Source organism: Streptomyces sp. NPDC037273, from assembly GCF_055603625.1.
On record NZ_JBVJVO010000023.1, the window covers coordinates 1 to 56187 of the forward strand.

The 56187-nt window shown below is 71.9% G+C and carries 53 protein-coding genes and 2 tRNA genes (1 of these 55 only partly in view); 10 read left to right on the forward strand and 45 right to left on the reverse strand.

Annotation, left to right across the window (positions count from 1 at the left end):
* Positions 1-223: 223 nt before the first annotated feature.
* From nusB to ACZ7G1_RS36400, 14 genes are all read right to left on the reverse strand, one after another.
* Complete coding sequence (gene nusB / locus ACZ7G1_RS36335) at positions 224-661, reverse strand: transcription antitermination factor NusB (protein ID WP_470879239.1); 438 nt, start codon at positions 659-661, stop codon at positions 224-226.
* Between the two features lie 2 nt (positions 662-663).
* The gene (gene efp, locus ACZ7G1_RS36340; RefSeq protein WP_470879237.1) at positions 664-1230 is read right to left on the reverse strand and encodes an elongation factor P; all 567 of its coding nucleotides are present in this window, start codon (positions 1228-1230) and stop codon (positions 664-666) included.
* Positions 1231-1277: 47 nt separating this feature from the next.
* On the reverse strand, positions 1278-2390 hold the full coding sequence (locus ACZ7G1_RS36345) for a M24 family metallopeptidase (RefSeq protein ID WP_470879235.1): 1113 nt from the start codon (positions 2388-2390) through the stop codon (positions 1278-1280).
* Positions 2391-2465: 75 nt separating this feature from the next.
* Positions 2466-3581: an AAA family ATPase gene (locus ACZ7G1_RS36350; RefSeq protein WP_470879234.1), complete on the reverse strand. Its 1116-nt coding sequence runs from the start codon at positions 3579-3581 to the stop codon at positions 2466-2468.
* Between the two features lie 113 nt (positions 3582-3694).
* A complete protein-coding gene (aroQ, locus tag ACZ7G1_RS36355) occupies positions 3695-4141 on the reverse strand; it encodes a type II 3-dehydroquinate dehydratase (protein WP_470879232.1) in 447 nt (148 codons plus the stop codon).
* Positions 4138-5232, reverse strand: coding sequence for a 3-dehydroquinate synthase (gene aroB / locus ACZ7G1_RS36360; protein ID WP_470879230.1), 1095 nt, complete (start codon positions 5230-5232; stop codon positions 4138-4140). The genes aroQ and aroB overlap by 4 nt, the downstream gene beginning before the upstream one ends.
* Positions 5229-5750 carry a shikimate kinase gene (locus ACZ7G1_RS36365; RefSeq protein WP_470879228.1) on the reverse strand — a complete coding sequence of 174 codons (522 nt, stop codon included), beginning with the start codon at positions 5748-5750 and terminating at the stop codon, positions 5229-5231. Before ACZ7G1_RS36365 ends, aroB begins: the two co-directional genes overlap by 4 nt.
* Positions 5747-6931 (reverse strand): chorismate synthase, encoded by a 1185-nt coding sequence (gene aroC / locus ACZ7G1_RS36370; protein WP_470879227.1) that lies wholly within the window; start codon positions 6929-6931, stop codon positions 5747-5749. Before aroC ends, ACZ7G1_RS36365 begins: the two co-directional genes overlap by 4 nt.
* A 220-nt stretch (positions 6932-7151) precedes the next feature.
* Positions 7152-7979: a shikimate dehydrogenase gene (locus ACZ7G1_RS36375; RefSeq protein WP_470879225.1), complete on the reverse strand. Its 828-nt coding sequence runs from the start codon at positions 7977-7979 to the stop codon at positions 7152-7154.
* A complete protein-coding gene (gene mltG, locus ACZ7G1_RS36380; protein WP_470879224.1) occupies positions 7979-9763 on the reverse strand; it encodes an endolytic transglycosylase MltG in 1785 nt (594 codons plus the stop codon). Before mltG ends, ACZ7G1_RS36375 begins: the two co-directional genes overlap by 1 nt.
* A gap of 102 nt (positions 9764-9865) precedes the next feature.
* Positions 9866-10330, reverse strand: coding sequence for a Holliday junction resolvase RuvX (gene ruvX / locus ACZ7G1_RS36385; protein WP_030693079.1), 465 nt, complete (start codon positions 10328-10330; stop codon positions 9866-9868).
* Between the two features lie 2 nt (positions 10331-10332).
* A complete protein-coding gene (gene alaS / locus ACZ7G1_RS36390) occupies positions 10333-13002 on the reverse strand; it encodes an alanine--tRNA ligase (protein WP_470879222.1) in 2670 nt (889 codons plus the stop codon).
* The gene (locus ACZ7G1_RS36395; protein ID WP_470879220.1) at positions 13002-13358 is read right to left on the reverse strand and encodes a DUF6167 family protein; all 357 of its coding nucleotides are present in this window, start codon (positions 13356-13358) and stop codon (positions 13002-13004) included. Before ACZ7G1_RS36395 ends, alaS begins: the two co-directional genes overlap by 1 nt.
* A gap of 6 nt (positions 13359-13364) precedes the next feature.
* Positions 13365-13802, reverse strand: coding sequence for a DUF948 domain-containing protein (locus tag ACZ7G1_RS36400; protein WP_470879219.1), 438 nt, complete (start codon positions 13800-13802; stop codon positions 13365-13367).
* Between the two features lie 169 nt (positions 13803-13971).
* On the opposite strand from ACZ7G1_RS36400, the gene ACZ7G1_RS36405 reads away from it, so the two are divergent.
* Positions 13972-16191: an ATP-binding protein gene (locus ACZ7G1_RS36405; RefSeq protein ID WP_470879218.1), complete on the forward strand. Its 2220-nt coding sequence runs from the start codon at positions 13972-13974 to the stop codon at positions 16189-16191.
* Between the two features lie 49 nt (positions 16192-16240).
* Here the strand turns inward: ACZ7G1_RS36405 and rpsD are convergent, their stop codons facing one another.
* The 6 genes from rpsD to ACZ7G1_RS36435 form a co-directional block, all read right to left on the reverse strand.
* Positions 16241-16855, reverse strand: coding sequence for a 30S ribosomal protein S4 (gene rpsD / locus ACZ7G1_RS36410; RefSeq protein WP_015032311.1), 615 nt, complete (start codon positions 16853-16855; stop codon positions 16241-16243).
* A gap of 360 nt (positions 16856-17215) precedes the next feature.
* Entirely contained in the window at positions 17216-17893 is a 678-nt protein-coding gene (locus ACZ7G1_RS36415) for an HNH endonuclease family protein (protein WP_470879217.1), read from the reverse strand.
* A gap of 19 nt (positions 17894-17912) precedes the next feature.
* Positions 17913-19268, reverse strand: coding sequence for a replication-associated recombination protein A (locus ACZ7G1_RS36420; RefSeq protein ID WP_470879332.1), 1356 nt, complete (start codon positions 19266-19268; stop codon positions 17913-17915).
* A 42-nt stretch (positions 19269-19310) separates the two neighbouring features.
* Positions 19311-19934, reverse strand: a complete 624-nt coding sequence (locus tag ACZ7G1_RS36425; RefSeq protein WP_470879215.1) for a vitamin K epoxide reductase family protein — start codon at positions 19932-19934, stop codon at positions 19311-19313.
* Positions 19935-20077: 143 nt separating this feature from the next.
* Entirely contained in the window at positions 20078-21340 is a 1263-nt protein-coding gene (gene hisS, locus ACZ7G1_RS36430; RefSeq protein ID WP_470879213.1) for a histidine--tRNA ligase, read from the reverse strand.
* Between the two features lie 8 nt (positions 21341-21348).
* Positions 21349-22056 (reverse strand): MBL fold metallo-hydrolase, encoded by a 708-nt coding sequence (locus ACZ7G1_RS36435; protein WP_030316256.1) that lies wholly within the window; start codon positions 22054-22056, stop codon positions 21349-21351.
* Between the two features lie 164 nt (positions 22057-22220).
* On the opposite strand from ACZ7G1_RS36435, the gene ACZ7G1_RS36440 reads away from it, so the two are divergent.
* Both ACZ7G1_RS36440 and ACZ7G1_RS36445 read left to right on the forward strand, forming a co-directional pair.
* Positions 22221-23021, forward strand: coding sequence for a peptidylprolyl isomerase (locus ACZ7G1_RS36440; protein WP_470879211.1), 801 nt, complete (start codon positions 22221-22223; stop codon positions 23019-23021).
* A gap of 197 nt (positions 23022-23218) precedes the next feature.
* A complete protein-coding gene (locus ACZ7G1_RS36445) occupies positions 23219-24448 on the forward strand; it encodes a DUF349 domain-containing protein (protein ID WP_470879209.1) in 1230 nt (409 codons plus the stop codon).
* A 69-nt stretch (positions 24449-24517) separates the two neighbouring features.
* Here ACZ7G1_RS36445 and ACZ7G1_RS36450 read toward each other — a convergent pair whose 3' ends face one another.
* From ACZ7G1_RS36450 to pgsA, 15 genes are all read right to left on the reverse strand, one after another.
* Entirely contained in the window at positions 24518-27001 is a 2484-nt protein-coding gene (locus ACZ7G1_RS36450; RefSeq protein ID WP_470879207.1) for a RelA/SpoT family protein, read from the reverse strand.
* Positions 27002-27202: 201 nt separating this feature from the next.
* Entirely contained in the window at positions 27203-27754 is a 552-nt protein-coding gene (locus tag ACZ7G1_RS36455) for an adenine phosphoribosyltransferase (protein ID WP_367820365.1), read from the reverse strand.
* Positions 27751-28821: a protein translocase subunit SecF gene (gene secF, locus ACZ7G1_RS36460; RefSeq protein WP_470879205.1), complete on the reverse strand. Its 1071-nt coding sequence runs from the start codon at positions 28819-28821 to the stop codon at positions 27751-27753. Before secF ends, ACZ7G1_RS36455 begins: the two co-directional genes overlap by 4 nt.
* Before the next feature lies 1 nt (position 28822).
* Positions 28823-30577, reverse strand: coding sequence for a protein translocase subunit SecD (gene secD, locus ACZ7G1_RS36465; RefSeq protein ID WP_470879204.1), 1755 nt, complete (start codon positions 30575-30577; stop codon positions 28823-28825).
* 144 nt (positions 30578-30721) lie between these two features.
* The gene (gene yajC, locus ACZ7G1_RS36470) at positions 30722-31189 is read right to left on the reverse strand and encodes a preprotein translocase subunit YajC (RefSeq protein ID WP_470879203.1); all 468 of its coding nucleotides are present in this window, start codon (positions 31187-31189) and stop codon (positions 30722-30724) included.
* 165 nt (positions 31190-31354) lie between these two features.
* Complete coding sequence (gene ruvB / locus ACZ7G1_RS36475) at positions 31355-32443, reverse strand: Holliday junction branch migration DNA helicase RuvB (protein ID WP_470879201.1); 1089 nt, start codon at positions 32441-32443, stop codon at positions 31355-31357.
* Between the two features lie 48 nt (positions 32444-32491).
* Positions 32492-33121, reverse strand: coding sequence for a Holliday junction branch migration protein RuvA (ruvA, locus tag ACZ7G1_RS36480; RefSeq protein ID WP_470879199.1), 630 nt, complete (start codon positions 33119-33121; stop codon positions 32492-32494).
* Entirely contained in the window at positions 33118-33681 is a 564-nt protein-coding gene (gene ruvC, locus ACZ7G1_RS36485; protein ID WP_470879197.1) for a crossover junction endodeoxyribonuclease RuvC, read from the reverse strand. The genes ruvA and ruvC overlap by 4 nt, the downstream gene beginning before the upstream one ends.
* A 110-nt stretch (positions 33682-33791) precedes the next feature.
* Positions 33792-34544, reverse strand: a complete 753-nt coding sequence (locus ACZ7G1_RS36490) for a YebC/PmpR family DNA-binding transcriptional regulator (RefSeq protein WP_470879196.1) — start codon at positions 34542-34544, stop codon at positions 33792-33794.
* Positions 34545-34606: 62 nt separating this feature from the next.
* Positions 34607-35200 (reverse strand): pyridoxal 5'-phosphate synthase glutaminase subunit PdxT, encoded by a 594-nt coding sequence (pdxT, locus tag ACZ7G1_RS36495; protein WP_470879194.1) that lies wholly within the window; start codon positions 35198-35200, stop codon positions 34607-34609.
* Positions 35201-35206: 6 nt separating this feature from the next.
* Positions 35207-36121 (reverse strand): pyridoxal 5'-phosphate synthase lyase subunit PdxS, encoded by a 915-nt coding sequence (gene pdxS, locus ACZ7G1_RS36500; RefSeq protein ID WP_026058774.1) that lies wholly within the window; start codon positions 36119-36121, stop codon positions 35207-35209.
* Positions 36122-36236: 115 nt separating this feature from the next.
* Positions 36237-36779 (reverse strand): hypothetical protein, encoded by a 543-nt coding sequence (locus ACZ7G1_RS36505; protein WP_470879192.1) that lies wholly within the window; start codon positions 36777-36779, stop codon positions 36237-36239.
* A gap of 77 nt (positions 36780-36856) precedes the next feature.
* Complete coding sequence (locus ACZ7G1_RS36510; RefSeq protein ID WP_470879190.1) at positions 36857-38008, reverse strand: glycosyltransferase family 4 protein; 1152 nt, start codon at positions 38006-38008, stop codon at positions 36857-36859.
* Positions 38005-38910 carry a phosphatidylinositol mannoside acyltransferase gene (locus ACZ7G1_RS36515; RefSeq protein ID WP_470879330.1) on the reverse strand — a complete coding sequence of 302 codons (906 nt, stop codon included), beginning with the start codon at positions 38908-38910 and terminating at the stop codon, positions 38005-38007. Before ACZ7G1_RS36515 ends, ACZ7G1_RS36510 begins: the two co-directional genes overlap by 4 nt.
* A gap of 5 nt (positions 38911-38915) precedes the next feature.
* Complete coding sequence (pgsA, locus tag ACZ7G1_RS36520; protein ID WP_470879188.1) at positions 38916-39578, reverse strand: phosphatidylinositol phosphate synthase; 663 nt, start codon at positions 39576-39578, stop codon at positions 38916-38918.
* Between the two features lie 269 nt (positions 39579-39847).
* On the opposite strand from pgsA, the gene ACZ7G1_RS36525 reads away from it, so the two are divergent.
* Both ACZ7G1_RS36525 and ACZ7G1_RS36530 read left to right on the forward strand, forming a co-directional pair.
* On the forward strand, positions 39848-42043 hold the full coding sequence (locus ACZ7G1_RS36525; RefSeq protein WP_470879187.1) for an elongation factor G-like protein EF-G2: 2196 nt from the start codon (positions 39848-39850) through the stop codon (positions 42041-42043).
* A 231-nt stretch (positions 42044-42274) separates the two neighbouring features.
* Positions 42275-43888: a hypothetical protein gene (locus ACZ7G1_RS36530; RefSeq protein ID WP_470879185.1), complete on the forward strand. Its 1614-nt coding sequence runs from the start codon at positions 42275-42277 to the stop codon at positions 43886-43888.
* A gap of 29 nt (positions 43889-43917) precedes the next feature.
* On the opposite strand, the gene ACZ7G1_RS36535 is transcribed toward ACZ7G1_RS36530, so the two are convergent.
* Entirely contained in the window at positions 43918-44481 is a 564-nt protein-coding gene (locus ACZ7G1_RS36535) for an HIT family protein (RefSeq protein ID WP_376490137.1), read from the reverse strand.
* Positions 44482-44546: 65 nt separating this feature from the next.
* Here ACZ7G1_RS36535 and ACZ7G1_RS36540 point away from each other — a divergent pair, with 65 nt between their 5' ends.
* On the forward strand, positions 44547-45248 hold the full coding sequence (locus ACZ7G1_RS36540; protein ID WP_470879183.1) for a potassium channel family protein: 702 nt from the start codon (positions 44547-44549) through the stop codon (positions 45246-45248).
* Positions 45249-45277: 29 nt separating this feature from the next.
* On the opposite strand, the gene thrS is transcribed toward ACZ7G1_RS36540, so the two are convergent.
* The 3 genes from thrS to ACZ7G1_RS36555 form a co-directional block, all read right to left on the reverse strand.
* A complete protein-coding gene (thrS, locus tag ACZ7G1_RS36545; RefSeq protein WP_470879181.1) occupies positions 45278-47254 on the reverse strand; it encodes a threonine--tRNA ligase in 1977 nt (658 codons plus the stop codon).
* 291 nt (positions 47255-47545) lie between these two features.
* The gene (locus ACZ7G1_RS36550) at positions 47546-48868 is read right to left on the reverse strand and encodes a hypothetical protein (RefSeq protein WP_470879180.1); all 1323 of its coding nucleotides are present in this window, start codon (positions 48866-48868) and stop codon (positions 47546-47548) included.
* Positions 48868-49434, reverse strand: coding sequence for a DUF4365 domain-containing protein (locus tag ACZ7G1_RS36555; RefSeq protein ID WP_470879178.1), 567 nt, complete (start codon positions 49432-49434; stop codon positions 48868-48870). The genes ACZ7G1_RS36550 and ACZ7G1_RS36555 overlap by 1 nt, the downstream gene beginning before the upstream one ends.
* A gap of 122 nt (positions 49435-49556) precedes the next feature.
* Here ACZ7G1_RS36555 and ACZ7G1_RS36560 point away from each other — a divergent pair, with 122 nt between their 5' ends.
* A complete protein-coding gene (locus ACZ7G1_RS36560; protein WP_470879176.1) occupies positions 49557-50285 on the forward strand; it encodes an exonuclease domain-containing protein in 729 nt (242 codons plus the stop codon).
* Between the two features lie 47 nt (positions 50286-50332).
* Here the strand turns inward: ACZ7G1_RS36560 and ACZ7G1_RS36565 are convergent.
* A tRNA-Val gene (locus tag ACZ7G1_RS36565) sits at positions 50333-50404 on the reverse strand.
* A 39-nt stretch (positions 50405-50443) separates the two neighbouring features.
* Positions 50444-50890: an SRPBCC family protein gene (locus ACZ7G1_RS36570; RefSeq protein WP_470879174.1), complete on the reverse strand. Its 447-nt coding sequence runs from the start codon at positions 50888-50890 to the stop codon at positions 50444-50446.
* Between the two features lie 83 nt (positions 50891-50973).
* Between ACZ7G1_RS36570 and ACZ7G1_RS36575 the strand changes: the two genes are divergently transcribed.
* On the forward strand, positions 50974-53523 hold the full coding sequence (locus ACZ7G1_RS36575) for an SCO7613 C-terminal domain-containing membrane protein (protein ID WP_470879173.1): 2550 nt from the start codon (positions 50974-50976) through the stop codon (positions 53521-53523).
* A gap of 52 nt (positions 53524-53575) precedes the next feature.
* On the opposite strand, the gene ACZ7G1_RS36580 is transcribed toward ACZ7G1_RS36575, so the two are convergent.
* Positions 53576-53650 (reverse strand) — tRNA-Val (locus ACZ7G1_RS36580).
* A 54-nt stretch (positions 53651-53704) separates the two neighbouring features.
* Positions 53705-54127, reverse strand: coding sequence for a TIGR02611 family protein (locus ACZ7G1_RS36585; protein WP_470879171.1), 423 nt, complete (start codon positions 54125-54127; stop codon positions 53705-53707).
* A 190-nt stretch (positions 54128-54317) separates the two neighbouring features.
* On the opposite strand from ACZ7G1_RS36585, the gene ACZ7G1_RS36590 reads away from it, so the two are divergent.
* Both ACZ7G1_RS36590 and ACZ7G1_RS36595 read left to right on the forward strand, forming a co-directional pair.
* Positions 54318-54731 carry an SsgA family sporulation/cell division regulator gene (locus ACZ7G1_RS36590; protein ID WP_015032345.1) on the forward strand — a complete coding sequence of 138 codons (414 nt, stop codon included), beginning with the start codon at positions 54318-54320 and terminating at the stop codon, positions 54729-54731.
* 191 nt (positions 54732-54922) lie between these two features.
* Positions 54923-55480: a CGNR zinc finger domain-containing protein gene (locus ACZ7G1_RS36595; protein ID WP_470879169.1), complete on the forward strand. Its 558-nt coding sequence runs from the start codon at positions 54923-54925 to the stop codon at positions 55478-55480.
* 32 nt (positions 55481-55512) lie between these two features.
* Here ACZ7G1_RS36595 and ACZ7G1_RS36600 read toward each other — a convergent pair whose 3' ends face one another.
* Both ACZ7G1_RS36600 and ACZ7G1_RS36605 read right to left on the reverse strand, forming a co-directional pair.
* Positions 55513-55677: a hypothetical protein gene (locus ACZ7G1_RS36600; protein WP_470879168.1), complete on the reverse strand. Its 165-nt coding sequence runs from the start codon at positions 55675-55677 to the stop codon at positions 55513-55515.
* A 111-nt stretch (positions 55678-55788) separates the two neighbouring features.
* Positions 55789-56187 carry the 3' portion of a hypothetical protein gene (locus ACZ7G1_RS36605; RefSeq protein WP_470879166.1) on the reverse strand. 18 nt of this gene lie beyond the right edge of the window, so 399 of the gene's 417 nt are visible here — the last part of the coding sequence; the start codon falls outside the window, past its right edge — the gene reads right to left on this strand; it ends in the stop codon at positions 55789-55791.

Consider the following 56187-nt stretch of genomic DNA (forward strand, 5'->3'; position numbering starts at 1 on the left):
ACCTTACCACCAGCAAGACCCCCCCCCCCCCCCCCACACACACCCCCCCCCCCCCCCCCCCCCCCCCCCCCCCCCCCCCCCCCCCCCGGCCCCGCTGCGTCTCCCGGCCCACGAGCGAGCGGGACACAGGCCTCCGGATACGCCGAAGGGGCCCGCGGCAGAGGTGCTGCGGGCCCCTTCGGCGTATCCGTGGCTCCTGACCGGAGCCACGGATGCGGGGGACTCAGGCGTCCAGGTCCCGGCGGATCCTGGACTTCAGGTCGCTGAAGCGCGCCAGGATGCCGTTGACGAACTTCGGCGACTCGTCCGTGGAGAACTCCTTGGCGAGCTGTACGGCCTCGTCGATCGCGACCGCGTCCGGCGTGCCGTCCTCCCAGATCAGCTCGTACGCGCCGAGGCGCACGATGTTCCGGTCGGCGACCGGCATCCGGTCGAGGTCCCAGTCCACCGCGTAGGTGGCGATCAGCTCGTCGATGCGCGCGACCTGGGCCGCGTACCCCTCGACCAGCTGCATGGTGAAGTCGCTGACCGGCGGCTGCCGGTCGTCGGACCGCGCGAGGCGGACCTGGTCCGCGAGGACCTCCTGGACGGAGGCGTCACGCTGATCGGCCTCGAAGAGGATCTGGAAGGCGCGCTTGCGCGCCTTGCTCCGAGCGGCCACGGTTAGCTGTTCACCCGGCCGAGGTAGCTGCTGTCGCGCGTGTCGACCTTGACCTTCTCACCGGTGGTGACGAAGAGCGGGACCTGGATCTCGTGGCCGGTCTCCAGCGTGGCGGGCTTGGTGCCACCGGTGGAGCGGTCGCCCTGGACACCCGGGTCGGTGTGCTGGATGGTCAGCGTGACGGCGGCCGGCAGCTCGACGTAGAGCACCTCGCCCTCGTGCTGCGCGACCGAGGCCTCGAAGCCCTCGATCAGGAAGTTGGCGGCGTCGCCGACGGCCTTGCGGTCGACGTGCAGCTGGTCGTAGGTCTCCATGTCCATGAAGACGAAGTAGTCGCCGTCCATGTAGGAGAACTGCATGTCGCGGCGGTCGATGGTGGCCGTCTCGACCTTGACGCCCGCGTTGAAGGTCTTGTCGACGACCTTGCCGGACAGCACGTTCTTGAGCTTGGTGCGCACGAAGGCCGGGCCCTTGCCGGGCTTGACGTGCTGGAACTCGACGACGGACCAGAGCTGGCCCCCGTCGAGCTTGAGCACCATGCCGTTCTTGAGGTCGTTCGTGGAAGCCACGGTTGCGGAATCTCCTGGACTGACGTGACCGAGGAGGCGTACGCGCCTTACAGCGCGAGCAGCTCCTTGGTCGTGATGGTGAGTAGCTCGGGTCCGCCGTCCGCCTCCTGGCGTACGACGAGCGTGTCATCGATCCGGACTCCGCCCCGGCCCGGGAGGTGGACCCCCGGTTCGACGGTGACCGGCACGCAAGCGTCCAGTTTACCCATGGCCGAAGGTGAGAGCTGCGGGTCCTCGTCGATTTCGAGCCCGACGCCGTGCCCGGTGAGCGGTACCGAGGCCTCCGCGTGGCCCGCCGCGTCCAGGATCTGCCGGGCCGCCCGGTCCACGTCCCGGTACTCCGCGCCCGGCGCCAGGGATTCCCGTCCGGCCCGCTGAGCGGCGAAGACGAGCTCGTACAGCTCGATCTGCCAGTCGGCGGGGGTGGTGCCGATCACGAAGGTGCGGCCGATCTCGCACCGGTAGCCGCGGTAGTCGGCGCCGAGGCAGACGGAGAGGAAATCCCCTTCCTCGACCCGGCGGTCGGTCGGCCGGTGGCCACGGCGCCCGGAGTGCGGGCCGGTCGCCACCGAGGTGGGGAAGGCCGCCCCGTCGGCGCCGTGGTCGACGAGCCGCCGCTCCAGCTCCAGGGCGAGGTGGCGCTCGGTCCGTCCCACCAGGATCGACTCCAGGAGCTCGCCGAGCGCCTGGTCGGCGATCTCGGCGGCGATCCGCAGACAGGCGATCTCGTCCTCGTCCTTGACGATCCTGAGCTGCTCCACGGCGCACGCGAGGTCGGCGAGGTGGAGTCCGGGCGCGACCGAGCCCATGGCCCGGTGCCGGGCCACCGTCAGGTCGTGCTCCTCGACGGCGAGCGCGTCGGCGCCGGCCCGGCGGGCCAGGTCGACGGCCGCGACCGCCGGATCACCGCCGCCGGCGGGCAGGACCTGCTGTCTCAGCAGCTCGTCGAGCCGCCCGTCGGCCGGTTCGCCACCGGGCGCGACGGGACAGAGCAGGACGTCCGCGTCCGGCTCCGGGCCGACGAACAGCACGGCGCCGGGCGGCGAACCACCCGCGAGATAGCGGACGTTGGCGGGGCGGGAGACCAGGGCCGCCGCGCTGCCCGCGGCCGCGCAGCGGTCGCGCAGCCGCACCCGGCGGTCCGCATACACCTCTGACATGCTCCGAGCGTACGAGGAGTGTGCCGAGGCGGCCTGTTCTGCGCGGCCGACCGGGCGGGAGCCGCCCGCCCCGGGTCACCAGGTGGGCGGACTCGCGATCGCGCGGGCGAGGACGTCGTCGAGGACCCGGGCGGTGGTCTCGACGTCGTACGTGGAGTTGTCGATGATCGGCAGCCCGGAGCCGTACCAGCCGGCCATCCGGCCGTGGATGGCGGCGACCTCCTCGTCGGAGAGCCGCCGGTTGCCGCTGCGCTCGGCGTTCCGCTCCAGCACGATCTCCAGGCCCGGCAGCAGGACCACCGGCAGCAGGCCGGGGCCGACGTGCCGCTTCCAGCCGCCGAGGCCGACGACGGGCCGGTCGGGGAAGACCGCGTCGTCGACGATGCACGAGATCCCGTTGGCGAGGAAGTTCCGCGCGGCGAAGCCACAGGTGCGGCGGGCGAGGCGGTACTGCGCCTCGGAGTGCTCGTTCCACCCCGACTGCGGGTCGGCGAACCCCGAGCACACCCACTCGCGCACGTCGTCGAGGCTGATGTGCGCGGTGGGCACCCGCCGCCGCTGCGCCCAGTGCCGCGCGACGGTCGTCTTCCCGGCCCCCGCGGGCCCGATGAGCAGCACGGCGAGCGTGGCCGTTCCCGTCCCGCCGGCGTGCTCCCCACCGGGCGCCTGCGGCGCGCCCACCGGCGGCAGCGACACGTGCCCGGTCGGGTCCACCCGCGGCTGCGGCGCACCCGGATACGGCGTGGCCGCCGGCCGCTGCGGTACGGCTCCGCCCCACGCCGCTCCCCCGGGCGTCCCGTGCGGCGCCGGCGCCTGCGGGTGCCGCGGAGCCGCCGCCTGAACGGTCCGGTGCACCCCGAGCCGGGGCGCGCCCGCCGGAGGACCGACGGGCGGCCCGGCGACAGGCGGCGGGCCGGCTATCGGCGGCGTCCCGGCGGGCACGGCCCCAGCCGGCGGCGGACCGGCGGGTACGGCCCCAGCCGGTGGCTGACCGGCGGGTACGGCCCCGCCCGACGGAGCCGTACCCGCCGGGTAGCCCGGGTAAGGGGTGCCGCGCGGCGGTGTCGGGGGGACGGGGGGAAGCGGGCCGGGGGCGGTGCTGTCCGCCGCCGGGCCCGGAAGGGTGCCGGGGTCGGGTGTCTGCCCCGGCCGTTCGGGCGGTGGCAGCGGACCCCCCACTGCGTGCTGCATCCGGTGCCACTCCGTCTCGTACGCCTGTCGGCCTCTGGTATCCGTGGACGCCGGAACGTTACCGTCCCCGGCCCCCACATGGGCAACGGCCGGGGACGTCCTCTGGTGCCCCGTCAGCCGGCGAGTTCCTCGGCGAGCGCCCGCAGGGCGAGCCGGTAGGAACCGATGCCGAAGCCGGCCACCGTCCCGGTCGCCACGGCCGCGACGACCGAGGTGTGCCGGAACTCCTCCCGCGCGTACGGGTTCGAGATGTGCACCTCGATCAGGGGCGCGGTCCGCTGGGCGGCCGCGTCCCGCATCCCGTACGAGTAGTGCGTGAACGCGCCGGGGTTGATCACCACCGGGATCGAGCCGTCCGCGGCCTCGTGGAGCCAGCGGATCATCTCGCCCTCGTCGTTGGTCTCCCGCACGTCGACGTCGAAGCCGAGCTCCGCGCCGAGCGTCCGGCAGGACTCGACGAGCCCCTTGTACGAGGTGGCCCCGTAGATGTCGGGCTCCCGGGAGCCGAGACGGCCCAGGTTGGGGCCGTTCAGCACCAGGACCGGACGCGTCCCGCTCACGCCGACACCTCTCCGTACGCCGCGATCAGGACGGCCGGGTCCGGGCCTTCGAGGACGGTCGGCTTGCCGATCCCGTCGAGCACGATGAAGCGGAGCAGGTCGCCGCGGGACTTCTTGTCGACCCGCATGGTCTCCAGGAGCTTGGGCCACTGGTCGCCGCGGTAGGTGAGCGGCAGACCGACGGACTCCAGGATCGAGCGGTGGCGGTCGGCGGTGGCGTCGTCGAGCCGCCCGGCGAGCCGGCCGAGCTCGGCGGCGAAGACCATGCCGACGGAGACGGCGGCGCCGTGGCGCCACTTGTACCGCTCGTTCTTCTCGATGGCGTGGGCGAGGGTGTGGCCGTAGTTGAGGATCTCGCGGCGGCCGGCCTCCTTGAGGTCGCCGGAGACGACCTCGGCCTTGACCTTGATCGAGCGGACGAGCAGCTCGGCGGTGTGCGGACCGGCCGGCGTACGGGCCGCCTGCGGGTCCTCCTCGATGAGGTCGAGGATCACCGGGTCGACGATGAAGCCGGCCTTGATGATCTCGGCGAGACCGCTGACGTAGTCGTGCACCGGCAGCGAGTCGAGGGCGGCGAGGTCGCAGAGCACCCCGGCCGGCGGGTGGAAGGAGCCGACGAGGTTCTTGCCCTCGGCGGTGTTGATGCCGGTCTTGCCGCCGACGGCCGCGTCGACCATCGCGAGGACGGTGGTCGGTACGGCGATCCAGCGGACGCCCCGCAGCCAGGTCGCGGCGACGAAGCCGGCGAGGTCGGTGGTGGCGCCGCCGCCGACGCCGATGACGACGTCGCTGCGGGTGAAGCCGGTCTGGCCGAGCGCCTTCCAGCAGTAGGCGGCGACCTCGGCGGTCTTCGCCTCCTCGGCGTTGGGCACCTGGATGGCGACGGCCTCGTAGCCCTGCTCGGCGAGGTCGGCGCGGAGCGCCTCGCCGGTGTCGGCGAGCGCCTCCGGGTGGATCACGGCGACCCGCTTGGCCTGGGTGCCGATCAGCGCGGGGAGCTCGCCGAGCAGCTGCCGGCCGACCAGCACCTCGTACGGATCCGTGCCCGCGCTGCCCGCGACGTGGATGCGGGTGGTTTCCTGGTCGGTCATGCGTCCTTCTTCAGGTCCAGTGCCGAGAGGACCGCGTCCGCGACCTCCTGGGGGGTGCGGTCGTCGGTGGCGACGACCGCCCGGGCTACTTCGGTGTACAGGTGGCGGCGTGCGTCCATCAGCTCGCGCCACTGGCGGCGCGGGTTGACGGCGAGCAGCGGCCGCGCGGTGTTGAGGCCGACGCGGCGGACCGCCTCCTCGACGTCCATCGAGAGGTACGCGACGGGCAGCCCCGCGAGCAGGGCGCGGGTGCTGTCGTCGAGGATCGCTCCGCCGCCGAGGGAGAGCACGCCCTCGTGCTCGGCGACGGCGGTGGCGACCGCGGCCCGCTCCAGGGCGCGGAAGTGCTCCTCGCCGTCCTCGACGAAGATGTCGGAGATCTCGCGTCCCTCGGCGGCGACGATGTCGGCGTCCGTGTCCCGGTAGGGCGCGCCGAGCCGTTCGGCCAGGAGCGCGCCCACCGTGGACTTGCCGGAGCCCATGGGCCCGACGAGGACGACCAGGGGACCCCCGGTCACCGGATGTGCAGGTTGTCGAGGTACGACCGCACGTTGCGGCGGGTCTCGGGGACGCTGTCGCCGCCGAACTTCTCGACGACGGCGTCGGCGAGGACGAGCGCGACCATGGCCTCGGCGACGATGCCGGCGGCGGGGACGGCGCACACGTCGGAGCGCTGGTGGTGGGCGGCCGCGGCCTCGCCGGTGGCGACGTCGATGGTGGCGAGGGCGCGCGGGACGGTCGCGATCGGCTTCATCGCGGCGCGGACGCGCAGCAGCTCGCCGGTGGTCAGGCCGCCCTCGGTGCCGCCGGAGCGGCCGGAGGTGCGCTTGATGCCGTCCTCGGTGCGGACGATCTCGTCGTGGGCCTGCGAGCCGGGCACGCGGGCCAGGTCGAAGCCGTCGCCGACCTCGACGCCCTTGATGGCCTGGATGCCCATGAGGGCGGCGGCCAGGCGGGCGTCGAGCCGCCGGTCCCAGTGGACGTGCGAGCCGAGGCCGACGGGCACGCCGTACGCGAGGACCTCGACGACGCCGCCGAGGGTGTCGCCGTCCTTGTGGGCCTGGTCGATCTCGGCGACCATCGCCTTCGACGCGTCGGCGTCGAGGCAGCGGACCGGGTCGGCGTCGAGCTTCTCGACGTCGGCGGGGGTCGGGTAGACGCCGTAGGGCGCCTTGGCGGCGGCCAGTTCGACGACGTGCGAGACGATCTCGATGCCCGCGGCCTCCTTGATGAAGGACCGGGCGACGGCGCCGAGGGCGACCCGGGCGGCGGTCTCCCGGGCGCTGGCGCGCTCCAGGATCGGCCGGGCCTCGTCGAAGCCGTACTTCTGCATGCCGGCGAGGTCGGCGTGGCCGGGGCGCGGCCGGGTCAGGGCGGCGTTGCGGCCCGTCTCCTTGAGCTCCGCCGGGTCGACCGGGTCGGCCGACATGACCTTCTCCCACTTGGGCCACTCGGTGTTGCCGACCATGACGGCGATCGGGGAACCGAGGGACAGCCCGTGGCGGACGCCGCCGAGGAAGGTCACCTCGTCCTGCTCGAACTTCATGCGGGCGCCACGTCCATAGCCGAGGCGTCGCCGCGCGAGGTGGTCCGCCACCAGCTCAGTGGTGACCGGGACGCCGGCGGGAAGACCCTCCAGCGTCGCGACCAGCGCGGGTCCGTGGGACTCCCCAGCGGTCAGCCAACGCAACCTGCTCAACGATGCTCCTCATGCTCGCGCCTGGGCACTGCGATCGGCGCGGCCGGGTGCGCGGCCCTGGCCCGCCGCCCCCGATCCTTTCACGTCCGGGGGACGAACCCGGCCTCCGGTCCATCTATCGGACGTCGGCCTCGCTCCGGTGGACGGCCTCGCCGCTCCGGGGGTCGGCCTCGCTCTCCTCCGGGGGCGCGCCGAACCGCTCGACTCGGTACGGGGGAGCCTACCGAGCCGCCAGGGCCTGCTCCCCCGCCGCTCGCATGGCGGCGAGCGGGGCCGGGGCGCGGCCGGTGATCTGCTCGACCTGGAGGACGGCCTGGTGGACGAGGAGGTCGAGGCCGCCGACGACCTTGCCGCCGCGCTCGTACCAGGCGGCGGCGAGGGCGGTGGGCCAGGGGTCGTAGAGGACGTCGAAGAGGGTGCCGACGGTCTCGGGGACGGCGGCGGCGAGGGCGTTGGTGGTGCCGGCCGGGGTGGTCGCGACGACCAGCGGGGCCGTGAAGGCCTCGGCGGCGCTCTCCCAGTCGGCGGTACGGACGTCCACGCCGAGCCGCTCGCCCCAGCCGCGCATCTCCTCGGCGCGGGCCTCGCTGCGGACGTACGCGGTGACGGGGCCGGCGCAGATCCGGGCGAGGGCGGCGAGCGCGGAGGAGGCGGTGGCGCCGGCTCCGAGGATCGCCGCCGACTCCACCTTGTCGACGCCCCGCTCGCGCAGGGCGGCGATCATGCCGGGGATGTCGGTGTTGTCGCCGACCCGCCGCCCGTCCTCGCGGAGGACGACGGTGTTGACGGCCTCCACGGCGGCGGCCGTGTCGCTGATCTCGTCGAGCAGCGGGATGATCGCCCGCTTGAGCGGCATGGTCAGCGACAGGCCGGCCCAGGTTCCGTCCAGCTCCCCGACGAACCCGGGCAGCGCCGCCTCGTCGACCTCGAACCGCTCGTACGACCAGCCGTCGAGACCGAGCTCGGCGTACGCGGCCCGGTGCAGGACCGGGGAGAGCGAGTGGGCGATCGGCGATCCGAGGACCGCCGCTCGTCGTGCTGCCGGCATCAGTTTTTCCTTGACTCGTTGAACTTTTCGACCAGCTTCTGGTGCTCGGCGTTGGTCTTGGTGAACTGGGACGTCTTGCCGTCGATCGAGACGAAGTAGTACCAGCCGTCGCTCGTCGGGGTGAGCACGCCCTGCACCGCCTCGACACCGGGGTTGCCGATGGGACCGGGCGGCAGGCCCTTGACGAAGTACGTGTTGTACGGGTTGTCGTACTTCCGCAGCTCTTCCAGGGTGAGGTCGATCTTGCTCTGGTTCTTGATGTAGTTGTACGTCGAGTCGAATTCGAGCCCGCCGTAGGTCTGCGGGTTCGACGGCTTGAGGCGGTTGTAGACGACCTCGGCCATCTTGCGGAAGTCGTCGTGCGACACGCCCTCGGCCTGGACGAGGCTCGCGATCGTGACGAGCTCCCAGGGACTCTGGAGGCCGAGCGTCTGCGCCTTGGTCTCCAGGTCGAGCTTCCCGTACTCCTGGTTGGCGCGGCTCACCATCTTGCGGAGGACGTCCTCGGGCTTGTTGCCCTTGGCGACCGGGTAGCTCGCGGGGAAGAGGAAGCCCTCCAGCGGGTCCTTCACGTTCTTGTGGTTCTTCGCCCACTCCGGCAGGCCGAGGTCGGCCGACTTCGCCTTCGCGACGCCCTGGGTGGTGCCCGGCTTGAGGTCGAGACGCTTGTCGATCTGCTCGTACACCCAGACGTTCCGCCGGCCCTCGGGGATGACGAAGTTGGTCTGGCTCGCCGGGTTGAGCATCAGCGTGACGGCGCTCTCCGCCGACATCTCCTTCTTCAGCGTGTAGACGCCCGCCTGGATGGAGAGGCCGCGGGGATTCTTGCCCTGCGCGGAGACGAAGGCGTCGACGCTCTTGACGACACCGGCCTTCTTGAGGATGTTGCCGATCTCGTAGCCGCCGGCGGACTTGGGGATCTCGACCTGGACCTCGCCGCTGCCGCTGCCCGTGTAGTCGGGGGCGGCGCCGAACTCGCCCTGCCAGAACTGGTAGCCGAAGTAGCCGATGCCGCCGACGCCGCCGGCGAGGACGAGGGCGACGACCAGGCAGGCGACGCCGTTCTTGCCTTTGCGTTTCTTTGCTTTGCTGCGGCGCTCGCGGTCGCCGCCGCGGGAGCCCCGGCCGGCGGGCTCCTCGTCGTACTCGTCGTCGCGCTCGGCCTCGCCTGCGAAGAAGGCGTGCTCCTCCTCCGGCTCCGGGCGCGCCTCTTCCTCCGGGGCCCAGTCGACGACCGGCTCCGGCGGGGTGCGGCGGCGGCCGGGGGGCTGCGGCGGCGGGTAGGCCTCGGGGGTGCCGTAGAGGTCGGGGTTCTGACCGCCGTACGGATCGGCCGGGGGCGCGTTGTAGGCCATCGCGGCCTGGCCGGTCTCCCAGTTGCCGTCGTACTGCTGTCCGAGGTTCCCGGGCGTGTCGTAACCGCCCGGGTACCCCGTCCCGTACTGCTGCTCGGCCTGGGGGGCCTGCTGGTAGTGCGTCTGCTGCTGGTGCTGCGGCTGCTGCTGGTAGTGCTGGTACTGCGGGTCGACATAGCCCTGCGGCGGCTGCTGCTGGTAGTGCTGCTGCTGCGCCTGCTGCTGGTACGGGTCGCCCTCGTACCCCTGGCCCGCCTGCTGGGCGGCCTGGCCGTACGGGTCCGCATAGCCCTGGTGGCCCTGGCCGTACGGGTCCGCCTGCTGCGGCTGCGGGTAGTGCTGCTGCTGACCCTCCCACCCCTGGTCCCCGTACAGCGGGTCCCCGGGGTGCCACGGTTCGGAGCCAGGGCCCCGGCCATACTCAGTCATCGATCCCCAAAACAGCCGCGAGGCTTCCGGACGATCCGCCTCTACGTAGTGCGGCAGCAATTCGAACACCGCCGCATCGCGCGGAACGTTACCGTATCGCGATCAGATGACCACTTCGACGCCCTCACCGGGCGGATTACCTGATACCCGTTCGGACTCAAGAGCGTTCTGAAGGATGATCACGGCGGCGGCCTGGTCGATGACGGACCGCCCCTTCTTGGCCTTCACACCCGAGGCCCGCAGGCCCTGGGTCGCGGTGACCGTGGTCATCCGCTCGTCGACGAGACGGACCGGCACCGGGGCGATGCCCTTGGCCATCTCCCGCGCGAAGGCCCGGACCTTGGTGGCGGCGGGACCCTCCCGCCCGCTGAGCGAGCGGGGCAGACCCACCACGACCTCGATGGGCTCGTACTCCTCGACGATCTGGCGGAGCCGCCGGTGGGCGGCCGGGACGTCACGTCCCGGCACGGTCTCCACCGGCGTCGCGAGGACCCCGTCGGGGTCGCACGAGGCGACCCCGATCCGGGCGTCCCCGACGTCGACCGCGAGACGGCGGCCGCGGCGCATCGTCACGCCGTCTCCACCACGAGCCGCTCGACGGCGGCGATGGCCTCGCCGACGGCCTCCGGGTTCTGGCCGCCGCCCTGGGCGACGTCCGGCTTGCCGCCGCCACCGCCACCGAGGGTCTTGGCGGCCGTGCGGACCAGCTCGCCGGCCTTGAGACCGCGCTCACGGGCGGCCTCGTTGGTGGCGATGACCGTGAGCGGCTTGCCGTTGACCGTGGTGAACAGGGCGACGACGGCCGGACGGTCGGACGGGAAGCGCCCGCGCACGTCGAGGACCAGCTTGCGCAGGTCGTCGGCGCCGGTGCCGTCCTGGACCTTGCCCGTGACGAGGGCGAGGCCGCGGATGTCCTGGGCGGAGTCGACGAGACCGGCGGCGGCCTGGAGGACCTTCTCCGCACGGAACTTCTCGATCTCCTTCTCGGCGTCCTTCAGCTTGCCGAGCATCGCGGAGATCTTCTCCGGCAGCTCCTCCGGACGGCCCTTGACCAGCTCCTGGAGCTGGGCCACGACCGTGTGCTCGCGAGCCAGGAAGTTGTACGCGTCGACGCCGACGAGGGCCTCGATACGGCGCACACCGGAGCCGATGGAGGACTCGCCGAGCAGCTTCACCAGGCCCAGCTGGGCGGTGTTGCCGACGTGCGTGCCGCCGCACAGCTCCTTGGAGAAGTCGCCGATGGTGACGACGCGGACCTGCTCGCCGTACTTCTCGCCGAACTCGGCGATGGCGCCCTGGCGCTTGGCCTCGTTGATCGGCATGACCTCGGCGTGGACCTCCAGCTCGCGCGAGAGGACCTCGTTGATCTTCTGCTCGACGTCGGTGAGGACGGCGCCGGGGACGGCGTTCGGCGAACCGAAGTCGAAGCGGAAGCGGCCGGGCTGGTTCTCCGAACCGGCCTGGGCGGCCGTCGGGCCGAGGGCGTCGCGCAGCGCCTGGTGCGTCAGGTGGGTGGCCGAGTGGGCGCGGGCGATGGCCCGGCGGCGCTTGACGTCGATGGAGGCGTACGCGGTGGCGCCGACGGTCACCTCGCCGACCTGCACGGAACCCTTGTGCACGGAGACACCCGGGACCGGCTGCTGGACGTCGCGGACCTCGATGACGGCGCCGCTGTGCAGCTTGATGCGGCCCTGGTCGGCGATCTGGCCGCCGCCCTCGGCGTAGAACGGGGTGCGGTCAAGGACGACCTCGACCTCGTCGCCCTCGGTGGCGGCCGGCGAGGAGACACCGTTGACCAGGAGGCCGACGACGGTGGTCTCGCCCTCGGTGTTGGTGTAACCGGTGAACTGGGTGGCGCCGTTGCCGTCGGCGATCTCCCGGTACGCGGTCATGTCGGCGTGGCCGGTCTTCTTGGCCTTGGCGTCGGCCTTGGCGCGGTCCCGCTGCTCCTTCATCAGGCGGCGGAAGCCGTCCTCGTCCACGGAGAGGCCCTGCTCGGCGGCCATCTCCAGGGTGAGGTCGATCGGGAAGCCCCAGGTGTCGTGGAGCAGGAAGGCCTTCTCGCCGGCGAGGACCGTGCCGCCGGCGGCCTTGGTCTCGGTCACGGCGGTGTCGAGGATGTTCGTGCCGCCCTTGAGGGCCTTCAGGAAGGCAGCTTCTTCGGCGAGCGCGACGGTCTCGATGCGCTTGCGGTCGGTGACGAGCTCCGGGTACTGCTCGCCCATCGTGTTGATCACGGTGTCGACGAGCTCCTGCACGACCGGTCCCGTGGCGCCGAGGAGGCGCATGTTGCGGACGGCGCGGCGCATGATGCGGCGGAGCACGTAGCCGCGGCCCTCGTTGCCCGGCGTGACGCCGTCGCCGATGAGCATGACGGAGGTGCGCATGTGGTCGGCGACCACGCGCAGCGAGACGTCGCTGTCGTGGGCCTTGCCGTAGGCGACGCCGGTGAGGGCGGTGGCTTTGTCGATGACGACCTGGAGGGTGTCCGTCTCGTACATGTTCTGGACGCCCTGGAGGATCATCGCCAGGCGCTCGAGACCGAGACCGGTGTCGATGTTCTTCGACGGCAGCTCGCCGAGGATCGGGAAGTCGTCCTTGCCCGAGCCCTCGCCGCGCTCGTACTGCATGAAGACCAGGTTCCAGATCTCCACGTACCGCTCGTCGTTGACGGCCGGGCCGCCCTCGACGCCGAACTCGGGGCCGCGGTCGTAGTTGATCTCGGAGCACGGGCCGCAGGGGCCGGGGACGCCCATCGACCAGTAGTTGTCCTTCTTGCCGAGGCGCTGGATGCGCTCGGCCGGGACACCGACGACGTCGCGCCAGATGCGCTCGGCCTCGTCGTCCTCCAGGTAGACGGTGATCCAGAGCTTCTCCGGCTCGAGCCCGTAGCCGCCGTGCTCCACCGGGGTGGTCAGCAGCTCCCAGGCGAGCTTGATGGCGCCTTCCTTGAAGTAGTCGCCGAAGGAGAAGTTGCCGCACATCTGGAAGAACGTGCCGTGGCGGGTGGTCTTGCCGACTTCCTCGATGTCGGGCGTGCGCACGCACTTCTGCACGCTGGACGCGCGCGTGAAGGGCGGCTTGACCTCACCCAGGAAGTAGGGCTTGAACGGCACCATGCCGGCCGGGACGAGCAGCAGAGTCGGGTCGTCCGCGATGAGCGACGCCGAAGGGACGACGGTGTGCCCGCGCTCCTCGAAGAAGCTCAGCCAGCGGCGGCGGATTTCAGCCGACTCCATCAGTGGTCCTCATTCCGGTTGTACGAGATCGTGGGAATTGAATGCGTGGTCGGTTGCGGGGCGAGGCGGAGCGCGGCCTTGCCGCGGGGCTGCGGAAGCTCCCGGTCCTGGGCGGTGCCCGGCTCCACGGGTGCGTCGAGCCCGAGCGCCTCGCCCAGTTCGGCCTCCCGCTGGAGCATGCCCACCCTCACGTCGAGGGCGAAGTCCTTGAGGCGGTGGCCGGTCTCGATCGCCTTGTTCGCCGCCTGGGCCGCGAGGCTCTCGGGGGTCAGCGCCTTCAGCTTGCGGTTGACCTTGGTGGTGGCCCACACGCCGGCGGCTGCGCCGGCCGTGAACCAGAACGTGCGGCGGAACATCGCGGCTCAGCCCTTCTGCTTCCGGCGTCTCGAGGACGGCACGGTACGGCCGACGATCACAGTACGTCGCGCGGAGGCCCGCGGCACGTCCGGCCCGTCCCCGCCGCGGCCGAGCGCCTTGCGCACGCCGTAGCCGAACGCGGCCACCTTGACGAGCGGGCCGCCGAAGGTGGAGGCGACGGTGGAGGAGAGCGCGGAGGCGTTGGAGGTGACCTCCTGGACGTCCGACGCGATGGCGTCGACCCGGTCGAGCTGGGTCTGTGCCGAGCGGACCGTCGCGGAGGCGTCGACCAGCAGCGGGACGGCCTGCTCGGTCACGTCCGCCACCATCTTGGTGGTCGCCTTGAGCGTCTGCGCCAGCCTCACCAGCACCACGGCGAGGAAGGAGACGAGGATCGCCCAGAAGACGGCCACCAGGATGCCGGCAACCTCTCCACCGGTCACTCTGCACCGCTCTCTGTGTCGTCGGATCTGTCGTGGGGTTCTTGCCAAAAGTAGTCCCCCGACCCTATCGCGCCCGGGCTGTGCCGCCGTACCGCATTACCGCTCGTGGGGCGGGAGTTAAGGGAACCGATTGTACGGAGAGCGCGCGGATCGGTACGCTCCGTGTCCCATGCGACGGAGCAATCTCCCGGCGGAGCTGAACCGGTTCGTCGGACGGGCCGCGGAGCAGGCCGCCCTGGCGGCGCTCCTTGAGACGTCCCGCCTCGTGACGGTCGTGGGCGTCGGCGGGGTCGGCAAGACCCGGCTGGCGCTGCGGGCTGCCGCCGGGGCGCAGAAACGCTACGGCGACGGGGTGCGCCTGGCCGATCTCGCGCCGCTGCGCGACCCGGACCTGGTGGCGTACGCCCTGGTGGAGGCGCTCGGCCTCACCGACCACACCCTGCGCGCCCCGCGCGAGGTGCTCCTCGAGCACCTCGCCGAGCGCCGGCTGCTGCTGGTCGTCGACGGCTTCGAGCACCTGGTGGAGACCTGCGCGCCGCTGGTACGCGAGCTCCTGGCGCACGCTCCCGGGCTGACCGTCCTCGCGGCGGGACGGCGGGCGCTGCGGGTGGCGGGCGAGTCCGTGTTCACTCTGGCGCCGATGGGCGAGGCGGACGCGGTGGCGCTGCTCGCCGAGCGGGCGGCGGAGGCGGGCGCCCCGATGGCCCCGGTTCCGGTCGCGGTGCCGGTACCGGCCACCGCCGCCCCGGAGGCCGCGCTTCCGGCCGGTCCTTCGGCGGCCGCGCGGGAGCTGTGCCGGCGGCTCGACGGCATCCCGCTCGCGCTGGAACTGGCGGCGGGGCGGCTGCCGCTGCTCTCCGTCGAACAGATGCTGGCCCGGCTCCACGACCGGTTCCGGCTGCTCACGGACGGCGCCCGCGGCGCCCTCCCCCGCCATCAGACGCTGCGGACGGCTGTCGGCTGGAGCCACGAGCTGTGCACCGCCGAGGAGCGGCTGCTCTGGGCGCGGCTCTCGGTCTTCGCCGGACCCTTCGACCTGGAGGCGGTGGAGTACGTGTGCGGGGGCCCCGAGCTGCCCCCGGAACACATCCTGGATCTGCTCGGGGGCCTGCTCGCGCAGTCCCTGGTGGCGCGCGAGGACGGCCCGGCGGGCCCCGCCTACCGGCTCCTTGACACGGTCGCCGCGTACGGGGCCGAGTGGCTGGCGGCGCTCGGCGACACCGACCGGATGCGGCGGCGGCATCGCGACTGGTACATGGGGCTCGCCACCTGGTGCGAGCTGGAGTGGTTCAGCCCCCGCCAGGCCGAGGTCGCGGCCCGAACGGACGCGGCGCTGCCCAACCTGCGGGCGGCCCTCGACCTGTGCCTCGAATTCCCCGAGGACGCGCACCTCGCCCAGCACCTGGCGGGCACGCTGTGGTTCGCGTGGGTGGGCTGCGGGCGGCTCTCCGAGGGCCGGCACTGGCTCGACCGGGCGCTCGCGCTCGACTCGGGCCACGAGGAGGCGCGGCTGAAGGCACTGTGGGTGCTCGGATACGTGGCCGTCCTGCAGGGCGACGGCACGGCGGCGGTGGCGGCGCTCCACGAATGCGGTGAGCGGGCCAGGGCCTCGGGGAACGCGCTGGCGGAGGCGTACGCCACGCACCGGATGGGCTGTCTGGCGCTGCTCTCGGACGACGTGCAGCGCGCCGAGGAGCTGCTGGGGCGGGCCCTCGCCTCCTACCGGGAGCTCGGCGAGCTCAACAGCAACGTCCTCATGGGCCAGGTCGAGCTGGCCATGGCACGGGCCTTCCAGGAGGACCTGGAGGGGGCGGTCGCGATCTGCCGCGAGGTGCGCGAGGTCTGCGAGGAGCGCGGCGAGCGGTGGACCCGGGCCTACGCCCTGTACGTCCTGGGGTTCTCCGCGTGGACCCGGGGCGCGTACGCGGAGGCGCGGGAGCTGCTCGACGAGTGCGTGTCGATCAACCACACCTTCCGCGACCTGGTCGGCCTCGTCCTGGCGATCGAGCTGCTCGCCCTGGTGACGGTGAGCGAGGGCGACGCGGCGGAGGCGGCGGTCCTCCAGGGGGCGACGGTGCCGGTGTGGGACACGGTCGGCATCCGGCTGTTCGGCTCGGCGACCTTCGGCGGGCCGCGGGCGCTGTGCGAGCAGCAGGCGGACGCCGCGCTGGGCGCGGAGGCGTACGGCATCGCGTTCCGGGAGGGCCAGGCGCTCTCGCTCGACGCGGCGGTGGAACGCGCGCTCGCCGGCCGGCGGAATCCCGCGATCGGCGGCCCGGTCGGTCCGGTGGCCCCGCGCCCGTTCCGTACGGCCAGGGCGGCGGCGGTCCCGGGAACGCGGAAGCCCGCCGGCTCCCCCACCGGTAAGGGCGGGGAAGCGGCGGGCTGAACACCGCGTGGGTGGTACTACGTCCCCCGGCTCGCGCCGGGGGCCCGGATCAGCGGGCGTAGTACTCGACGACCAGCTGCTCGTCGCAGATGACCGGGATTTCCTTGCGGTTCGGGTCGCGGTCGAGGCGGAAGGCCAGGGCCTTCAGGTTGACCTGCAGGTAGCGCGGGGTCTCGCCGTCGGCGGCGAAGCCACCCTCACGGGCCATCTCGAACAGCGGCTTGGTGCGGCTGCGCTCGCGGACCATGACGACGTCGTCCGGACGGACACGGAACGACGGCTTGTCGACCTTGCCACCGTTGACCTGGATGTGACCGTGCACGACCATCTGGCGGGCCTGGTAGATGGTGCGGGCGATGCCCGAACGCAGGACCAGGGCGTCGAGGCGACGCTCGAGCTCGACGACCAGCGCCTCGCCCGTCTTGCCTTCGGCCTTCTTGGCGCGGTCGTAGGCGCGCGCCATCTGGCGCTCGCTGATGTCGTACTGGGCGCGCAGACGCTGCTTCTCGAGCAGACGGACCTTGTAGTCCGAGTTCTGCTTGCGGCCACGGCCGTGCTCGCCCGGCGGGTAGGGGCGGGCCTCGAAGTACTTGACGGCCTTCGGGGTCAGCGCGATGCCGAGGGCACGCGACTTCTTGACCTTGGGACGGGACTGGTTCGGCATGAACCAACCTCTCTATCTGTACGAATACGGCTTCACCAGGGTTAGGGGAGGTCGCATCCGCAGCCCGGGAAACCCGTCCGGTCCGTACGAGACGGACGTGGCGGGCAGCCGCTCCCAGGTCTGGGCACATACGTGCAGCACGCGAACGACCCATCGCCGCTCCCGGGAATCCGGGGGGTGATGGGTGGCCCGCGACACCTTCGAAGGTGCGCGACGCTCCTGGAAACCCCGCCCGAGGGCCGGGTCTCCCGCTGACAGTCCCGCTCTGGTGTCGCCGACCGAAGCCGGACACGGGACGCAGCAATCCGCACCAGTGTACCGGCTCCCCGGGCCGCCGCCGCACCGGCCCCTTTCCCCTCCTCAGCCGCAGGTGGCCAGGAGGTCCAGGACGGCCGCCTTCTCCGGCGGGGAGACCGTCAGGCCGTACGTGGTCTTGATCCCGGTCCAGCGCCGGCCGTACTCGCACCAGTACGCCGTGCGCGGCGGCTTCCACTTGTCCGGCGTCTTGCTGCTCTTCTCGTAGTTCGTCGCCTTGTCGGTGGCGAGCAGGACGTCGAGGTCGTTGGCGTACGCGAGGCGCCGCTCGGGCGTCCACGCCCAGGCGCCCGCGCGCCAGGCCGCGGCGAGGGCGACGACGTGGTCGGTCTGGATCTGCGAGGCCCTGCGGTACGAGTAGGGCAGTTCCTTGCCGGTGTACGGATCGTGCAGGACGCCGGAGAGGACCACGCACGGGTTGCGGTCGCCGAGCCGCACCTCGTCCAGGTCCCGGCGCAGCACGTCGTCCCGGGTGTCGCAGCCGTTGCGCCCGCCCGGGGCGTCGGTCTCGTCGGACCAGCCGTCCCCGAACTTCGTCCGCTCGTACGTCTGCCAGTTCTCGCCCCACGCCACCCTGAGGGCCCCGAGCTGGGCCCGCGCCTGGGCGGCGGTGGGCGGGAAGCCGGGCGTGGCCACCAGGGGCGCGAGCTCGGCCCCCTTGCCGGGCGAGCACGCGACGGCGGTCACTGCCGTCAGGAGCAGGACGGCGGCTCTACGGATCATGGGGCGAGGGTATGGCCGCTCAGCCGCCCTCGCCCTTCAGGCGCCGGCGCACGCGCTCCACCACGTCCGCGTATCTCGCCTCGGCGCCGTGGCGGGTGGGCTCGTAGTACTGCTTGCCGTGGATGGCGTCGGGGGCGTACTGCTGGGCGGCGATGCCGCCGGGGACGTCGTGGGGGTAGACGTAGCCCTGGGCGTGGCCGAGCTTTGCGGCGCCCTTGTAGTGGCCGTCGCGGAGGTGGGGCGGGACGGAGCCCGCCAGGCCGTTGCGGACGTCGGCGAGGGCGGCGCCGATGGCGGTGGTGGCGGTGTTCGACTTGGGGGCCAGGGCCAGGGCGATGGTGGCGTGGCTGAGGGTGAGGGCGGCCTCGGGGAAGCCGATCATGGCGACGGCCTGGGCGGCGGCGACGGCGATCGGCAGGGCGTTCGGGTCGGCGAGGCCGATGTCCTCGCTGGCGGAGATCATCAGCCGGCGGGCGATGAAGCGCGGGTCCTCCCCCGCCTCGATCATCCGGGCCAGGTAGTGCAGGGCCGCGTCCACGTCGGAGCCCCGGATCGACTTGATCAGGGCGCTGGCCACGTCGTAGTGCTGGTCGCCGTCCCGGTCGTACTTCACGGCCGCCCGGTCGACGGTCTCCTCGACGGTCTGGAGGGTGATCTCCGGCTCGCCCTTGGCGATGGCCGCGCCGGCGGCCGCCTCAAGCGCCGTCAGGGCGCGCCGGGCGTCGCCGCCGGCGACCCGCAGGAGGTGGGCCTCGGCGTCGGCCGGCAGGGTCACGGCGCCGCCGAGCCCCCGCTCGCCGGTGAGCGCCCGGGCCATCAGACCGCGCAGGTCCTCGTCGGTCAGCGGCTCCAGGGTGAGGAGCAGCGAGCGGGACAGCAGCGGGGAGATGACGGAGAAGTACGGGTTCTCCGTGGTGGCGGCGATCAGCGTCACCCAGCGGTTCTCCACGGCGGGCAGCAGGGAGTCCTGCTGCGCCTTCGAGAAGCGGTGGATCTCGTCGAGGAAGAGGACGGTCTCCTTGCCGTAGCCCCCGGACGCGCGCCGGGCGCCTTCGATGACGGCCCTGACCTCCTTGACGCCCGCGGTGATCGCGGAGAGCTCCACGAACCGCTTGTTGGTCGCCTTCGAGACGACGTACGCCAGGGTGGTCTTGCCGATGCCTGGCGGGCCCCAGAGGATCACGGAGGAGGCGCCGGCGGGGCCGCCGTCGCCGTCCCCGACGAGCCGGCGCAGCGGCGAGCCGGGCTTGAGCAGGTGCTGCTGGCCCACCACCTCGTCGAGGGTGCGGGGGCGCATCCGGACGGCCAGCGGACTGCTGGCCGGGTCCTTCTCCTGGCGGTCTTCGGCGGCTGCGGTAAAGAGGTCGGGCTCCACAGTCATGAAGCCTAAGTCAGCGCACTGACAGAGCCGGCCGGATCAGCTGGTCCAGAAGTCCCACCAGCGGGTCAGGATCAGCATGCCGATGATCCCGATGTGGAGGACGGGCAGGACCCAGGTGAACTCGTCGAAGAAGGTCCGCAGGCCGCGCGGGGCGGGGATGACACCGCTGCGGACGTTGTGCGAGGTCACGTACCAGAACATGACGATGGTGGCGACCCAGGCCAGGCAGCACCACAGGCACAGCGAGTTGATCTCGTACAGCGACTGGTACATCAGCCAGGTGCAGAAGCCGACGCCGAACAGCGTGCCCGCGTTGAGGCCGAGCCAGTACCAGCGGCGGTAGCGGGCACCGGCGAGCAGGGCCACGCCGATGGCGATCACCATGGCGTAGGTGACGAGGCCCAGCATCGGGTTGGGGAAGCCGAAGACCGAGGCCTGCTCGCTCTTCATGATGTTGCCGCAGGAGACGATCGGGTTGAGGCTGCACCCCGGCGTGAAGTTGGGGTCCTCCAGGAGCTTGATCTTGTCGATCGTGATGACCCACGCGGCGAGCAGTCCGGCCGCTCCGGTGATCACGAGCAGCCAGGCGAAGGCCCGGCTCGCCCCGATCGTGCCGCTGTCCCGGCCGGACGCGGTCTCGTCCACCGCTGCCTTCGTCATGTCGCCTGTTTCCCTCGCTCGCGGGCCTTGTGGGCAGGGTCATTCTGCAACACGTGCCCCGTCCGGCACCGTTCACTGGGCATAAGGAAGGGGGGCCCGGACCGTGACTCCCGGTCCGGGCCCCCCTTCCGTACGTACGACCGTCAGGCCAGCTTGGCCCGTACCGCGTCCACCAGACCGTCCACGGGGACGGCCTGCTGCTCGCCGGACTCCATGTCCTTGAGCTGGACGACGCCCTCGGCGAGGTCGCGCTCGCCGGCGACGACGGCGAGGCGGGCGCCCGAGCGGTTGGCGTCCTTCATGGCGCCCTTGAGGCCCTTGCCGCCGAAGGAGAAGTCGGCGGCGACGCCCTGCCGGCGCAGCTCGGTGACCTTGCCGAAGAGGAGGCGGCGCGCCTCCTCGCCGATGGCGACGGCGAAGACGCTGGTGGCGGCGGGGATGTCGAGCTCGATGCCCTCCGCCTCCAGGGCGAGGACCGTGCGGTCGACGCCGAGCGCCCAGCCCACCGACGGCAGCGCGGGGCCGCCGATCATCTCGGAGAGGCCGTCGTAGCGGCCGCCGCCGCCGACCGCCGACTGCGAGCCGAGACCGCCGTGGACGAACTCGAAGGTGGTGCGGGTGTAGTAGTCCAGGCCGCGGACCAGCTTGGCGTCGTCTTCGAAGACGACGCCCGCCGCGGTGATCAGGGCGCGCACCTCCTCGTGGTACGCCTTGCACGCGTCGCACAGGTAGTCGCGCAGCAGCGGCGCCTCGGTCAGCTGCTTCTGCACGGCCTCGCGCTTGTCGTCGAGGACGCGCAGCGGGTTGATCTCGGCCCGGCGCAGCGTCTCCTCGTCGAGGTCGAGGCCGCGCAGGAAGGTCTGGAGGGCCTCCCGGTAGACCGGGCGGCACTCCTTGTCGCCGAGCGAGTTCAGCAGGATGCGGAAGTTCTTCAGGCCGAGCGAGCGGTACGCCTCGTCGGCCAGGATGATCAGCTCGGCGTCGAGCGCCGGGTCCTCGGCACCGATCGCCTCGGCGCCGACCTGCGAGAAGTGGCGGTAGCGGCCCTTCTGCGGGCGCTCGTAGCGGTAGTACGAGCCGGAGTACCAGAGCTTGACCGGCAGGTTGCCCTGCTTGTGGAGGTTCGCCTCCAGGGCGGCGCGCAGCACGGACGCGGTGCCCTCCGGACGCAGGGCGAGCTTGTCGCCGCCCTTGGTCTCGAAGGCGTACATCTCCTTGCTGACGATGTCGGTGGACTCGCCGACGCCGCGGGCGAAGAGGTTCACGTCCTCGAAGCCGGGGGTCTCGACGTAGCCGTAGCCGGACCTGCGCAGCGGTCCGGAGATCGCGTCCCGGACCGCCAGGTACTTGGCGGAGTAGGGCGGGATCAGGTCGTACGTGCCCTTGGGGGCCTTGAAGGTGCTCACGAAAGTCGTCACATTCCTCGTCGGGGAGCGTCCGTGCTCCCGAGGCCGGCCGCCACGTCCCGCAGATAGGGGTTCGTGGCGCGCTCCTGGCCGATGGTCGTCTGGGGACCGTGTCCCGACAGCACCACGGTCGAGTTGTCGAGCGGCAGGCACACACGGGCCAGCGAAGCGAGCATCTCGTCCATGTCACCGCCGGGAAGGTCGGTGCGTCCGATGGAGCCGGCGAACAGCAGGTCCCCCGAGAAGAACACGGAGGGGATCTCCGTGGTCTCGGGCATCCTGAAGGTCACCGACCCCTTGGTATGACCGGGCGCGTGGGCGACGGAGAAGTCGAGGCCGGCGAGCTTGAGCTCGGCGCCGTCGGTGAGCTCGCGCACGTCGTCGGGCTCGCCCACGGTCAGCTCGCCCATGAGGGGCATCCCGATGGAGCGGCCGAGGGCCTTCTCCGGGTCGCTCATCATGTAGCGGTCGGACGGGTGGATCCACGCGGGGACGTCATGGGCGCCGCACACCGGGACGACGGAGGCGACGTGGTCGATGTGTCCATGGGTGAGGACGACGGCGACGGGCTTGAGCCGATGCTTCTTCAGCGTCTCCTCGACACCCTGTGCGGCCTGGTGGCCCGGGTCGATGATCACGCACTCCTCGCCTGCGGCGGGGGCGACCAGATAGCAATTGGTCCCCCAGGCCCCGGCGGGGAACCCGGCAATCAGCACGTTCGTCCTTAGTTGTCGTCCGGCACGGGGGCGCGGAAGTCGTGGAAAACACGGAATGCGGCAGATCAGAGCCTACCGGCGGTGCCGCTTCCACAGCCAACCCGTATACGGTACGGGCACATCCGGCCAGGACAGGAACAGACGAGCGACAAGGAGCGGACCCGGTGGTCACCAGCGATCAGCGGCGGCGGCAGCTTGCCAGGGAGAAGTACGCGCGGCAGCAGCAGCGGCGGGAGGAGAACCGGCGGAAGGCGAAGCGCCGCAACACCGTCATCGCGGCCTCCCTCGCGGTGGTACTGGCCGCGGGCGGTGCCGTCTACGCCTCCGTGGCGCTGACGGGCGACCGCGACAAGGGTTCGGACAACACGGCGGCCGACTCGCCGACCACGGCCGCGCCCACGCCCTCGCAGTCCGAGGAGAAGAGCCCGGAGCCGAAGCTGACGGTGGACACGAAGGCTTCGTACGCGATGGCGCTCAAGACGAACGCGGGCGCCATCACGATCACCATGGACGCGGCGAAGACCCCGCGCACGGTGAACTCCTTCGCGCACCTCGCCGCCAAGAAGTACTTCGACGGGACCAAGTGCCACCGGCTCACCACCCAGGGCATCTTCGTGCTCCAGTGCGGCGACCCCAAGGGCGACGGCACCGGCGGCCCCGGCTACACCATCCCGGACGAGAACCTGAACGCGCTGGGCAAGGCGGGCAAGGACGGCTCGGTGACCTACCCGGCCGGCACCGTCGCGATGGCCAACACCGGGCAGCCGGGCACCGGCGGCTCGCAGTTCTTCCTCGTCTACAAGGACACGAAGCTGCCGCCGAGCTACACCCCGTTCGGCAAGATCGACGCGGCCGGTCTCAAGGCCGTCCAGGACGTGGCCGCGGCCGGTGTCGAGGGCGGTGCCACCGACGGCGCCCCCAAGAAGGCCGTCACCATCGAGAAGGCGACCGTCGCGAAGAAGTGAGCCGGGCGTCCGCACTCGCGCGACCGTGGAATCTCGGTCGCGCTGAGTGCGGACAGCCGGGCCGCCGTTCGCCTAGATTGGCGTTGTGCAGCGTGGGCCGTCGGCCGCGCTGCGGAAGGCGGGCGAGGCCCGCCGGGAAACTGTGGACGATGCCCGGGGGGTACGACCCCGCGACGGCATCATGGTGAGGAGGCGCTGTGAGCAGCGACCCGTGGGGCCGCGTCGACGAGACGGGCACCGTGTACGTGCGGACGGCCGAGGGCGAGAAGGTCGTCGGATCGTGGCAGGCCGGCACCCCTGAGGAGGCCCTGGCCTACTTCGAGCGCAAGTACGAGGGCCTGGTGGTCGAGATCGGCCTCCTCGAGAAGCGCGTGAGGACCACCGACCTGTCGGCGAAGGACGCCACCGCGGCGATCGAGCACATCCGGCAGCAGGTCGACGAGCACCACGCCGTCGGCGACCTGGCCGCGCTCGCCGCCCGGCTGGACAAGCTCGTCGAGTCGGTCGACTCGCGCCGCGAGGAGCGCAAGGCCCAGAAGGCGAAGCAGACCGACGAGGCCCGCACCGCCAAGGAGAAGCTCGTCACCGAGGCCGAGGAACTGGCCCAGAGCGAGCAGTGGCGTTCGGCCGGCGAGCGGCTGCGTGCGCTCGTGGACACCTGGAAGGGTCTCCCCCGGCTCGACCGCAAGTCGGACGACGAGCTGTGGCACCGCTTCTCGCACGCCCGCTCGGCGTTCTCGAAGCGCCGCAAGGCCCACTTCGCCTCGCTGGACGCGCAGCGCGAGGACGCCCGCAAGGCGAAGGAGCGTCTGGTCGCCGAGGCGGAGTCGCTGTCGAACTCCACCGACTGGGGAACCACGGCGGCCCGCTACCGCGACCTGATGACGGAGTGGAAGGCGGCCGGCCGCGCCCAGCGCGAGCACGAGGACGACCTGTGGAACCGCTTCCGCGGCGCCCAGGACGTCTTCTTCGCGGCGCGGAGCGGGGTCTTCGCCGAGCGGGACGCGGAGCAGACCGAGAACCTCAAGCTGAAGGAGGAGCTCGCCACCGAGGCCGAGAAGCTGGTGCCGGTGACGGACCTGAAGGCGGCCCGCGCGGCCTTCCGCTCCCTCAACGAGCGCTGGGAGGCCATCGGCCACGTCCCGCGTGACGCCCGCCCGAAGGTCGAGGGCCGGATGCACACGGTGGAGAAGGCGATCCAGGAGGCCGAGGAGGCCGAGTGGCGCCGGACGAACCCGGAGGCGCGCGCGCGTGCCGCGGGTCTGACCGGTCAGCTCCAGGACGCCGTCGAGAAGCTGCGCAAGCAGATCGACGCGGCCCGTGCCGCCGGCAACGACGCCAAGGCCGACAAGCTCGCCCGCGAGCTCGAAGGCCGCCAGGCGCTGCTCGACCAGGCCCTGAAGGGCCTGGAGGAGTTCGGCGGCTGACACCCCGGCTCCCCAGAGGTACGAGGAAGGCCCCCGGCGCGATGCCGGGGGCCTTCCTCGTCCGTACGGCTACGGGCGCCGGGCGCTGGTCACGCGGTAGACGTCGTAGACGCCCTCCACGCCCCGCACGGCCTTCAGGACGTGGCCCAGGTGCTTCGGGTCGCCCATCTCGAAGGTGAAGCGGGAGGTGGCCACCCGGTCGCGGGAGGTCTGGACGGCCGCCGACAGGATGTTGACGTGCTGGTCCGAGAGGACCCGGGTGACGTCGGAGAGCAGCCGGGACCGGTCGAGGGCCTCGACCTGGATCGCGACGAGGAAGACCGAGGACTGGGTCGGGGCCCACTCGACCTCCAGGATGCGCTCCGGCTCCCGGGACAGCGATTCCACGTTGACGCAGTCGCTGCGGTGAACCGATACGCCACTGCCCCGGGTGACGAAGCCGATGATCGGGTCGCCGGGCACGGGCGTACAGCAGCGGGCCAGCTTCACCCAGACGTCCTCGACGCCCTTCACGACGACGCCGGGGTCCGCGTTGGAGCGGCGCTTGGAGCGGCCGCGGGCCGGCGGTGCGACCTCCTCGATGTCCTCGGTGGCGGCCTCCTCGCCGCCGAGCGCCTGCACCAGCTTCTGCACGATGGACTGGGCGGTGACGTGGCCCTCGCCGATCGCCGCGTACAGCGAGGAGATGTCGGTGTAGCGCATCTCGTGGGCGAGGGTGACGAGGGAGTCGCCGGTCAGGATGCGCTGGATCGGCAGGTTCTGCTTGCGCATGGCCCGCGCGATGGCGTCCTTGCCCTGCTCGATGGCCTCGTCGCGGCGCTCCTTGGAGAACCAGGCGCGGATCTTGTTCCGGGCGCGCGGGGACTTGACGAAGCCGAGCCAGTCGCGGGAGGGCCCGGCTCCGGCGGCCTTGGAGGTGAAGACCTCGACCAGGTCGCCGTTGTCGAGGGTCGATTCGAGCGGCACGAGCCGCCCGTTGACCCGCGCCCCTATGGTGCGGTGGCCGACCTCGGTGTGGACGGCGTACGAGAAGTCGACCGGGGTGGCGCCGGCGGGCAGCGCGATGACATCGCCCTTGGGGGTGAAGACGAAGACCTCGTTGCGGGAGAGGTCGAAGCGCAGGGACTCCAGGAACTCGCTGGGGTCCTCGGTCTCCTTCTGCCAGTCGAGGAGCTGACGCAGCCACGCCATGTCGTTGAGGTGGTCGTCCTTGCCGGCCTTCTTGGGCACGTCGGCGCGGACCTTGGAGGCGCCCGCGACGGCCTCCTGCTTGTACTTCCAGTGCGCGGCGATGCCGTACTCGGCCCGCCGGTGCATGTCGAAGGTGCGGATCTGGAGCTCGACGGGCTTGCCGTTGGGTCCGATGACCGTCGTGTGCAGCGACTGGTACATGTTGAACTTCGGCATCGCGATGTAGTCCTTGAACCGGCCGGGGACCGGGTTCCATCGCGCGTGGACGGTGCCGAGGGCCGCGTAGCAGTCGCGGACGGTGTCCACGAGGACGCGGATGCCGACCAGGTCGTAGATCTCCGCGAAGTCACGGCCGCGGACGATCATCTTCTGGTAGACGCTGTAGTAGTGCTTCGGCCGACCGGTGACGGTGGCCTTGATCCGGGCGGCGCGCAGGTCGGCCTGGACCTCGTCGGTCACTATGGCGAGGTACTCGTCCCGCTTGGGGGCGCGCTCGGCGACGAGCCGGACGATCTCGTCGTACATCTTGGGGTAGAGGATCGCGAAGGCGAGGTCCTCCAGCTCCCACTTGATGGTGTTCATGCCCAGGCGGTGGGCCAGGGGCGCGTAGATCTCAAGCGTCTCGCGGGCCTTCTTCTCCTGCTTCTCCCGCTTGAGGTAGCGCATGGTGCGCATGTTGTGCAGGCGGTCGGCGAGCTTGATGACCAGGACGCGCGGGTCCTTGGCCATGGCGACGACCATCTTGCGGACGGTCTCGGCCTGGGCGGCCTCGCCGAACTTGACCTTGTCGAGCTTGGTGACGCCGTCGACGAGCAGCGCGACCTGGTCGCCGAAGTCGCGGCGCAGGGTCTCCAGGCCGTACTCGGTGTCCTCGACCGTGTCGTGCAGCAGGCCGGCCATCAGCGTCGCCGGGTCCATGCCGAGCTCGGCGAGGATGGTCGTCACGGCGAGCGGGTGCGTGATGTACGGGTCGCCGCTCTTGCGCTTCTGGCCGCGGTGCCACCGCTCGGCGACCTGGTAGGCGGTCTCGATCTGGCGGAGGGTCGCCGTCTCGATCTTGGGGTCGTTGGAGCGGACGATCCGCAGCAGCGGTTCGAGGACCGGGTTGTACGGGGAGGAACGCTGCACGCCCAGGCGGGCGAGGCGGGCGCGGACCCGGTTGGAGGAGCCTCCCGAGCGGGCCGGGGCGGCCGGGGCCGGGCGGGCGGTCGAGGCCGGGACCGGTGCGGGCGGCGGCTTGGGCGCCTCGGGCGCGGGCCCGGTCTCCGCGGGCTTGTTCTGGGGCGCGCCGGTTCCCGTCGCGGCCTTCTCGGCCTTCGGGTCGGGCTGCGCGGCGGAGAGTGACTGGGCCTCGTCTGGCAAGAGCGCTCCTCGTGCGTCGCCGGGTCCCCCGGTCAGGCCCGGAAAGGCCATGGTATCGAGCCAACAGTGCCCGTGCTCACGCGCCCGGGTTTCGGATGGCTTCCCGAGGGGCAGCGCGGCGCGGGAGGGGCACGTACCGGAGAACGCGAAGGGGCGCCCCGGGGATTCCCCGGAGCGCCCCCGTCAGGGCGGACCCTGACGTCAGACCGTGATCAGCGCCTTGAGCGGGGCACCGCCCAGGGCCGGCTCCAGCCGGGCGCGGCCCGGCAGGAAGCTCAGCTCCATGAGGACGGCGACGCCCGCGACCTCGGCGCCGGCCCGGCGGATGAGCTCGATCGAGGCCTCGGCCGTGCCGCCGGTGGCGAGGACGTCGTCGATCACCATGACGCGGTCGCCCGCGGCCAGGTCCTCGGCGTGCACCTCGATCTCGGCGGTGCCGTACTCCAGCTCGTACGCCTGGCTCAGCGTGGCCCCGGGGAGCTTGCCGGCCTTGCGGACCGGGATGAAGCCCAGGCCCGCGCGGACGGCCACCGGGGCGGCCAGGATGAAGCCGCGCGCCTCCAGGCCGACGATCTTCGTCGCGCCGTGCGCGGTGCACAGCCCGGCGAGGGTGTCGGTCAGCGCCGTGAACGCCACCGGGTCCGCGAGCAGCGGCGTGATGTCCTTGAACAGCACGCCCGGCTTCGGGTAGTCGGGGACGTCACGGATGCGGCTGAGCAGGAGCTCGGTGACGTCCTGGGCCTCGGCGGTCATCCGTGCTGCTCCTGGGTGCCGCGACGGCCCGACCGGGGACCCACGACGGCGGTCTCGGCGGACAGCGCGTCCGTCTCGTCCGCGGCCTCGCCCTTGGCGGCGGCGCTCGCGCGCTTGGCCAGGATGCGCTTCTTCAGGGCCTTGATCGACGGCTCGCGCTCCTTGAGGTCGGCGACGAGCGGCGTGGCGATGAAGATCGAGGAGTACGCGCCGGCGGCGAGACCCACGAACAGCGACAGCGAGATGTCGTTCAGCATGCCGGCGCCGAGGACGCCGCCACCGATGAAGAGCAGGCCGGCGACCGGCAGCAGCGCGACGACGGTGGTGTTGATCGAACGGACCAGGGTGCCGTTGATCGAGCGGTTGGCCAGCTCGCTGTAGGTGAAGCGGGTCTGCTTGGTGATGTCCTTCGTCTGCTCCTTGAGCGAGTCGAAGACCACGACCGTGTCGTACAGCGAGTAACCGAGGATCGTCAGCAGACCGATGACCGTACCGACGGTGACCTCGAAGCCGACCAGCGAGTAGATGCCGACGGTGATCGTGAGGTCGTGGATGAGGGCCACGAGTGCCGCGACCGCCATTCTCCACTCGAAGGCGATGGCCAGGTAGATCACCACGAGGATCATGAAGACCGCCAGGCCGGTCCAGGCCTTGGTGGCGATCTGCTCACCCCAGCTGGGGCCGACGAGCTCCGCCGCGATCTTGTCCTCGGGGACGTTCAGGTCCTTGGCGAGCTCCGCGCGGACCTGGTCGGACTTGGCCGTGTCCAGACCGCCGACCTGGATGCGGAGCGAGCCGTTGCCGAGCTGCTGGACGATCGCGTCGTGGCCGGAGGCCTCTTCCGCGTACTCCTGCGCCTGGCTGACGGAGACGTCCGTCTTCGGGGTCGTGAAGACGGCACCGCCCTGGAACTCGATGCCCATGTTGAGGCCGCGGACGGCCAGGGCGACGATGGCGGTGATGGTGATCAGGATGGACAGGCCGTACCAGATCTTGCGGTTGCCGATGAAGTCGTAACCGACCTCACCGCGGTGGAGCCGGGCGCCGAGATCTCCGAGCTTCGACATCTCACGCCTCCTTCGCGTCGACGGGGGCGTGGGCACGGCGGGTGCGGCGCAGCGGCGGCTTGGCGCCGAGTCGCTTCGGGTCGAGACCGGACCACGGGTGGCCGTTGCCGAAGAACTTGGTCCGGGCCAGGAGCGTCATGACCGGCTTGGTGAAGAGGAACACCACGACGACGTCGAGCAGGGTGGTCAGGCCGAGCGTGAACGCGAAGCCCTGGACCTTGCCGACGGTGACGATGAAGAGCACGGCCGCGGCCAGGAACGATACGAAGTCGGAGACCATGATGGTGCGGCGGGCACGCGGCCAGGCGCGCTCGACGGCCGGGCGGAGCGTGCGGCCCTCGCGGAGCTCGTCGCGGATCCGCTCGAAGTACACGATGAACGAGTCCGCGGTGATACCGATGGCGACGATGGCGCCACAGACGGCCGGCAGGTTCAGCGCGAAGCCGATGGCCGGGCCGAGCAGGGCCATGATCACGTAGGTGAGGAGCGCCGAGACGCCGAGGCTCAGGATCGCGATCAGCGACAGGCCGCGGTAGTAGGCGACCAGGTAGATGATGACCAGCGCGAGGCCGATGGCGCCCGCGATGAGGCCCGCCTCCAGCTGGTCGCCGCCGAGGGCGGCGGTGACGGTGTCGACGCTCTGCGTCTCGAACGTCAGGGGCAGGGCGCCGTAGGACAGGATGTTGCCGAGGTCCTGGGCCGACTGCTGGTTGAAGTTGCCGGAGATCTCCGCGCTGGCGCTGAGCGTCTGGCGCACCGACGGGGCCGAGACGACCTCGCCGTCCAGGACGATCGCGAAGCGGTTCTGCGGGTCGGTCTGCGCCGACAGCTTGCTGGTGATCGACTGGAACTTCTTCGCACCGCCGTCGGTGAAGTCCATCGTGACGATCCACATGCCGCGCTGCTGGTCGAGGACGCCCTTGGCGTCGTCGACGTCACGGCCGTCGACCTCGGCCGGGCCGAGGATGTACTTCGACCAGACGCCCGGGGCGTCCTCGCCGCACGCGACGGTGGGCTGGTCGGCCTTGACGCCCTGACCGGCGGCGCTGCGCTGCTTCGGGTCGAGGCAGTTCAGGTCGGTGAACTTCTTCTCCAGCGCCGTGGTGGCGGCGTCGGGCTTCGGGGTCGCCTGCGGGGTCCCGGTGGCCTTCGGCTTCGCGGAGGAGCTCGCGGTGGGCGTCGGGCTCGGGGCCTTGAGGGCCTCGGTGACCGCGCGGCCCTGGGTGGAGGCGGTGGCCGTCGGGGTCGCCGACTTCTTCTCGCCCGCGGTGGAGCCGGTGGCGGAGGCCGAGGGCTTGGCCGAGGGGGTGCCCGAGGGCGTGGCGCTCGGGGCCGCCTGCGGCGCGCCGTTCGTCACGGCGAGAACGGGCCGGAAGTAGAGCTGGGCGGTGGTACCGACCTGCTCACGGGCCTGCTTCTCGTTCGTCCCGCGAGGGATGTTGACGATGATGTTCTCGCGGCCCTGCGTCTGGACCTCGGCCTCGGAGACACCCAGACCGTTGACGCGGCGCTCGATGATGCCGACCGCCGTGTTCATGTTGGTCTCGTTGACCGCCGACTCCTGGCCGGGCTCTGCCTTGGCCTTGAGCGTGATCGACGTACCGCCGGCGAGGTCGATGCCGAGGCGCGGGGTGGTGTGCCCCGACCAGAACATGCCGCCGGTGAGCGCGACCATGGCGATCAGGATGATTGCCAGGGCGCGGCCCGGGCGGCTCTGTCCCCCCGCCGGCCTTCGGCCCTTCTTCGGTGCTGCCACCTGTCGTATCTCCCTGTCCAACCGCCCCGCGCCGGGTGTGCGCGAGGCGGCCACGAAGTGTGTGTGGGGACCTGCCCCCGCAGACGTGGAACCGTTCCGGGGGCCGCGCTCGCCGGTGGGCGTGCGCGCGGTCCCCGGCCGCGACTACTTCGCGTCGGTCTCGCCGTCGGTCTTGCCGTCCTTCTGGCCCTCGGTGCCGTCCTCGGCCGCGTCCGACTTCTTCGTCAGGTCGGCCTTCGGCGCGTCCGTCTCCGTGGCCTCGGCCTCGGCGGTCTCGGTGAGCGAGGAGGCGTCGTCCGGGACGACGGTGTCGGTGTCCGACTCCGGCTCGTCGCCGTGGACGATGCGGTTGTACTCGGCGTCATCGAGGACCGCGCCGATCGCGTTCTTGGCGTAGACCGCGTGCACGCCGGGAGCGACCTCGAGGAGGACGGTCTCGTCGCCGATCTCCTTGACCGTGGCGTACATCCCCCCGATCGTCCGTACGCCGGTGCCGGGCTGCATCTCGTCGCGCATCTGCGCCGCCGCCTGCTGCTTCTTCTTGGCGGAGCGGGTCATCAGGAACATGGCCCCGATGAGGACGATGAAGGGGAGGAGGGTCACGATGTTCACGGGACGGGATTCCTTCGCATGGTCGCGGAGAACCCGCGGCCTGATCTTCGGGGGTGGGCGCGCCGACCGGAAAGGGCGGCATCGGCGGAGTCTAGGCGAGTCCGCATCGACTGAACAACGTCCAGCATCGCACCCCGGTTCCGGTCCGGGCGAGTGTCGCCACCGTCACGCCCCGAAGAGCCCCTGTTGTCCCATTCCCGCGCCGCCCGGGCCCGCTGCCTGCGGCGGAACGAGTCCGAGGTGCGCCCACGCGGCGGGCGTGGCGACCCGGCCACGGGGCGTGCGGGCCAGCAGTCCCTCGCGTACGAGGAAGGGTTCGGCCACCTCCTCGACGGTCTCGCGCTCCTCCCCCACGGCGACCGCGAGGGTGGAAAGACCGACCGGTCCGCCGCCGAAGAGCTTGAGGAGGGCTTCGAGGACGGCGCGGTCGAGCCGGTCGAGGCCGCGGCCGTCGACCTCGTACACGCTGAGGGCGGCCTCGGAGATCTCGCGGGTGATCGTTCCGTCGGCCTTGACCTGCGCGTAGTCGCGGACGCGGCGCAGCAGGCGGTTGGCGATGCGGGGGGTGCCGCGGGAGCGGCCCGCGATCTCGGCGGCGCCCGCCGGGTCGATCTCGACGTCGAGGAGGCCCGCGGAGCGGTGGATCACCCGCTGGAGCTCGCCCGCGTCGTAGAACTCCATGTGGCCGGTGAAGCCGAAGCGGTCGCGCAGCGGGGGCGGCAGGAGTCCGGCCCGGGTGGTGGCGCCGACCAGGGTGAAGGGCGGCAGTTCGAGCGGGATGGCGGTAGCGCCGGGGCCCTTGCCGACGATGACGTCGACGCGGAAGTCCTCCATCGCCATGTAGAGCATCTCCTCGGCGGGCCGGGACATCCGGTGGATCTCGTCGAGGAAGAGGATCTCGCCCTCCTGGAGGGAGGAGAGGATCGCGGCGAGGTCGCCGGCGTGCTGGATGGCGGGGCCCGAGGTGATGCGGATCGGGGCGCCCATCTCGGCCGCGATGATCATCGACAGGGTGGTCTTGCCGAGGCCGGGGGCGCCGGAGAGCAGCACGTGGTCGGCGGTGGCACCGCGCTGGCGAGCGGCCTTGAGGACCAGGTCGAGCTGCTGGCGGACCTTCTCCTGGCCGACGAACTCGCTGAGGTCCTTGGGGCGCAGGGCCGCCTCGACGGCCTGGTCGTCCCCTTCGGCGGAGGCGCCGACGATGCGCGCCTCGGCCTCGGCTGCCTCGGCGGTGATGTCGTCGTCCCAGTTCACGGTGGATGCCTTCTCGTTCGTACGGGTCAGGTCGGCGGGGCCGGCGGGTCAGCGGGTCCGGTTGAGGGTCTGCAGCGCGGCGCGCAGCAGCTGCGGTACGGGGGCGGTGCCGGTCTCGGCGAGGGCGGCCTCGGCCTGCGGGGTGACGGCGCTGACGGCCTCCTCCGCCTCGCGGCTCGCGTAGCCCAGGCCGATCAGCGCGGCGGAGAGCTGCTCGGTCCACGGGGCGGGGCCGGCGGCGGCGCGCTGGGCGCCGACGAGGCCGCTGCTGCCGAGCGGGGTGCCGAGCTTGTCCTTCAGTTCGAGAAGGAGCTTCTGCGCGCCCTTCTTGCCGATGCCGGGGACGGCGGTGAGCGCCTTCTCGTCGCCGGTGGAGACGGCCAGCCGCAGGGCGTCGGGGCTGTGCACGCCGAGCATGGCCTGGGCGAGGCGGGGGCCGACGCCGCTGGCGGTCTGGAGCAGCTCGAACACCTGCCGCTCGTCGTCGTCGGCGAAGCCGTACAGGGTGAGGGAGTCCTCGCGGACGACCAGCGAGGTGGCGAGCCGGGCCTCCTGGCCGATCCGCAGCGCGGAGAGGGTGTTGGGCGTGCACTGGACGGCCATGCCCACGCCGCCGACCTCGATCACGGCGGTGGTGGGGGCGAGCGCGGCGACCGGGCCGCTGACGAAGGCGATCATCGGGTTCGGCCTTTCACTGCGGACGCCTGCTGGGCGACCGCCTGCTGGAGACGGTTCTGGGCGACGGCCTGCTGGAGGCGGTTCTGCGCGGGGGCCCGCCAGATGTGACAGATGGCGAGGGCGAGCGCGTCGGCGGCGTCGGCCGGTTTCGGCGGGGCGGAGAGCCGGAGCAGCCGGGTCACCATGGCGCCGACCTGCGCCTTGTCGGCGCGTCCGCTGCCGGTGACGGCGGCCTTGACCTCGCTGGGGGTGTGCAGGGCGACGGGGATGCCGCGGCGCGAGGCGCAGAGCATGGCGACCGCGCTCGCCTGGGCGGTGCCCATCACCGTACGCACGTTGTGCTGGCTGAACACCCGCTCCACGGCGACCAGTTCGGGTGAGAAGCGGTCGAGCCACTCCTCGATGCCGCGCTCGATGCCGACCAGCCGCACACCGATGTCCGCCTCGGCGGGCGTCCGCACCACGCCGACGCCGAGCATGGTCAGGGGCCGTCCGGCGACGCCCTCGACGACGCCGATTCCGCACCGGGTGAGACCCGGGTCCACCCCGAGTACGCGCACGGCACCCTCCCCTGATCGCAAGTCTGTTTGTGCAGGCTATCGGGTGGCACTGACAACGCAGCGGGCCGACGGGGTGTGTCCCGTCGCCCCGCTGTGTGGAAGGTCCGCGATCAGGCGTCGACCTTCGCCATGACCTCGTCGCTGACGTCGAAGTTGGCGAAGACGTTCTGCACGTCGTCGCTGTCCTCCAGCGCGTCGATCAGCTTGAACATCTTGCGCGCGCCCTCCTCGTCCAGCTCGACCTGCATGGTCGGGACGAACTGGGACTCGGCCGAGTCGTAGTCGATGCCGGCCCCCTGGAGGGCGGTACGGACCGCGACCAGGTCGGTGGACTCGCTGATGATCTCGAAGGAGTCACCGAGGTCGTTGACCTCCTCGGCGCCCGCGTCGAGCACGACCTCGAGGACGTCGTCCTCGGTCTGCTCGCCCTTCGGGAGCACGACGACACCCTTGCGGTTGAACAGGTACGAGACCGAGCCCGGGTCGGCCATGGAGCCGCCGTTGCGGGTCATGGCGACACGCACGTCGGACGCGGCACGGTTGCGGTTGTCGGTGAGGCACTCGATGAGCACCGCGACACCGTTCGGGCCGTAGCCCTCGTACATGATCGTGTCGTAGTCGACGCCGCCGGCCTCGAGGCCGCCGCCGCGCTTCACCGCGGAGTCGATGTTCTTGTTCGGGACCGAGCTCTTCTTCGCCTTCTGGATGGCGTCGAACAGCGTCGGGTTGCCCTCGGGGTCGGCACCGCCGGTGCGGGCCGCGACCTCGATGTTCTTGATCAGCTTCGCGAAGAGCTTGCCGCGCTTGGCGTCGATCACGGCCTTCTTGTGCTTCGTCGTAGCCCATTTAGAGTGGCCGGACATCTGCCTGTCTCCTTCGCGTAACCCATTTCTGAACGAACCCCAGAGATCCTACCGGGATCGGATCAGCCCGCTGCGCGCACCATGTCGACGAACAGGGCGTGAATGCGGTGATCCCCGGTGAGCTCGGGGTGGAACGAGGTCGCCAGCGCGTTCCCCTGGCGTACGGCGACGATGTGGCCGCCGTGTTCGGCGAGGACCTCGACCTGGGCGCCGACGGACTCGACCCACGGGGCGCGGATGAAGACGCCCTCGACGGGGCCGTCCTCGATGCCCGTGACGGTCACGCCCGCCTCGAACGACTCGTTCTGCCGTCCGAAGGCGTTGCGGCGGACGATCATGTCGATGCCGCCGAAGGTCTCCTGGCCCGAACGCGGGTCGAGGATCTTGTCGGCCAGCATGATCAGACCGGCGCAGGTGCCGTAGACCGGCAGTCCGGCGGCGATGCGCTCGCGCAGCGGCTCCATGAGGCCGAAGAGCGCGGCCAGCTTGGAGATGGTGGTGGACTCGCCACCGGGGATGACGAGCCCGTCGACCTCGGCGAGCTCCTCGGGGCGCCTCACCGGCCTGGCCACGGCGTCAGCCGCGGCCAGGGCGATCAGGTGCTCCCGTACGTCGCCCTGGAGAGCCAGGACACCAATGACGGGAGAGGGGTTCATCGGTGCTTACCAGCCCCGGTTGGCGTAGCGCTCGGACTCGGGGAGGGTGTCGCAGTTGATGCCGACCATGGCCTCGCCCAGGTTGCGGGAGGCGTCCGCGATGATCTTCGGGTCGTCGTAGAAGGTGGTGGCCTTCACGATGGCGGCGGCGCGCTTGGCCGGGTCGCCCGACTTGAAGATGCCGGAACCGACGAAGACGCCCTCGGCACCGAGCTGGCGCATCAGCGCGGCGTCGGCGGGGGTGGCGACGCCACCGGCGGAGAACAGCACGACCGGCAGCTTGCCGAGCTCGGCGACCTCCTTGACGAGCTCGTACGGGGCGCGCAGCTCCTTGGCGGCGGCGAACAGCTCGTTGTTGTCGAAGCCGCGCAGCTTGGCGATCTCGTTCTTGATCTGGCGCAGGTGGCGGACGGCCTCGACGACGTTGCCGGTGCCGGCCTCGCCCTTGGAGCGGATCATGGCCGCGCCCTCGGCGATGCGGCGCAGGGCCTCGCCCAGGTTGGTGGCGCCACAGACGAAGGGGGTCGTGAAGGCCCACTTGTCGGAGTGGTTGACCTCGTCGGCCGGGGTCAGGACCTCGGACTCGTCGATGTAGTCGACGCCGAGGGACTGCAGGACCTGGGCCTCGACGAAGTGACCGATGCGGGACTTGGCCATGACCGGGATGGAGACCGCGCCGATGATCTCTTCGATCATGTTCGGGTCGGACATGCGGGCCACGCCGCCGTCCTTGCGGATGTCCGCGGGGACCCGCTCCAGGGCCATGACGGCCACGGCGCCGGCGTCCTCGGCGATCTTCGCCTGCTCGGCGTTGACCACGTCCATGATCACGCCGCCCTTGAGCTGCTCGGCCATGCCGCGCTTCACACGGGCGGTGCCGGTCTCGGGGGACTGGGGGGAGGGGGAAGGCGTGGTGGACACAAGTACCTCACTCGTGACAACAGCGATTGACGACACAGTGAGGAAACAGTCCACCGGGGGTCCACATCAAGGGCCAATGTGGACCCGGTGGATCGTTTTCGCAGGTTACGAGGCGTCAGGCCGGACGATCGGCAAGGGCCACCGGCGGCTCGTCGTCCATTTCGAAGGCCAGCGGGAACGGGGCGTGGCCCGCGAGCCGGAACCAGCGGACCTTGCGGTGGCGGCGCAGCGCCCGGGCCGCCCGCACCGCGTCGTTGTGGAACCGGCGGGCCATCGGCACCCGGCGCACCGCCTGCGCCAGCTCCCCGGCCGCCTCCTCGCCCCCGGGCGCCTCCCTTACGAGCTCCACCTGCTCCGGCTCGCCGAACACGGCCCGCAGCGCCTGGCTCAGCTCGCTCTCGGCGACCTCACGCTGGTCCTCCTCCGCCTGCCGGGCCGCGTGCGCCGCCTCGTACAGCACGATCGACGCCGCCGGGTCCAGCACCCCCGACGTCGCCAGCTCCTGCGTGACCGATGCCCGGCGCAACAGCTGCGCGTCGAGCGCCGCGCGGGCCGCGTCGATGCGCGCGTGCAGCCGGTCGAGCCGCCCGGCGGTCCAGCTCAGATACACGCCGATGAAAATCAGCCCGACAACTGTCCAAATCACGGTTTCGATCACGGGCGCACAGGCTACCCGTGACCCGCCCCCGGGCCCCGCCCGTCACCCGCCGCCGCGCGGGCCGTGGCGGGCCCGGGTCAGAGGCGGAGGCGGGCGCGGAGGCCCGGGCGTTCGTCGGTGTCGACGGCGGCGGCGCCGGAGGCGACGGTCTCGTAGACGGCGAGGATGTCGGCGCCGACGGTCGACCAGTCGAAGCGGCGGACGTGGGCGGAGCCACGCGCGCTGAGCTCGGCCCGCCGGGCCTCGTCGCCGAGCAGACGGATCGCCGCGGAGGCCAGCGCGTCGGCGTCCTCGTTGGCGAAGAGCTCCCCGGCCCCGCCCTGGTCGAGGACCTGGGCGAAGGCGTCGAGGTCGGCGGCGAGTACGGGCGCGCCCGCCGACATCGCCTCGACGAGGATGATGCCGAAGCTCTCACCGCCGGTGTTGGGCGCCAGGTACACGTCGACGCTGCGCAGCAGCCGCGCCTTGTCCTCGTCGCTCACCATGCCGAGGAACTCGACACGGGAGCGCATCTCGGCCGGCAGCGACGCCACCGCCTCCTCCTCGTCACCCCGCCCGGCGACGAGGAGCCGGGCGTTCGGGCGCTCGGTGAGGATGCGGGGCAGGGCGCGCATGAGGACGGGCAGGCCCTTCCTCGGTTCGTCGATCCGGCCGATGAAGCCGAGGGTCTCGCCCTGCCACTCCTTCTTCGGTTCGGCGCGGGCGAAGAAGTCCACGTCGACGCCGTTCGGGATGAGGACGGCGTCGCCGCCGAGGTGCTCGACCAGCGTGCGGCGCGCGTACTCGCTCACCGCGATCCGCGCGCTGATCTTCTCCAGGGCGGGCTGGAGGATCGGGTACGCCGCGATCATCGCGCGCGAGCGCGGGTTCGAGGTGTGGAAGGTGGCCACGATCGGCCCCTGCGCCGCCCAGCAGGTCAGCAGCCCCAGGGACGGCGAGGTCGGCTCGTGGATGTGCACCACGTCGAAGGTGCCGTCGTGCAGCCAGCGGCGTACCCGCGCGGCGGAGAGGAAGCCGAAGCTGAGCCGGGCCACCGAGCCGTTGTACGAGACCGGCACCGCCCGGCCCGCGGAGACGACGTACGGCGGCAGCGGGGTGTCGTCGTCGGCGGGGGCCAGGACGGAGACGTCGTGGCCGAGCCGGATGAGGTGCTCCGCGAGGTCGCGGATGTGGAACTGGACGCCGCCCGGCACGTCCCAGGAGTACGGACAGACGATCCCGATCTTCACGCGCCCGGTCCCTCCCGCTCCTCAAGGTCCGCGAGCCACAGTCGTTGCAGCATGTGCCAGTCCTCCGGATGGTCCGCGATGCCGCCGGCGAACGCGTCGGCGAGTTCCTGTGTCATCACGGACGTCTTCTCGGCCCGCGTACCTGACTCGGGGACGTCGATCGGCGGGTGGATCCGCCCCCGCATGACCGCCGCGTCGTCGTACCAGAGGGTCACGGGCAGCAGGAGCGCGCCGGTCTGCTGGGCGAGTATGGCGGGGCCCGCGGGCATGCGGGCGGTGTCGCCGAAGAAGGTGACCTCGGTGCCGGAGGCGGAGAGGTCGCGGTCGGCGACGAGGCAGACGAGGCCGCCGGCCCGGAGGCGCCGGGCGAGGGTGCCGAAGGCGGAGCCGCCGGTGTGCGGCAGGACCTCCATGCCGAGGGACTCGCGGTAGGCGACGAACCGGTCGTACAGCGACTCCGGCTTGAGGCGCTCGGCGACGGTGGTGAACGGGACGCCGAGGGAGCGGGTGACCCAGACGCCGGCCAGGTCCCAGTTGGCGAGGTGCGGCAGGGCGAGGACGACTCCGCGCCCGGCGGCGAGGCCGTCCTTCAGATAGTGCGCGTCCTTGATGTCGACGCCCCGCTCGACCCGCTCCTTGCTCCAGGTCGGCAGCCGGAAGGACTCCATCCAGTACCGCATGTACGAGCGCATGCCGGCCTTCGACAGTTCCGCGAGCCGCTCGGGCGTGGCGTCCGGCACCACGCGCGCGAGGTTCGATTCGAGGCGCAGGACGCTCTTGCCGCGCCGCTTCCACGTCAGGTCGGCGATCCGCCGCCCGAGGCCGGTCGCCACCGGCTCGGGCAGCTTCTTCACGGTCGCCCAGCCGAGGCCGTACACCCCGTCGCTCAGCCGGTCCTTCAGCGCGCTCACGATGCCGCACCGCCGCCCTGGGCCGCGGCGGCGTCCGCCTCGGCCGATTCCCGCCGTACCGTGACGACCCGCTGTCCCAGGGTCACCGCGCTGCCGACGGCCACGATCCACAGGGCGATCGGGAGCAGCACCTGGATGCCGGGGACGCCGAAGGCGTGCAGCCCGGCGAGACCGGCGGCGACCAGCGAGATGACGAGCCGCTCCGCGCGTTCGATCAGACCGTTGACGGCGACCGGCAGGCCAATCGATTCGCCACGGGCCTTGGTGTACGAGACGACCTGGCCGCTGGCGAGGCAGAAGATCGCGACGGCGCACAGCACGTTGTCGTCGCCCTTGCCCGCGTACCAGAGGGCGAAGCCGCCGAAGATCGCGCCGTCGGCGACGCGGTCGAGCGTCGAGTCGAGGAAGGCGCCCCAGCGGCTGGAGATCCCCGCCTGCCGGGCCATGTTGCCGTCGACGAGGTCGGAGAAGACGAAGAGGGTGATGACGATCGTGCCCCAGAAGAACTCTCCTCGGGGGAAGAAGATCAGCGCACCGGCCATCACCCCCGCCGTGCCGATGAGCGTGACCGCGTCGGGGCTGACGCCCCGGCGGAGCAGAAACGCGGCGAACGGCGTGAGGACACGCGTGAAAAAGGCACGCGCGTACTTGTTCAGCATGGCCTTCCCGAGGTTCGGTGGGCCGCGCGGCCCCTACGACCACCGGCTCGCCCATCGTAGCCACGCGCGTCGCGCGGACGCGGCGGGCACCCGCCCCCGCCGCGTCGGCGTCCCCCGGCGGGCCCGCACGTGTACGACGTATGGACGCGTCCGGGCGGCGGTGCAAAGCTCGAAGGAACACCGCGGGCACCGCAGGAGCCGTACCGCGACACACCACTCCCCCGCGCCCGCGTCCCGCCGCATGTGCGAGCAGTCGGGAGGAACACGTCATGGGTGACAAGGCGAACACACCCGCCGGGGCCGCCGGCAGGGCTCCTACGGCCGACCGGCCCGAGGCCGTGCGCAACGTGGTGCTGGTCGGCCACACCGGATCCGGCAAGACGACCCTGGTCGAGGCCCTCGCGCAGACCGCAGGGGCGCTCAACCGGCCCGGCCGCGTCGAGGACGGCGCCACCGTCTCCGACTACGACGAGATCGAGCACCGCCAGCACCGCTCCGTACAGCTGTCCCTGGTCCCGCTCGGCTGGGACGGCCACAAGATCAACCTGCTCGACACCCCCGGATACGCCGACTTCGTCGGAGAGCTGAGGGCCGGTCTGCGCGCGGCGGACGCGGCCCTCTTCGTCGTCTCGGCCGCCCAGGAGGCGGACGCCGTCGCCGCCTCGACCCGGATGATCTGGGAGGAGTGCGCCGCCGTCGGCATGCCCCGCGCCATCGTGGTGACCCACCTCGACACCGCCCGCACCGACTTCACCGAGCTCACCGCCGTCTGCGCCGAGCTGTTCGGCCGCGACGACCCCGACGCCGTCCTGCCCCTCTACCTGCCCGTGCGCGGCGCCGAGGGCCCCGACGGACACGCCCCCGCCACCGGCCTCGCCGGGCTGCTCACGGAACGGGTCTTCGACTACTCCACCGGGGTACGCCGGGAGGAGACGCCCGACGAGGAACAGCGGGAGCGGATCGCCGAGGCCCGCTCCCGGCTCATCGAGGGGATCATCGCCGAGAGCGAGGACGAATCCCTCATGGACCGCTACCTCGGCGGCGAGGAGATCGACCTGAAGACCCTCGTCGACGACCTGGAGAAGGCCGTCGCGCGCGGCAGCTTCCACCCGGTGCTCGCCGCCGCGCCCGCCGCCGACGGCGGCACACAGGGCCTCGGCACCCTCGAACTCCTGGAGCTGATCACCGGCGGCTTCCCCTCCCCCGTGGAACACGAGCCGCCCGCCGTCACCACCCCCGACGGCCGGCCCCGCCCCCCGATCGCCTGCGACCCCGAAGGCCCCCTGGTCGCCGAGGTCGTCAAGACCGCCGCCGACCCCTATGTAGGCCGGATCTCTCTGGTCCGGGTCTTCTCCGGCACGCTGCGCCCCGACGAGACCGTGCACATCTCGGGCCACGGCCTCGCCGACCGCGGCCACGAGGACCACGACGTCGACGAACGGATCGGCGGACTGACCTCCCCCTTCGGCAAACAGCAGCGCCCCCAGCAGCACTGCATCGCCGGAGACCTCGCCTGTGTCGCCCGGCTCGGCCGCGCCGAGACCGGCGACACCATCTCCGCCAAGGACGACCCGCTCCTCATCGAGCCGTGGAGCATGCCCGAGCCGCTGCTCCCGCTCGCCGTCGAGGCCCACAGCAAGGCCGACGAGGACCGTCTCTCCCAGGGCCTGGCCCGGCTGGTCGCCGAGGACCCCACCCTGCGCCTCGAACAGAACCAGGACACCAAGCAGGTCGTGCTGTGGTGCCTGGGCGAGGCCCACCAGGACGTCGTCCTCGACCGGCTCCGCGGCCGGTACGGCGTGCAGGTCGACGCCGTCCCGTACAAGGTGTCGCTGCGGGAGACCTTCGGGGCGTCCTCGGCGGGCCGGGGCCGGCACGTGAAGCAGTCCGGCGGCCACGGCCAGTACGCCATCTGCGAGATCGACGTGGAGCCACTGCCCCCGGGCAGCGGCGTCGAGTTCGTCGACAAGGTGGTCGGCGGCGCCGTCCCCCGCCAGTTCATCACCTCCGTCGAGAAGGGCGTACGGGCCCAGGCGGCCAAGGGCGTCGCCGCCGGCTACCCCCTCGTCGACGTCCGGATCACCCTGCGCGACGGCAAGGCCCACTCCGTGGACTCCTCCGACGCCGCCTTCCAGACGGCCGGCGCCCTCGCGCTCCGCGAAGCCGCCGCCGACGTCCCCGTCCACCTCCTGGAACCGGTCGCCGAGGTCCAGGTCCTCGTCCCCGACGAGTACGTCGGACCCGTCATGAGCGACCTCTCCGGACGGCGCGGCCGGGTCGTCGGCACCGACCAGGCGGGACCGGGACGCACCCTGGTGCGGGCCGAGGTCCCGGAGATCGAGATCGGGCGGTACGCGATCGACCTGCGCTCCGTGTCCCACGGCACCGGACGGTTCGACCGCTCGTACGCCCGGCACGAGCCGATGCCCGCCCACCTGGCGGAGAAGATCCGCGAACAGGCCTGAAAACACTCCTCCTTGACGGACCGACAGGCCACCACGCCCGCCCGGCTCCTGCCGGGCGGGCATCATTCGGCCGACGATATCCACAGGCCGTGACGCATCCGCCGGTACCCGGTTACGCTGTGGTGCCCAGCTCAGAAGGGTGTGCGGGGAGAGGCAGTTGGGAACAGCCCGCACAGGTACTCGCGCGCGATGGGGGCGGCAGTGGCGATCGACGGATTCGGACCCGGGGCAATGATTCCCCTCCAGGGCTCCGGCGGTGGGACGGCGGCGACGAACGCGCTCGCCTCCGCCGCGTACCGGGACAGCCCCCTGGACACCATCAAGCAGGCCGACAACGAGCTCTACAAGACCACGGTGAAGGCAGGGAAGTGGGGGCTCTTCAGCCCCGACCTCGGCGAGGCCTTCTCCCGCGCGGTCCAGGTCCGCATGCTCGGCGGCGCCCGCAAGCCCCTCATCCAGTCCTTCGGCGCCGAACCGCAGCCGATCGTCGAGCACTGCCTCGCCGCCACCCACCTCCGCCGCCAGCGCGACATCAAGCTGACCCTCGTCACCTTCTTCTGCGGCGTCCTCTTCCTGCCCGGCCTGCTGCTCTGGCTGGGCGTGATCCAGCTCCGCCGCATGATCGCCGGCTCCGACAACAAGCGGAACGGCGCCCTGGGCACCGCCCTCCTCTGGGCCGCCGGCATCTTCGCCGTCCTCGTCCTGCTCAAGCTGCCCTTCGACGGCATCCTGCCGAACTACCTGCGCGCGATGATCGTCGCCCCGGTCGTCGGCTGGTACCTCGCGAGCCGCATCTGCCTGAACGCCGCGATCGACCTGCGCGAGCGCTGGAGCGGCCTGCTCGGCGGCGGCGGGATCGGCCCGCACGTCCCCAAGTCCGTCCCCCAGGACCCCGGCGAGAAGTCGGCGGAGGCACTCCGGGTCAACCTGGAGAAGCTCTCGGCGGAGCAGCAGTCCAACGTCGTCTTCTACGCCGGGACCAAGGGCATCCTCGGCCTCGGCACCCGCTGGGGCAGCTGGACCCTCGCCGAGGCCCTCGTCCCCCAGCCCGGCAAGGAGCTCCACGCCTTCCGCGCCTGGGACATCGTCCGCCGGATCCACGACGAACTGGCGCTCCTGGAGCGCGGCGCCCTGAAGACCGGCTTCCCGAAGCCGACGGTCAAGCACTGGATCGTCTCCCCGGTCGGCGAGGGCGCCGACGAGGTCGCCCGCCCCGAGGGCGACAACATCGTCCACTTCCAGGTCAAGCCGCACGAGATACAGCGCATCTGCAACGACCAGCAGTTCGACGCGGGCAACCGGCACTACCTCGGCGTGCAGTTCACGCTCTGGGGCGGAAACCTGGTCCTCACCATGATGGTCACCGTCACCTCGCTCCACGACACCCTCCGCATCGAGGTCACCGGCCACGCGCTCGGCCCCGTGCACGCCCTCTTCGCCACGAAGCCGAAGGCGAAGACCAAGGAGGTGTCGAAGACCGTCCGCTTCTGGGAGACCAAGGAGATCCAGCAGCCGCTCCTGGAGACGAACGACATCGTCCGGCTCGCCGTCCGCGCCCCGCTCTCCTGGTACCCGCCGGTCCTGGAGTTCCTCGGCGGCAAGATGACCCTGCCCGAGCCCTTCGGCCTGCGGCACGTCTGGGCCGGACCCCTCTGGAAGAACCGCTTCATGGCCGACGACGCCATCCGCATGGCGACGCCGGTGCTCCGCGCCGTCCACACCGCGACCATCAAGGTGCTCGACGAGCACAACGTCGACACCGAGCGCTTCACCAACCGCTCGCTGTTCCTCAGCGGCGCCATCCAGGACCCGGGCCCGAAGAAGGCCGACGTCTACGACGCCTGACCCGGGTCCCCACGGGGGCCGTCAGCGGCTCAGATGGTGGCCGGCCACGCGTCGGCCAGCATCTTCCGCGTGTCGGCGAGCAGCTGCGGCAGCACCTTGGTGTGGCCGACCACCGGCATGAAGTTGGTGTCGCCGCCCCAGCGCGGCACCACGTGCTGGTGCAGATGGGCGGCGATCCCGGCACCGGCGACGGCACCCTGGTTCATGCCGATGTTGAAGCCGTGCGCGCCGGACGCGGCCCGCAGCGCGACCATCGCCCGCTTCGTGAAAGCGGCCAGCTCGACCGTCTCCGCCTCGTCCAGGTCCGTGTAGTCGGCGACGTGCCGGTACGGGACCACCATCAGGTGGCCACCGTTGTACGGGTACAGATTGAGCACGGCGTACACGGCCTGACCTCGTGCGATCACCAGACCGTCCTCGTCCGACTTCGACGGGATCGAGCAGAACGGACAGCCGTCCTCGGCACCCGGCCCGGTCGGCTTGTTCTCGCCCTGGATGTACGCCATCCGGTGAGGCGTCCACAGGCGCTGGAACGCGTCCCGCGTCCCCACTCCGATCTGCTGCTCCGGCTCAGTCGTCATGCTGTGCAGCATATTGCTTCGCCCGTTCGGAACGTGTCGCCGGGGCAGAAGATCCCTGCAGCCGCCATGCTGATCCGATGAGCGCCAGGCCCCCCAGACCACCCCGGCAGGAACGCTGGGACCAGCACATGGAGACCCCGCTCGCCGTGGCCTCCCTCGCCTACCTGGCGGGCTACGCGGTCCGCGTCCTCGCCAAGGACAACCTCCCCCAGGGCTGGCTCGACCTCTGCCTCGCCATCCCCCTCGCCGCCTGGGCCGTCTTCATCGCCGACTACGCGGTACGCCTCCGCCTCAGCGGCCTCGGCCCCCTCCGCTTCGTCCGCACCCACCTCCTCGACACCGTCGTCCTCGTCCTCCCCCTGCTTCGCCCGGTCCGGATGGTCAACCTCTACGACCGCGTCCAGCGCCGCCACGACAAGCCCCGGCTCACCCTCTACGCCCGCGTCATGGTCTACGCCGGCCTCACCGTCACCCTCCTCGGCTTCGCCGGCGCCCTCACCGTCTTCCGCTACGAGCGCGACGCCCCCGGCGCGACCATCCACACCTTCGGCGACGCGGTCTGGTGGACCTGCGCCACCCTCGCCACCGTCGGCTACGGCGACGTCGCCCCGGTGACCCCGATGGGCCGTCTCGTCGCGGTGGGCCTGATGGCCTGCGGCCTCGCGCTGCTGGGCGCGGTGACGGGTTCGTTCTCGTCCTGGCTGATCCAGGCGTTCACCCGGGAGGACGAGAAGGAGGACGCGAGGAGGCTCCCGGGGGATTTCCCGGGGGCCTCCTGAAACCGCGTACGCGGTCGGTTCGGGCTCGATCAGACCTGGACGCGGTCCTCGACGATCTTGGCGATCTTGGCGATGGCCTCGTCGGCGGGGATGCCGTTCTCCTGCGAACCGTCGCGGTAGCGGAAGGAGACGGCGCCGGCGGCCATGTCCTCGTCACCCGCGATGATCATGAACGGGACCTTCTGCTTCTGCGCGTTCCGGATCTTCTTCTGCATCCGGTCCGAGGAGGAGTCGACCTCCACCCGCAGGCCCTGCTTCTTCGCCTTGGCGGCGAACTCGTGCAGGTAGTCGACGTGCGCGTCGCCGATCGGGATGCCGGTCGCCTGCACGGGGGCCAGCCACGGAGGCATGGCGCCCGCGTAGTGCTCCAGGAGCACCGCGAAGAACCGCTCGATGGAACCGAAGAGCGCGCGGTGGATCATGACCGGGCGCTGCTTGGTGCCGTCCGGGGCGGTGTACTCCAGGTCGAAGCGCTCCGGCAGGTTGAAGTCGAGCTGCACGGTCGACATCTGCCAGGTGCGGCCGATGGCGTCGCGCGCCTGCACGGAGATCTTCGGGCCATAGAACGCGGCGCCGCCCGGGTCGGGGGTGAGCGGGAGGCCCTGCTTCTCGGCGACCTGCTGGAGGACCGCGGTGGCCTCCTCCCAGATCTCGTCCGAGCCGACGAACTTCTCCGGGTCCTTGGTGGACAGCTCCAGGTAGAAGTCGGTCAGACCGTAGTCGCGCAGCAGGTTCAGGACGAAGGTGAGGGTCTTGTCGAGCTCCTCCGCCATCTGCTCCTTGGTGCAGTAGATGTGCGCGTCGTCCTGGGTGAAGCCACGGGCCCGGGTGAGGCCGTGGACGACGCCGGACTTCTCGTACCGGTACACGGTGCCGAACTCGAACAGACGCAGCGGCAGTTCACGGTACGAGCGGCCGCGCGCGTCGAAGATCAGGTTGTGCATCGGGCAGTTCATGGGCTTGAGGTAGTAGTCCACGCCCTCGTCGAGCTGCATGGGGGGGTACATGCCCTCGGCGTACCAGTCGAGGTGGCCCGACTTCTCGAACAGCTTGCCCTTGGTGGCGTGCGGCGAGTAGACGAACTCGTAGCCCTCCTCCTCGTGGCGCTTGCGCGAGTAGTCCTCCATGACCCGGCGGATGATGCCGCCCTTGGGGTGGAAGACCGCAAGGCCGGAGCCGATCTCGTCCGGGATGGAGAAGAGGTCCAGCTCGTTGCCGAGCTTGCGGTGGTCGCGCTTCTCGGCCTCGGCGAGGAAGTCGAGGTGGGCCTTCAGCTCGTCCTTCGACGGCCAGGCGGTGCCGTAGATGCGCTGGAGCATCGGGTTCTTCTCGCTGCCGCGCCAGTAGGCGGCCGCGTTGCGCATCAGCTTGAACGCCGGGATGTTCCGGGTGGTCGGCAGGTGGGGACCGCGGCAGAGGTCCTTCCAGCACAGCTCGCCGGTCTTGGCGTCGAGGTTGTCGTAGATGGTCAGCTCGCCGCCGCCCACCTCGACGTTCGCGCCGTCGTCGGTCGACGCGGAGCCCTTGATGCCGATGAGCTCCAGCTTGTACGGCTCGTCGGCGAGCTCCTCGCGGGCGGCCTCGTCGGTCACCACGCGGCGGGCGAAGCGCTGGCCGCGCTTCTGGATCTCCTGCATCTTCTTCTCGATGACCTTGAGGTCCTCGGGAGTGAAGGGCTTCTCGACGTCGAAGTCGTAGTAGAAGCCGTCGCGGACCGGCGGGCCGATGCCCAGCTTGGCCTCGGGGAAGAGCTCCTGCACGGCCTGGGCCATGACGTGCGCGGTGGAGTGGCGCAGGATGTCGAGGCCGTCCGGGGAGGAGATCTCGACGCCCTCGACGACATCGCCTTCGGCGAGCTCGTACGAGAGGTCCTTCAGCTCGCCGCCGACGCGGGCGGCGATGACGGTGCGGTCGTCGGCGAAGAGGGCACCGGCGGTGGTTCCCGCGCTCACCGCCCTCTCCTCTGCTTCGGAGCCGGACTGGACGGTCACACGGACTTCGGACACGGGTGTTCTTCTTCCTTTGGGGCGCAGGCAGACACGAGGTGCCGGCGCCGGCGGTGCGCAACAGAGACGAGGTGCCGCGCACCGCTGATGTTACCGAGCCGTCCGTACCCTCCGCGAAACGGTTTCCCCCTAGGGGGTGTCTTGTCGATCAAGCCGGATCAGGGAGCGGCGTCTGGTGCCGTGCATCGCAAGGCGGAGGAGGGAGGCAACGCGGAGCGTTGTGGACCGACGACAACGCGGCGAGGCGCGGTGCCAGACGCCGCGAGCCCGGCCTGATCGACAAGACACCCCCTACGCCTCGTCCGGCCCGCACGCCTCCTCGAAGAAGTCGAGGTTCTCGTGGAGGGACTTCATGAGCCGGTCGCGTTCCGTCTCGTCGACCTGGACGGGGACGACCCCGGAGGCGTCGGTGAGGCGGCGGAATCCGCCGCGGCTCTCCAGGCGGCCGACGACCCGGATGGGGAGGCCGACGAGATGGGCGTGGCCGGCGGTGCGGTAGGCGTCCTCGTCGAGGGCGACGCGGACGTGCGGGACCTCGGCGCCGGCGAGGACGCGGAGGCGTACGGTGCCGTCGCCGCGCGGCGACGAGCGGCGCATGCGGACGACGGCGCCGGTGATCCGGACGGGCACGGACGGTTCGTCGGTCAGGTAGCGGGCGCTCGCCTCGCGCAGGGCGGGCAGGTCGCCGGGTGAGAACTCGACGGGTTCGGGCCGGGCGGCGCACCCGTCCGGCGCGCCGGCGGCGGGGGCCCAGGCGAGGGCGACGCGGGCGCCCTCGGTGCCCCGGACGAGGGCGACGAGGGCCTCGGTGAGCTCGCGGCTGACGCCGGCCGCGACGGCGGCGTCGAAGGCCTCCATCCCGCCGGTCGCCCGCTGGTAGTCGGTGGCCTCTCGGGCCGCGTGGAGGGCGTGGTAGAGCCGTACGGCGATCGGCCGGCCCGGTTCGACGGGCAGGAAGGCGGTGAGGCCGCGCCCGCCGGGTGCCGCGCCGACGACGACGGTCTCCAGGGAGGCCTGGGCGGCGCGCCGGTGCCGGGCGCCGTAGTAGCCGGCCCGGCCGCGTACGGCGAGGGCGCCGGCGAGGAGGAGCTGGCGGGCGGCGGACCTGAGCTGCTCCTGGACGGTCCAGGGCACCGTGCCGGCCGGGCCCGGGGGTACGTCGCGCCACCAGCGGATCTCGTCGCTGGGCACGGAGAGGCCGGTGAGGACCTCGCGGGCGGAGGGCGTGGCGCTGCGGGCGAGGGCGGTGAGCGCCTCGCCGAGCAGGTCCTCGCAGTCGGGGAAGGCGCGGCTCTCGGGGACGAGGAGGCTGGTGCCTCCGTGGGTTCCGCCGCCGGGCGGGGTCCAGCGGCTGTACCGTCCGGCGGCCCCGCCGCGCCGCCGCCAGCCGTGGCGGGCGAGGAGGGCGCCGAGGACGCGCGGGTCGACCCGGCCGGGGTCGGGCGTGCCGTGGGCGTCGGCCCACGGACCGGCGGGCGGGCCGGGAATCCCGGTCCAGGAGCCGGGGGTCTCGCCGGGGGCCGGGTGGGGGCGGTAGGGCGGCGGAACGGGGACGGGGCCGTGCCCGGCCCCGTCTCCCTCTCCGAACCCCGGTTCGTCGATCGGCCGGTGCATCAAGGTCTCCCTCCCACGCCGACCCGGGTCATGATCTCGCAGAGCGCCCGGTCGTCGAAGATCCGCGCCGTCGGGATGCGCACGGTGGTCCGGCGCCGTCCCGTGACCGGGTGCCCGGCCAGGTTGGTCCAGTAGCAGCAGTGCCGCAGGTCGAGCCGGTCGTGGCTGGCCCGCAGCCAGTCCTCCTGCGTCCTCGGGACGAGCATCACGACCAGGATCTTGTGCACGGACACGGGGGTCCGGGCGAGCTTCACCAGGTGGTCGTTGTCGAGGGTGAAGGAGAACGAGCTCCCCGGCGGGCGGGGAGGGATCTGGTAGGTGCACTTGAGCTGCACCTTGATGGTGACTTCGTCGTCGACGGTGTGTCCGGGCGAACCGTGGCTCACGTGCCAGTCGATGCCGTTGTCCGGAAAGGGCTGGGACAGCGAGCAGCCGGCCGCGGCGGCGACGGCGTGCAGGTATCCCACCTGAAGGGTCTCCATGCATGCGGTGGTGGCGAGTGAGCCGCGCGTCGGTGCCGGCCGCTGGGTCGGCAGCCCTCCCGACTCGGGCTGGGCGAGCGCCATGTCGTTTTTCCTTCCCCGTCCCCTCTGTTGTGACCGGTCCGCGTACGGCGCAAACAGTGCGGGTATCACCGTTTCGGGGCAGGGGGTTGGCCATCTGCCGCACGTGTGCGAGGAGTTCGGGGATGACGACGCACTGGTACGAGGGGCCCCTGGCCGCTTTCGACACGGAGACCACGGGAGTTGACGTCGAGGGGGACCGGATCGTCTCGGCCGCCCTGGTCGTACAGGACACCGCGGGGGCGCGGCCGCGGGTGACGCGCTGGCTGGTCAACCCGGGCATACCCGTGCCCGCGGAGGCCACGGCGGTGCACGGCCTGACGGACGATCACCTCCAGCGGAACGGCCGCTGGCCGGCGCCGGTGATGGAGGAGCTGGCGCGCGCGCTGGCCGAGCAGACCGCGGCGGGGCGTCCGCTGGTGGTGATGAACGCGCCGTTCGATCTGACGATCCTGGACCGCGAGCTGCGGCGGCACCGGGCGTCCTCGCTCGGCCACTATCTGGAGAGCACGCCGCTGTGCGTGCTCGACCCGCGGGTCCTCGACAAGCACCTGGACCGGTACCGCAAGGGCCGCCGGACGCTGACGGACCTGTGCGCGCACTACGAGGTGGAACTGTCGGGCGCGCATGACGCGGCGGCGGACGCGACGGCGGCGCTGGATGTCGTACGGGCGGTGGCGCGGCGGTTCTCGTCCCGGCTCGAGCGGCTGACTCCGACGGAGCTCCACACGCTCCAGGCGGTGTGGCACGCGGCGCAGGCCCGGGGGCTCCAGGCGTGGTTCTCCCGGCAGGGGACGCCGGAGACGGTGGATCCGTCGTGGCCGCTGCGGCCGGAACTGCGCACCGCGGCCTGACACATGACAAAGGCCGGTCCGTCTTTCGACGGACCGGCCTTTCCCGGTGGGCGATACTGGGATCGAACCAGTGACCCCTTCGGTGTGAACGAAGTGCTCTCCCGCTGAGCTAATCGCCCGGGAACGGGTTGAACCATACAGGCCTTCGCGCCCTTCCTTCAAACTGCATCGAGCAGGGCCGCCAGTCCGCGCCGTCCGCCCCGCATCATCAGGGCGTGGTTGGCGCGGAAGACGGGTCGCCCGGGGACGGCGAGGACCCGGAGCAGCCTGGCGCGCACCTCGACCTCCTGCTCGTACAGGGCGCGGGTCCCGGCCCCGTCCGCGGTGAGCGTCCAGCGGGCCCATCCCTCCAGGTCGCCGCCGAGGCCGACCTCCAGCACGCCGGCGGCCGGGTCGCGGCGCAGGGCGCGGGCGGTGACGACGAGGTCGTACGGGAGGAGGGAGCGGAAGCGGGCGGTGCCGGTGGTGTCGTCGAGCGGGATCACCTCGCGGACCTGAGGCCACCAGCGGGGATAGTCCTCGGCGCGTTCGAGCACGGCGTAGACGGCGTCGGGCGGGGCGGGCAGCAGCCAGACGCTGCGGAAGCGGTACCGGCACCAGTCCATGCCCCCAGTGTGGGGGTACTCAGGCGCGGATCTGAGTACGTGGACGCATTCCCGCCACGTGTGGCCGGGAGCACACTCCGGTTATGGACACTTCCCTGCCGCCCGCGGACGAGCTGGTGCTCGTCGACCGCGAGCTGGCCCAACTCGACGCGCGCCGGTCCCAGTTGCTGGCCAGGCGGGCCTGGCTGATCCAGGCGATGTACCGGCCGGCCGCGACGATGGCGCCGCCCGTCCCGCAGCGTCTTCCGGTGGCGGACTCGACGCCGCGGAGCGCGCAGAACGTGCTGCTGACGCTCGGCGGCACGCTCCTGACGATCGCGGCGGTCGCGTTCACCCTGGTGAGCTGGGGCTCGATGGGCATCGGCGCCCGTGCGGCGGTGCTGTTCGTGGTGACGTCGGCGGCGCTGGCGGCTCCGGTCGCGCTGCTGCGCAAGGGTCTCGTGTCGACGGCCGAGTCGGTGGGGGCGCTGGGTCTTGTCCTGATGGTGCTCGACGCGTACGCGCTGCACCGGGTGGCGCTGCCGGAGACGGACGCCCTGGGGTACACGGCGGTCGCCGCCGCGGTCCTCGCGGGCGGGTGGGCCGCGTACGGCTCGGCGCTGTCCCGGCTGCGGATCCCGCTGCCGGTCGCGGTGGTCGCGGCTCAGCTGCCGCTCCCGCTCGGTGTCCTGGCGGCCGGCTGGAGCCCGACGGCCTTCGCGTGGTCGGCCCTCCTCACGGCCACGGCCGACGCGGCGCTCGTCCTGTGGACCCGCCCGGCGTCGGTCCGCGTCACCGCGGCCGCGGCCGGGACCGCCCTCGGCGGCTGGGCCCTGCTGACCGGTGGCTGGCTCTCCCTGGTCTCCCCGTGGAGCGGTGCCCTGCTCCTTCTCGCCGGTGCCGCGGTCCTCCTGTACGCCGCCTGGCGCGCGTCCTCCTTCGCCCCGGCCGCCTCGGCCATCGCCGGCCTCGCGGTCCTCGCGGCCACCGGCGGCCTCCTCCGCACGGCCCTCCCCACCGCCTGGGCGGTCCCCGCCTACGTCCTCTGCGCCCTCGCCCTCGCCTCCACCTGGCGCCTGAGCGGCGCCGCGCCCGAGGAGTCGCCTGCCGGCGCCGACCACGCGCACGGCGCGGACCCGGCCCGCGAGGCCCCGTCCGGCGCCGGGCCGCGTCTCCCGCGCGGCATCCGTCTCGGCCTGGCCGGTGCGGGCGCCGGTGTCGCGGCGCTCGGCGTCGTGTGGGCGCTGCCGCCGGTGGTCGCCGGGTTCTTCGGTCCGCTGGCCCGGACGACGGACGTCTGGTCCGGCGAGCACGCCGACCGGCTCCTGGCCTCGTTCCCGGCGACGTCCCTCCTGGTGCTCGCGGTGGCAGTCGCGGCCCTCGGGTCCCTGCCCCGCCTCTGGGCCCGCTGCGGAGCCCTCGCGCTCGCCTGGGCCCTGCTCACCGCCCTGCCCGTCTCCTTCGCTCTCCCGTACGCCGTGACTCTCGCCCTCCAGGTCCTCACGACGACGGCCGCCCTCTGGCTCGCCGTCCGCCCGGCCCCCCTCCCCCACGGCCTGCGCACGCCCACCCCTCTCGCCGAGCAGCCCTCCCCGCACCCCGGCACCCCCGGGGCGGCCGCGGGGGCCGGGCCGGTCTGGCCCGGGTGGGCGCCCGTGGGGCCGCGTCCGAAGGCCGTCGTGGCGGAGCCCGGCGTGGTCCTCGGGTGGATGGCGTACGTGGGCGGGCTCGCGTCCGCCGTGAGCGCGGTCGCGCTGGCGCTCGACGTCCGGGGGGCCACCTTCGCCGTGCTCGGTGTGGTGCTCGCGCTGTTCGCGGGGGTCGCATTGTTCGGCACGGGCGCGCGCCGGGCGGTGTCGGGCTGTGTGGCGGTGCTCGCGGCGACGGGGCTCGTGTTCGCGGTCGCGGCGGCGGGCGGGTTCGAGGACCACTGGACGGCGCTCGCGCTCCTTGTGATCCCGGCGGCGACGGCCGTGGTCGGTGCGCGGGCGCCGCGTCCGGTGGCCCTGGCGGTCGAGATCACGGGCGCGTCGGTGGGGGTGCTCGCGCTGGGGATCGCCGCCTCGCGGCCGGCGTTCCTGGCGACGGCCCTGGCGCTCGGCGGGGTGATCGCGGCGGCGTCGGCGGTGCGGCCGGAGCGGCGGCGCTTCGCCTCGTGGACGGCGGCGGTGCTGTTCCTGCTCGCGGCCTGGGTGCGGCTGGCGGTGTGGGACGTGACGACCCCGGAGGCGTACACGCTGCCGGTGACGGTGCCGGCGCTGGTCGTCGGGTTCCTGCGGCGGCGCAAGGACGCGGAGGCCTCGTCGTGGACGGCGTACGGGCCGGGTCTCGCGGCGACGCTGGTGCCGAGCCTGGTGGCGGCGTGGACGGACCCGGAGTGGACGCGCCCGCTGGTCCTGGGAGTCGCGGCGCTGGTGGTGACGCTGCTCGGCGCGCGGTTCCGGCTCCAGGCGCTGCTGGTCCTCGGTGGTGCCGTGCTGGCCCTGGTCGGGCTGCACGAGCTGGCGCCGTACGTGGTGCAGGCGGTGGGCGCGCTGCCGCGCTGGCTGCCGCCGGCCCTGGCGGGGCTGCTGCTGCTCGCGGTGGGTGCCACGTACGAGCAGCGGCTGCGGGACGCCCGGCGGCTGCGGGAGCGGCTCTCCCGGATGCGGTGAGGAACGCCGAAGGCCCGGAGACGGTATTCCGTCTCCGGGCCTTCGGTCCGGGTGGTGGGCGATACTGGGATCGAACCAGTGACCCCTTCGGTGTGAACGAAGTGCTCTCCCGCTGAGCTAATCGCCCGGGCACACCCCAAACATTACCCCATGTCAGCGGGGCTCCCGAACCATCCCGGGGTCACTCGTCGATCTTCCACGGCATGACGAAGCCGAACTTCCACAGATAGACGCCGAGCAGGGCGGCGATGATCACCAGGCCGATGGTGGTGAGGATGATGTTCCTGCGGCGGACCTTGGGGTCGAGGGCGCGCTGGGCGGCCTCCGTGACCTTGCGCTTGGTCCAGCGGAGCACGAGCTGCGCCCAGACGAATTCGGTCGCCCAGATCGCCATGCCGCCGAAGATGACGAGCCAGCCGGGTCCGGGCAGCGGCAGCATCACCACGCCCGCGCCGACCACGGCGAGTCCCACGATGAAGACGCCGACCTGCCAGCTCAGATGCAGGGTCCGGCGGGACTTGATGAACTCCGGCGCGCGGGAACCCAGTTCGGCTTCCTTGCCGGCCGCGGCCGCTTCGGCGCGCTCGTCACTCTCCGCATTCATGCACTCCAACCTACCGGACGGGAGGCCCCCACCGGAATGGCGGTATTACCCAAAGTTACATGCGTCCATACGAGCTACCTGAACGATCACAAAACCGACAGAGGGGTTTACAACGGCACCGGAGGTGGCATGTCGATTTCGCCGACGTGCGAATCCCCGAGCGCACACTGAGCGAAAGGCCCTGGCGCTTATGAACACCACGGTCAGCTGCGAGCTGCACCTGCGCCTCGTTGTGTCGAGCGAGTCCTCACTGCCTGTACCCGCGGGCCTGCGGTATGACACGGCCGATCCCTATGCCGTGCACGCCACCTTCCACACCGGAGCCGAGGAGACGGTCGAGTGGGTCTTCGCCCGCGACCTTCTCGCCGAGGGGCTGCACCGGCCCACCGGCACAGGCGACGTCCGTGTCTGGCCATCCCGTAGTCACGGCCAGGGAGTCGTCTGCATCGCGCTGAGCTCACCCGAGGGAGAAGCCCTGCTCGAGGCCCCTGCGCGGGCCCTGGAGTCGTTCCTCAAGCGGACCGACGCGGCCGTGCCACCGGGCACCGAGCACCGGCACTTCGATCTCGATACGGAGCTCTCCCACATCCTGGCCGACAGCTGAGCCAGGCCGACAGCCGCACGGCGCCGTCCGACTCGGGGCGACGGCGCCGCGCGGACAGTCACACAGGCACGACATCCGGCGCTCCCACCGTGCAGCCGGCACGGTGGCGGGCGCCGGTGCCGTTTTCCCGGTCGCGCTAAAGTCAGCGCCATTCCGCGGGCGCCCGCCCGCGGCCGGCCAGGGAGCGAATCGTGCTGATCCCCCACGACACCCGGATCGCCCTCGACACCGTCGTCGATCTGATGAACACCGCCCCCCAGGGCGACCGCGCCGACGAGATCGCGGACGTCCAGGGCCTGCACACCTTCGTGCGGGCCCACAAGATCAGCGATGTGGGCGACCTCGGCGCCGACGACCTGCGGGCCGTACGGGACGTGCGCGAGAAGTTCGCGGCGATCTTCTCCGCCCCCGAGGCCCGGATCGCGGCACTCCTGATCAACCAGCTGGTGGCGGGCGCGGGCACCACCCCGCAGCTCACCGACCACGACGGCTACGACTGGCACGTGCACTACTTCGCGCCGGGCGCCTCGGTGGCGGACCACCTCGCGGCCGACTGCGGCATGGCCCTCGCGTTCATCGTCGTGGGCGGCGAGCAGGAGCGGCTGCGGCGCTGCGAGGCGCCGGACTGCGGCCGGGCCTTCGTCGACCTCTCCCGCAACCGCTCGCGCCGCTACTGCGACAGCCGCACCTGCGGCAACCGGCTGCACGTGGCCGCGTACCGGGCGCGCCGCAAGGAGGCCGCGGGCTGACCCGCCCCGCCGGCGCGGGGGTCAGCGGGCGGTCACAGGACGAAGAGATCGTGCAGGGCCGCCATGAGCAGCAGACAGCCGATCACCGCGAGGAAGATCATCAGCGGTGGCTGGGAGAGCGCGAACAGGCAGCCGCGCGGCTCTTCGGCGGGGGCGTCGGGGGCGGCGGGCAGGGCTTCCCGCGAGGTATCCAGCATCTCGGGGGGATGATGGCGCACAGCCGGCCCCGGAAATCCCGCAACACGCCCCACGACAGGGGCCGTTCATCCCTTCCCGTGGATCGCGGGAACGGGAAGCGTCAGAAGTGATCAGATTCCGTGCTTCTTCAGAATCGCCTCGATGTCGCTGAAGTCCTCGCCGGACGCCTGCCCGGCCTGCGGCTTCGCCGCGGTCACCCCGCGCGAGGGCGCCGAGGCGGCCGGCGCGACGGCCCTGGGCTCGGCTCCCCCGGGGACCGCCTCGCGGCCGGCCCGGCGCCGCTCCACGGCACGGGTCGACGCGAAGAGCAGCCAGGCGATCCCGAGCACGCCGAATCCGGCCCAGGCCACCGGGCTGAACGCCTGGTCCGCGACCCAGTCGACCACTCCGGTCATCACCAGGCCGAGCGGCACCAGGGCGTACGCCGCGATCCGCGTCGCGGACAGGAAACGCTTCCGGTAGGCCGTGATCGCGGCGATGCCCAGGCCCGCCGCGGACACCGCGGAGCA

Bases quoted from the DNA above. Each gene is read 5' to 3' on its own strand.
- ACZ7G1_RS36345 (WP_470879235.1), bottom strand. From the start codon at position 2,390: ATGTCAGAGGTGTATGCGGACCGCCGGGTGCGGCTGCGCGACCGCTGC.
- ACZ7G1_RS36350 (WP_470879234.1), bottom strand. From the start codon at position 3,581: ATGCAGCACGCAGTGGGGGGTCCGCTGCCACCGCCCGAACGGCCGGGG.
- aroB (WP_470879230.1), bottom strand. From the start codon at position 5,232: ATGACCGACCAGGAAACCACCCGCATCCACGTCGCGGGCAGCGCGGGC.
- ACZ7G1_RS36375 (WP_470879225.1), bottom strand. From the start codon at position 7,979: ATGCCGGCAGCACGACGAGCGGCGGTCCTCGGATCGCCGATCGCCCAC.
- mltG (WP_470879224.1), bottom strand. From the start codon at position 9,763: ATGACTGAGTATGGCCGGGGCCCTGGCTCCGAACCGTGGCACCCCGGG.
- ruvX (WP_030693079.1), bottom strand. From the start codon at position 10,330: ATGCGCCGCGGCCGCCGTCTCGCGGTCGACGTCGGGGACGCCCGGATC.
- alaS (WP_470879222.1), bottom strand. From the start codon at position 13,002: ATGGAGTCGGCTGAAATCCGCCGCCGCTGGCTGAGCTTCTTCGAGGAG.
- ACZ7G1_RS36395 (WP_470879220.1), bottom strand. From the start codon at position 13,358: ATGTTCCGCCGCACGTTCTGGTTCACGGCCGGCGCAGCCGCCGGCGTG.
- ACZ7G1_RS36405 (WP_470879218.1), top strand. From the start codon at position 13,972: ATGCGACGGAGCAATCTCCCGGCGGAGCTGAACCGGTTCGTCGGACGG.
- rpsD (WP_015032311.1), bottom strand. From the start codon at position 16,855: ATGCCGAACCAGTCCCGTCCCAAGGTCAAGAAGTCGCGTGCCCTCGGC.
- ACZ7G1_RS36415 (WP_470879217.1), bottom strand. From the start codon at position 17,893: ATGATCCGTAGAGCCGCCGTCCTGCTCCTGACGGCAGTGACCGCCGTC.
- ACZ7G1_RS36425 (WP_470879215.1), bottom strand. From the start codon at position 19,934: ATGACGAAGGCAGCGGTGGACGAGACCGCGTCCGGCCGGGACAGCGGC.
- ACZ7G1_RS36455 (WP_367820365.1), bottom strand. From the start codon at position 27,754: ATGACCGCCGAGGCCCAGGACGTCACCGAGCTCCTGCTCAGCCGCATC.
- secF (WP_470879205.1), bottom strand. From the start codon at position 28,821: ATGTCGAAGCTCGGAGATCTCGGCGCCCGGCTCCACCGCGGTGAGGTC.
- ruvA (WP_470879199.1), bottom strand. From the start codon at position 33,121: ATGATCGCCTTCGTCAGCGGCCCGGTCGCCGCGCTCGCCCCCACCACC.
- ACZ7G1_RS36490 (WP_470879196.1), bottom strand. From the start codon at position 34,544: ATGTCCGGCCACTCTAAATGGGCTACGACGAAGCACAAGAAGGCCGTG.
- pdxT (WP_470879194.1), bottom strand. From the start codon at position 35,200: ATGAACCCCTCTCCCGTCATTGGTGTCCTGGCTCTCCAGGGCGACGTA.
- pgsA (WP_470879188.1), bottom strand. From the start codon at position 39,578: ATGCTGAACAAGTACGCGCGTGCCTTTTTCACGCGTGTCCTCACGCCG.
- ACZ7G1_RS36525 (WP_470879187.1), top strand. From the start codon at position 39,848: ATGGGTGACAAGGCGAACACACCCGCCGGGGCCGCCGGCAGGGCTCCT.
- ACZ7G1_RS36530 (WP_470879185.1), top strand. From the start codon at position 42,275: ATGATTCCCCTCCAGGGCTCCGGCGGTGGGACGGCGGCGACGAACGCG.
- ACZ7G1_RS36535 (WP_376490137.1), bottom strand. From the start codon at position 44,481: ATGCTGCACAGCATGACGACTGAGCCGGAGCAGCAGATCGGAGTGGGG.
- ACZ7G1_RS36540 (WP_470879183.1), top strand. From the start codon at position 44,547: ATGAGCGCCAGGCCCCCCAGACCACCCCGGCAGGAACGCTGGGACCAG.
- ACZ7G1_RS36550 (WP_470879180.1), bottom strand. From the start codon at position 48,868: ATGCACCGGCCGATCGACGAACCGGGGTTCGGAGAGGGAGACGGGGCC.
- ACZ7G1_RS36555 (WP_470879178.1), bottom strand. From the start codon at position 49,434: ATGGCGCTCGCCCAGCCCGAGTCGGGAGGGCTGCCGACCCAGCGGCCG.
- ACZ7G1_RS36560 (WP_470879176.1), top strand. From the start codon at position 49,557: ATGACGACGCACTGGTACGAGGGGCCCCTGGCCGCTTTCGACACGGAG.
- ACZ7G1_RS36570 (WP_470879174.1), bottom strand. From the start codon at position 50,890: ATGGACTGGTGCCGGTACCGCTTCCGCAGCGTCTGGCTGCTGCCCGCC.
- ACZ7G1_RS36575 (WP_470879173.1), top strand. From the start codon at position 50,974: ATGGACACTTCCCTGCCGCCCGCGGACGAGCTGGTGCTCGTCGACCGC.
- ACZ7G1_RS36585 (WP_470879171.1), bottom strand. From the start codon at position 54,127: ATGAATGCGGAGAGTGACGAGCGCGCCGAAGCGGCCGCGGCCGGCAAG.
- ACZ7G1_RS36590 (WP_015032345.1), top strand. From the start codon at position 54,318: ATGAACACCACGGTCAGCTGCGAGCTGCACCTGCGCCTCGTTGTGTCG.
- ACZ7G1_RS36600 (WP_470879168.1), bottom strand. From the start codon at position 55,677: ATGCTGGATACCTCGCGGGAAGCCCTGCCCGCCGCCCCCGACGCCCCC.